Raw genomic sequence first — 54,729 nt, forward strand, 5'->3', positions numbered from 1 at the left:
CTACAAAGCATCACATACCCGATTCGAAGCAGCGTCCCTGACGAGGCTTCAACCAAATTGCTTGACGACCATAGAGAATTGGAACCACCTGATCCCATCCCGAACTCAGAAGTGAAACGATTCATCGCCGATGGTAGTGTGGGGTTTCCCCATGTGAGAGTAGGTCATCGTCAAGCGCCTATACCAAAACCCCAGATCGTGTAAACGGTCTGGGGTTTTACTTTGTGCGCTGGAAATGTCGGGTGCTCGGAGGCGGCGGGCAGCAGGCAGCTAAGCGGCGCCACGACTATCGCAGGCTGTTTAGCCCCGCTACGCGGTGCTAAACAGCGCAGTCCGGGGCGTTGCCGTCTGGTGCGCGCTGCATCCATGAAGATCCAGTCATCGAAGCCTCACCAGTGACGCGATCGCTCTAAATCGCAGGCTGAATAGCCGTTTATGTATTGATCGCGGTGTTGCGGGTATATAAAGAGTGGTCGCGCGGGTAATAAAGCTGTGCCTGTTTGGTAGGCAAGTACAGGGTGCATCGTTATCATGCGCACCTTATTGCTCGGTGAGAATTCTATGTTGCAGCTGTTGAGGCTATTACAGGACGGACAGTTTCACTCTGGTGAGGCCCTTGGGGCGGAGCTGGGTGTGAGTCGCGCTGCGGTCTGGAAGCAGCTGCAAAGTCTAGAGGCTGAGCGAGGGCTGCGCTTTCACAAGGTCCGCGGTCGCGGATATCGGCTTGAGATGCCTTTGGTGCTGTTGGATGAAGCCAGTCTGGCGGCAGGCTGTCAGCATTGGCCAATTACCGTGGTTGAAGTTGTCGACTCCACCAATGCCGAAGTACTCCGTCGTTTACAGGCAGGCCAGTCTGCTCCTATGGTGGTCACCGCGGAGCAGCAAACAGCGGGCCGTGGTCGCAGAGGCCGGCAATGGGTTAGCCCGTTTGGGCAGAACCTGTATTACAGCCTGGCTATACGTATCGAGGGCGGCCTGCGCCAGCTTGAAGGTTTGAGCCTGGTTGTAGGGTTGGCCCTTGCCAAGGCATTGCAGCAGATGGGCGTCCAACAAACTGCATTAAAGTGGCCCAACGATGTACTGGTCGAAGGTGCGAAGATAGCCGGAATTCTTGTTGAGATTGCGGGTGATCCGGCTGATGCCTGCGATGTGGTGATTGGTATTGGTGTTAACGTCAATATGCCTGCTGAGGCCGAGGGCATTGATCAGGCCTGGACATCAGTCAGTGCGCAGTTGGGTTGCCTGGTCGATCGCAATGCTTTGGCTCTGAGGCTGGGCGATAACCTCGCGCACTATCTCGAGCGATATTTGCAGCAGGGTTTTTCCAGCCTGCTTGATGAGTGGCAGGACAATCATGCATGGCAGGGCAGGTCTGTGCGGCTGAGCGCGGGTGATCGCCATGTCGATGGGCGAGTGCTGGGAGTGAATGCCTCTGGCGCCTTGCGATTGGAGGTTGACGGTGTTGAACAACAATTTAGTGGCGGCGAGCTCAGCCTGAGGTTGCGTGATGATTCTTGAGCTTGACTGCGGTAACAGCTTTATCAAGTGGCGACTGGTTAATAAAGGTGGTCTGAAAGCTGAGCATGTCGGTGTGGTCGGCTCTGATGCCGAACTGCTGCAGGCTGTCGGCGATACCGGGCAAGATGTTCAAGCTTGCCGGCTGGTCAGTGTGCGCAGCGATGTGGAGACTGATCAGCTCGTGGCCAGTCTGGCAGAGCGCTTCAATGTGCAGTGTTCACGGGCCCAGTCTGTACATTCGCTGGCGGGCGTGCGTAACGGCTATGAGGATTACCAGCGGCTGGGTCTTGATCGCTGGCTCGCGCTAGTGGGCGCTTATGCATTATCAGGTGGGCAGAGTTGTCTGGTGCTCGATCTTGGTACCGCTGTGACCTCTGACTTGGTGACGCGCGAAGGTGAGCATTTGGGCGGGTATATTTGCCCTGGAATGCCGCTGATGCGCAATCAGCTGTGTACGCATACGCGGCGTATTCGATATGACCAGCCTACGGCTGAGGAAGCCCGGCATAGTTTTGCTCCAGGTAAATCGACTGCGGAGGCGGTGGAGCGTGGTTGCTCTATTATGCTTCGCGGCTTCGTGCAGGCGCAGTTGGATATGGCTGGCGAGTACCTGGGGGTGGACTTCGCAGTATTTATTACTGGGGGCGATGCTGCGTTGGTTGAAGAGATGCTGCCACAGGCGCGGATTGTGCCGGATTTGGTTTTTATCGGCCTGGCTGCCGCTTGCCCGCTTAATTGAGGTCGCTCATGCGTTGGTTGTTTTTGTTGTTGTTAGTGCTCAATGCTTTTTACTACGTCTGGCATCAGCAGCAAGTGCCGTTGCGGGCGAAGGAAGTGTTGCCGTTAGCGGTTGCGCAGCAGAGTGACCGTGCTATCCGCTTACTCAGCGAATCAGAAACGCAACTGCGCCGTGAAGCACCTCCCGCAGCCCAAGAGCCTGAAGAGGCTTGCCTGTTCCTGGGCAAGTTCGACCAGGAGGCTGATGCCGCACAGGTCGAGCAGCGCTTGCTGAGCCTGGATATTCGTTCAGCTACACAGGCAGTAGAAGGGCAGGCGGGACAAGATTACTGGGTGTATCTGCCGCCTTTGGGTAACAGGGATGCCTCGTTGCGGCTATTGCGCGAGTTGCAGGGGCGTAAAATTGATAGCTTTCTGATCAGTGAAGGCGAGCTGAACAACGGTATATCGCTTGGAATTTATCCGCGCAGGGATTCGGCGCAAAGCGTAATGCAGCGATTGAGTGATGCTGGCTACCAACCCCAGCTTAAAGAAATGCCGCGCGCTAGCCGCAGTTACTGGGTGCGAATTGCTCCAGAAGGCCGGCGTTTGCTGGATGATCAGCTTCTGCAGAAATTAGCTTTTGACTTCAATGGCTTAGAGCATCAAATAATGCCGTGTAAAGGTGTTGCATCGCAGCGATAGATTGCATATGATGGCGCCCGCTTCGCAGTGGTCGCCTTAACAGGCAGCGCTTAGAAGATGCTGGCAAGCAGCTAACCTCAGGATTTAAATGAGAAAAAGCTTGACAGTAGGGTGGCAGATCTAGAAAATGCCGCCTCACAATTTGGAGGGATTCCCGAGCGGCCAAAGGGATCAGACTGTAAATCTGACGTCATCGACTTCGAAGGTTCGAATCCTTCTCCCTCCACCAGATTTAGCGAGAGCAGCAAGCTCCGCGGGTATAGTTCAGTGGTAGAACGTCAGCCTTCCAAGCTGAATATGCGGGTTCGATTCCCGCTACCCGCTCCATGTTTGCTGCGTCGCGATGGAAATATCGCTCATGTAGCTCAGTTGGTAGAGCACACCCTTGGTAAGGGTGAGGTCAGCGGTTCAAATCCGCTCATGAGCTCCATTCTAATAAAGGCAGATATGCAAGTATCTGCCTTTGTTTTAATGGTGGTAATACTCGCGTAACTATTCGTCGGGAGATAGTCAAAATGGCTAAAGAGAAATTTGAACGTAGCAAGCCGCACGTAAACGTTGGCACTATTGGTCACGTTGACCACGGTAAAACCACGCTGACTGCTGCACTGACCAAGGTTTGTGCTGAGGCATTCGGTGGTGCTGTCCGTGACTTCGCTCAGATTGACAGCGCTCCGGAAGAAAAAGCCCGCGGTATTACTATCAACACTTCGCACGTTGAGTACGATTCGACTATTCGTCACTACGCGCACGTTGACTGCCCAGGCCACGCTGACTATGTGAAGAACATGATCACGGGTGCTGCTCAGATGGACGGCGCTATCCTGGTTTGCTCGGCCGCTGATGGCCCGATGCCGCAAACTCGTGAGCACATCCTGCTGTCTCGTCAGGTTGGCGTTCCGTATATCGTTGTCTTCCTGAACAAGGCTGACATGGTAGACGACGCTGAGCTGCTGGAACTGGTTGAGATGGAAGTTCGTGACCTGCTGTCGACTTACGACTTTCCGGGCGACGACACTCCGATCATCATCGGCTCGGCGCTGATGGCTCTGAACGGCCAAGACGACAACGAAATGGGCACCACTGCCGTTCGTAAGCTCGTTGAAACTCTGGATACTTACATTCCTGAGCCTGTTCGTGTTATCGACAAGCCATTCCTGATGCCAGTAGAAGACGTATTCTCGATCTCTGGTCGCGGTACTGTTGTAACTGGTCGTGTTGAGCGCGGTATCGTTCGCGTTCAGGACGAAGTAGAGATCGTTGGTCTGCGTGAAACCACCAAGACCATCTGTACTGGTGTTGAAATGTTCCGCAAGTTGCTCGATGAAGGTCGTGCTGGCGAGAACTGCGGTGTCCTGTTGCGCGGCACCAAGCGTGACGACGTAGAGCGTGGCCAGATCCTGTGCAAGCCAGGCAGCGTTAAGCCACACACCAAGTTCGAAGGCGAAGTGTACGTTCTGTCGAAAGAAGAGGGTGGTCGTCACACTCCTTTCTTCAAGGGCTACCGTCCGCAGTTCTACTTCCGTACTACGGACGTAACTGGTAACTGCGAGCTGCCGGAAGGCGTTGAAATGGTCATGCCAGGCGACAACGTGAAAATGGTTGTTACCCTGATCAAGTCCATTGCAATGGAAGATGGTCTGCGCTTCGCAATTCGCGAAGGTGGTCGTACCGTTGGTGCTGGCGTAGTTGCCAAAATCATCGAGTAAGTAGTTGATTTGTCCCTGTTAGGCCGACATAATGGTCGGCCTAATCAAGTTTTAGGTCAGTAGCTCAATTGGCAGAGCGACGGTCTCCAAAACCGTAGGTTGGGGGTTCGATTCCCTCCTGACCTGCCATTTTCAAATGAATTTGGCGCGTCTTTCACAGGATCCTCGTAAATGAATGCAAAGGCTGAAGCCAAAGAAACCCGCTTTGACCTGCTCAAGTGGCTGGTAGTTGCGGCTCTTGTAGTCGTTGGCGTGGTTGGTAATCAGTACTTCGCTGCCGAGCCAATTCTGTATCGCGTAATAGGCCTGTTGGTGATTGCGGTCATCGCTGGTGTTGTTGCGCTGCAAACTTCGAAGGGTCAAGCCTTTGCGGTTCTGACTAAAGAAGCACGCGTTGAAATTCGTAAAGTAGTCTGGCCAACTCGCGCCGAAACCACCCAAACAACATTGATTGTTGTAGCGGTAGTACTGGTTATGGCGCTGTTGTTGTGGGGTTTAGATTCCCTGCTTGGCTGGCTTGTTTCATTGATTGTCGGCTAAGGGTGTCCCGTGGCTAAGCGTTGGTACGTTGTGCATGCTTACTCGGGTTACGAGAAGCATGTTATGCGCTCTTTGATTGAGCGTGTAAAATTCGCCGGTATGGAAGACGGCTTTGGCGAGATTCTGGTTCCTACCGAAGAAGTGGTAGAAATGCGTAATGGCCAGAAGCGTAAAAGCGAACGTAAGTTCTTCCCTGGCTATGTTCTGGTTCAGATGGACATGAACGAAGGCACTTGGCACTTGGTCAAGGATACGCCTCGGGTCATGGGTTTCATCGGCGGTACGGCTGATAAGCCGGCTCCGATCACCGACAAAGAAGCTGAAGCTATCTTGCGTCGTGTGGCAGATAACGGCGATAAGCCAAAACCGAAAACACTGTTCGAGCCGGGCGAAATGGTCCGTGTTATCGATGGTCCGTTCGCGGATTTCAGCGGTGTTGTCGAAGAAGTCAATTACGAGAAAAGCCGCATCCAGGTGGCGGTGACCATTTTCGGTCGCGCTACCCCGGTCGAGCTGGAGTTTAGTCAGGTCGAGAAGGCATAACTGACACAAGCATCCCATACCCCGCAGTTATCGACTGCGGGGTTTTGTCGTCACTGGGATAAACGCGTAAGTAACTGGGGAGCCGCAAGGCGTCAGAACCCAATATTGGAGTAGCTCATGGCTAAGAAAATTACGGCTTATATCAAGCTGCAGGTAAAAGCTGGACAAGCTAACCCGTCGCCACCTGTTGGTCCGGCACTGGGTCAGCACGGTGTGAACATCATGGAATTCTGCAAGGCGTTCAACGCCAAGACCCAAGGCCAAGAGCCAGGTCTGCCGACTCCAGTGATCATCACTGTATACAGCGACCGTAGCTTCACTTTTGAAACCAAAAGCACCCCGGCAGCAGTGTTGCTGAAGAAAGCGGCTGGTTTGACTAGCGGTTCCGCTCGTCCAAACACCGTTAAAGTTGGCACTGTAACCCGCGCTCAGCTGGAAGAGATCGTCAAGACTAAACAGGCTGATCTTACTGCTTCCGATATGGACGCCGCCGTGCGTACTATCGCTGGCTCCGCTCGCAGCATGGGCCTGAACGTGGAGGGTGTGTAATGGCTAAGTTGACTAAGCGTCAAAAGGCAATCGCTGAGAAAGTTGAAGCTGGTAAGGCTTATAACTTCGTTGAAGCAGCTGCTCTGCTTGCCGAAATCTCGGCTGTTAAGTTCTCTGAATCTGTAGACGTAGCAGTTAACCTGGGCGTTGACCCACGTAAATCTGACCAAGTTGTTCGTGGCGCTACTGTGCTGCCGAATGGCTCGGGCAAAACTGTTCGCGTTGCTGTGTTCACTCAGGGCCCAGCTGCTGAAGCTGCTCTGGCTGCCGGCGCTGACCGCGTAGGCATGGACGATCTGGCTGCTGAAATGAAAGGCGGCGACCTGAACTATGACGTCGTTATCGCATCGCCTGATGCAATGCGCGTTGTCGGTCAATTGGGTCAAGTGCTCGGTCCACGTGGCCTGATGCCTAACCCGAAGGTCGGTACTGTTACTCCTGACGTTGCTACTGCCGTCAAGAATGCCAAAGCCGGTCAGATTCGCTTCCGTACCGACAAAAACGGTATCATTCACGGTTCCGTCGGCAAGGTTGGCTTTGACGCCGAGAAATTGAAGCAGAACGTTGAAGCGCTGATCGCTGATCTTAAGCGTCTGAAGCCTTCGACTTCTAAAGGCGTTTACGTTAAGCGTGTGACCCTGAGCACTACCATGGGTCCAGGCCTGATCATTGATCAGGGTTCGCTCGACGCGTAATGACTTAAGCGGGTGCGTAATACGTGCCCGCTACAAAATTGGGGTCCCTGCTTTGCGGGGGCTATCCAAGACCGTAGGTGGCGCAAGCCTTAAACATGGAAGCCTACGCAGATGGTGCTCCCGATTCTTACCGAATCAGACACCAAAACGACATCCGGCTTAGGCTAGATGAAACGGTAACAAGCAGGAGTTTTACCCGTGGCAATTAAACTCGAAGACAAGAAGGCCATCGTCGCTGAAGTCAACGAGGCTGCCAAAGCTGCCCTTTCCGCTGTTGTGGCTGATGCCCGTGGCGTGACTGTAGGTGCTATGACCGGACTCCGTAAAGAGGCCCGCGCTTCTGGTGTGTACGTAAAAGTTGTACGTAACACATTGCTGCGCCGCGCTGTTGAAGGCACTCCGTATGAAGTGCTCAACGACGCGTTCAAAGGCCCGACCTTGATTGCATTCTCGAATGAACATCCGGGCGCTGCTGCTCGTATCTTCAAAGAGTTCGCAAAAGGTCAGGACAAGTTCGAAATCAAAGCAGCCGCATTCGAAGGTCAACTGATCGCAGCCAACCAAATCGACGTATTGGCAACTCTGCCAACTTACGACGAGGCGGTTTCGCAGCTGATGAGCGTTATTCAAGGCGCTACCAGCAAGTTCGTTCGTACCTTGGCCGCTGTTCGCGACCAGAAAGAAGCTACCGCCGCCTAAGGCAGCGAGTCTCTTTCAATCAAAATTGTTTAATTTGATGGCCGCGTAGGCTGTCCCCCAATACAGGAAATTAGAGTCATGGCTCTGACTAACGAAGACATCATCAACGCCGTATCTGAAATGTCCGTGATGCAGGTTGTAGAACTGATCAAGGCAATGGAAGAGAAGTTTGGCGTTTCCGCCGCTGCTGCTGCTGGCCCAGCTGTTGCTGCTGCCGCTGCAGTTGAAGAGCAGACCGAATTCAACATCGTTCTGGTTGAAGCTGGCGAGAAGAAAGTAAACGTAATTAAAGCAGTTCGCGAACTGACTGGTCTGGGCCTGAAAGAAGCCAAGGCAGTGGTTGACGGCGCTCCTGGCGTTGTTAAAGAAGGCGCTTCGAAAGAAGAAGCTGAAGCCGCTAAGAAGGTTCTGGAAGAAGCTGGCGCCAAAGTCGAGCTTAAGTAAGCGAAGACCTTGCGTCTACAGCCCGAGCGACTCGCGTAAGGCTGATGGCTGGTGGCTTTTGCCACCGGCCTTTTTCCGTTCTAGTTCAACTGTTCGTCAGTTGGCCTAGTCCGGAAACCCACGCCTGAATAGGTGGTGGAGCAAACCATGATGGGTTTGCAAGAGTTTCTGGCTGCTCCCGTCGGAGAGGCCAAATAAGCAGGTGACCAAGCTGGGGAACGCTGATGGCTTACTCATATACTGAGAAAAAACGTATCCGCAAGGACTTTAGCAAGTTGCCGGATGTCATGGATGTGCCTTATCTCCTGGCCATCCAGCTGGATTCGTATCGCGAATTCCTGCAGGCGGGAGCGACCAAAGATCAGTTTCGCGATATTGGCTTGCATGCAGCCTTCAAATCCGTTTTCCCGATTATCAGCTATTCCGGCAATGCTGCTCTGGAATATGTCGGTTATCGCCTGGGCGAACCGGCCTTTGACGTCAAAGAGTGCGTACTTCGTGGCGTAACCTTTGCCGTACCGCTGCGGGTAAAAGTCCGTCTGATCATTTTCGACAAAGAATCGTCGAACAAAGCGATCAAGGACATTAAAGAGCAAGAAGTTTACATGGGGGAAATCCCCCTGATGACTGAGAACGGTACCTTCGTAATCAACGGTACCGAGCGCGTCATCGTCTCCCAGTTGCACCGTTCGCCGGGCGTGTTCTTCGATCACGACCGTGGCAAGACGCACAGCTCTGGCAAACTGCTGTATTCAGCTCGCGTAATTCCTTACCGTGGCTCGTGGCTCGACTTTGAATTCGACCCGAAAGACGCCGTGTTCGTACGTATCGACCGTCGCCGCAAATTGCCGGCTTCCGTGCTGCTGCGTGCACTGGGTTACACCACTGAAGAAGTGCTGGACGCTTTCTATACCACCAACGTTTTCCACGTCACCGGCGAAAGCCTGCGTCTGGAACTGGTGCCAGAGCGTCTGCGCGGCGAAATTGCTGTACTGGATATTGCTGACGACAAGGGCAAAGTCATTGTCGAGCAAGGCCGCCGTATTACTGCGCGCCACATCAACCAGTTGAACAAAGCCGGTATCACCGAGCTCAACGTGCCTATCGATTACCTGCTTGGCCGTACTTCTGCCAAGGCAATCGTGCACCCGGCAACTGGCGAGATCCTGGTTGAGTGCAACACTGAACTGAGCGTTGAAGACCTGGCTAAGGTCGTCAAGGCGCAGGTTGTGCGCATTGAAACCCTGTACACCAACGATATCGATTGCGGTCCGTTCATCTCCGATACCCTGAAGATCGACTCGACCACCAATCAGCTCGAAGCGCTGGTTGAAATCTATCGCATGATGCGTCCAGGCGAGCCGCCAACCAAGGATGCTGCCGAGACCCTGTTCAACAACCTGTTCTTCAGTCCAGAGCGTTATGATCTGTCGGCTGTTGGCCGGATGAAGTTCAACCGTCGTATCGGTCGCACCGAGATCGAAGGTTCTGGCGTACTCAACAAAGAAGACATCGTCGAGGTTCTGAAGACCCTCGTTGATATCCGCAACGGCAAAGGCATCGTCGATGACATCGACCACCTGGGTAACCGTCGCGTGCGTTGTGTCGGCGAAATGGCCGAGAACCAGTTCCGTGTAGGTCTGGTACGTGTTGAGCGTGCGGTTAAAGAACGTCTATCGATGGCTGAAAGCGAAGGCTTGATGCCGCAGGACCTGATCAACGCCAAGCCAGTGGCTGCTGCGGTCAAAGAGTTCTTCGGTTCCAGCCAGCTGTCGCAGTTCATGGACCAGAACAACCCGCTGTCCGAGATCACCCACAAGCGCCGCGTTTCGGCTCTTGGCCCGGGCGGTCTGACACGTGAGCGTGCAGGCTTCGAAGTCCGTGACGTACACCCGACTCACTACGGTCGTGTATGCCCGATTGAAACGCCGGAAGGTCCGAACATTGGTCTGATCAACTCCCTGGCGGCCTATGCGCGTACCAACCAGTACGGCTTCCTTGAGAGCCCGTACCGTGTGGTTAAAGACACATTGGTTACTGATGAGATCGTGTTCCTGTCTGCGATCGAAGAAGCAGACCACGTGATCGCTCAGGCATCGGCAACGATGAACGACAAAGGTCAGCTGGTTGATGAGTTGGTGGCGGTACGTCACCTCAACGAATTCACCGTAAAAGCGCCTGAAGACGTAACCCTGATGGACGTTTCGCCGAAGCAGGTAGTTTCGGTTGCAGCTTCCCTCATCCCGTTCCTCGAGCACGACGATGCTAACCGGGCCCTGATGGGTTCGAACATGCAGCGTCAGGCTGTTCCGACCCTGCGTTCGGACAAGCCGCTGGTAGGTACTGGTATGGAGCGCAACGTAGCGCGCGACTCCGGTGTTTGCGTTGTTGCACGTCGTGGCGGTGTGATCGACTCGGTCGACGCCAGCCGTATCGTTGTTCGTGTGAACGATGACGAAGTTGAAACTGGCGAAGCCGGTGTCGACATTTACAACCTGACCAAATACACCCGTTCTAACCAGAACACCTGCATCAACCAGCGTCCGCTGGTGAGCAAAGGTGATCAGGTAGCACGCAGCGACATTCTCGCTGACGGCCCGTCGACCGACATGGGTGAACTGGCTCTCGGCCAGAACATGCGCGTCGCGTTTATGCCGTGGAACGGTTACAACTTCGAAGACTCCATCCTCCTTTCCGAGCGTGTAGTACAAGAAGACCGCTTCACCACGATCCACATCCAGGAACTGACCTGTGTGGCCCGTGACACCAAGCTTGGGCCTGAGGAAATCTCCTCGGATATCCCGAACGTGGGTGAAGCTGCACTGAACAAGCTGGACGAAGCAGGCATCGTGTATGTCGGCGCTGAAGTTGGCCCGGGCGACATTCTGGTTGGTAAGGTAACGCCGAAAGGTGAGACCCAGCTGACGCCGGAAGAGAAGCTGTTGCGTGCGATCTTCGGTGAGAAGGCATCTGACGTTAAAGATACTTCCCTGCGTGTGCCGACTGGCACCAAAGGTACAGTCATCGACGTACAGGTCTTCACTCGTGATGGCGTAGAGCGCGATTCGCGTGCCCTGGCTATCGAGAAGATGCAGCTGGACGAGATCCGCAAGGACCTTAACGAAGAGTTCCGCATTGTTGAAGGCGCAACCTTCGAACGTCTGCGTTCGGCTCTCGTGGGTAAAGTTGTTGAAGGCGGTGCTGGCCTGAAGAAAGGCGCCGAAATCACTGACGAATTCCTCGACGGTCTTGAGCGTGGTCAGTGGTTCAAGCTGCGCATGGCTGACGATGCACTGAACGAGCAGTTGGAAAAGGCTCAGGCCTACATCTCCGATCGCCGTCAGTTGCTCGACGACAAGTTCGAAGACAAGAAGCGCAAGCTGCAGCAGGGCGACGACCTGGCTCCGGGCGTTCTGAAGATCGTTAAGGTTTACTTGGCAATCCGCCGTCGCATCCAACCGGGTGACAAGATGGCCGGTCGTCACGGTAACAAGGGTGTTGTCTCGGTGATCATGCCGGTTGAAGACATGCCTCACGATATTCACGGTACGCCGGTAGACATCGTGTTGAACCCGCTGGGTGTACCTTCGCGTATGAACGTGGGTCAGATCCTCGAAACTCACCTGGGCCTCGCGGCTAAAGGTCTGGGCGAGAAGATCAACCTGATGCTCGAAGAGCAGCGCAAGGTCGCTGAACTGCGTCAATTCATGCAGCAGATCTACAACGAGATCGGCGGCCGTCAGGAAAGTCTGGATGACCTTAGCGACACGGAAATCCTCAACCTGGCGAAGAACTTGCGCGGCGGCGTGCCAATGGCTACTCCGGTGTTCGACGGTGCTAAAGAAGTTGAAATCAAGGCCATGCTGAAACTGGCAGACCTGCCAGAAAGCGGCCAGATGCGACTGATCGATGGCCGTACCGGTAATCAGTTCGAGCGTCCAACTACCGTTGGCTACATGTACATGCTCAAGCTGAACCACTTGGTTGACGACAAGATGCACGCGCGTTCTACCGGTTCTTACAGCCTGGTTACTCAGCAGCCGCTGGGTGGTAAGGCGCAATTCGGTGGCCAGCGCTTCGGTGAGATGGAGGTGTGGGCACTCGAGTCGTATGGTGCTGCTTACACGCTGCAGGAAATGCTCACTGTGAAGTCGGACGATGTGAACGGCCGTACCAAGATGTACAAAAACATCGTGGACGGTGATCACCGTATGGAGCCAGGCATGCCTGAGTCCTTCAACGTACTGATCAAAGAGATCCGTTCGCTCGGTATCGATATCGATCTGGAAACCGAATAACACGTGACGCGAATCGGCGGTGGAGCACTTTGCTCCATCGCCAGCTCCGCCAGGAGGAAAGGCCTTGAAAGACCTACTGAATTTGCTGAAAAACCAGGGTCAAGTCGAAGAGTTCGACGCCATCCGTATTGGATTGGCATCGCCTGAGATGATCCGCTCGTGGTCGTTCGGTGAAGTTAAAAAGCCGGAAACCATCAACTACCGTACGTTCAAACCTGAGCGTGACGGTCTGTTCTGCGCCAAAATCTTTGGCCCGGTAAAAGACTATGAGTGCCTGTGCGGTAAGTACAAGCGCCTCAAGCACCGTGGTGTTATCTGTGAGAAGTGCGGCGTTGAAGTTGCACTGGCCAAAGTTCGTCGTGAGCGTATGGCGCACATCGAACTGGCTTCGCCGGTTGCCCACATCTGGTTCCTGAAGTCACTGCCGAGCCGTATCGGTTTGCTGATGGACATGACCCTGCGTGATATCGAACGTGTTCTCTATTTCGAGAGCTATGTCGTTATCGATCCGGGCATGACCACGCTGGAAAAAGGTCAGCTGCTGAACGATGAGCAGTACTTCGAAGCACTGGAAGAGTTCGGTGACGACTTCGACGCCCGTATGGGTGCCGAGGCTGTTCGCGAGCTGTTGCACGCTATCGATCTGGAACACGAAATTGGCCGTCTGCGTGAAGAGATTCCGCAAACCAATTCGGAAACCAAGATCAAGAAGCTGTCCAAGCGTCTGAAGCTGATGGAAGCGTTCCTGGGCTCGGGCAACTTGCCTGAGTGGATGATCCTGACCGTTCTGCCGGTTCTGCCGCCAGATCTGCGTCCGTTGGTACCGCTTGATGGTGGCCGTTTCGCAACGTCCGACCTCAACGATCTGTACCGCCGTGTGATCAACCGTAACAACCGTCTTAAGCGCCTGCTTGATCTGTCGGCGCCAGACATCATCGTGCGTAACGAAAAGCGCATGCTGCAAGAGTCGGTTGACGCCCTGCTGGACAACGGCCGTCGCGGTCGCGCCATCACTGGTTCGAACAAGCGTCCATTGAAATCCCTGGCTGACATGATCAAGGGTAAGCAAGGTCGTTTCCGTCAGAACCTGCTCGGTAAGCGCGTGGACTACTCCGGTCGTTCGGTAATTACCGTAGGCCCGACCCTGCGTCTGCACCAGTGCGGTCTGCCTAAGAAGATGGCACTTGAGCTGTTCAAGCCGTTCATTTTCGGCAAGCTGGAAATGCGTGGTCTTGCTACCACCATCAAAGCTGCCAAGAAGATGGTTGAGCGTGAGTTGCCAGAAGTTTGGGACGTTCTCGCTGAAGTAATTCGCGAACACCCAGTGCTTCTCAACCGTGCACCGACCCTTCACCGTCTGGGTATCCAGGCGTTTGAACCGGTTCTGATTGAAGGTAAGGCTATCCAGCTGCACCCGTTGGTTTGTGCGGCGTACAACGCCGACTTCGACGGTGACCAGATGGCTGTGCACGTACCGCTGACGCTGGAAGCCCAGCTCGAAGCCCGTGCATTGATGATGTCGACCAACAACATTCTGTCGCCAGCCAACGGTGAGCCAATCATCGTGCCGTCGCAGGACGTTGTATTGGGTCTGTATTACATGACGCGTGAAGCGATCAACGCCAAAGGCGAAGGTCGTGTATTCGCTGACTTGCAGGAAGTTGACCGCGTTTTCCGCGCCGGTGAAGCCTCTCTGCACGCTCGCGTAAAAGTGCGTATTCACGAAACCATCAACGAAAAAGATGGCAGCGTGACCAAGAACACCCGCATCGTCGACACCACTGTTGGCCGTGCGCTGTTGTACCAGATCGTGCCTGCTGGCCTGTCCTATGACGTGGTCAACCAGTCGATGAAGAAGAAGGCTATCTCCAAGCTGATCAACCAGTGCTACCGCACTGTCGGCTTGAAAGACACCGTTATCTTCGCTGACCAGTTGATGTACACCGGTTTCGCCTATTCGACCATCTCGGGTGTGTCGATCGGTGTTAACGACTTCGTCATCCCGGATGAAAAAGCACGCATCATCGACAGTGCAACCGAAGAAGTTAAAGAGATCGAAAGCCAGTACGCATCGGGCCTGGTAACTCAGGGCGAGAAGTACAACAAGGTTATCGACTTGTGGTCCAAGGCCAACGACGAAGTATCCAAGGCGATGATGGCCAACCTCTCGAAAGAGAAGGTTGTTGACCGTCACGGCGAGGAAGTTGACCAAGAGTCCTTCAACTCGATGTACATGATGGCCGACTCGGGTGCGCGGGGTTCCGCAGCCCAGATTCGTCAGCTTGCCGGTATGCGTGGTCTGATGGCCAAGCCGGACGGCTCGATCATCGAAACGCCGATTACTGCGAACTTCCGTGAAGGTTTGAGCGTACTTCAGTACTTCATCTCGACTCACGGTGCTCGTAAGGGTCTGGCGGATACCGCACTTAAAACAGCTAACTCCGGTTATCTGACGCGCCGTCTGGTAGACGTTGCTCAGGATCTGGTAGTAACTGAAGTTGATTGCGGCACTGAACATGGCCTGCTGATGACACCGCACATTGAAGGCGGTGACGTAGTAGAGCCGCTGGGTGAGCGCGTATTGGGCCGAGTAATCGCCAAAGACGTATTCAAGCCTGGCACTGAAGACGTAATCGTTCCTGCCGGTACGCTGGTAGACGAGCAGTGGGTTGAGTTCATCGAGCTGAACAGCATCGACGAAGTTATCGTGCGCTCGCCAATCAGCTGTGAAACTCGTTATGGCATCTGTGCCAAGTGCTACGGCCGCGATCTGGCCCGTGGTCACCAGGTGAACATCGGTGAAGCTGTCGGCGTTATCGCTGCACAGTCGATCGGTGAGCCGGGTACACAGCTGACCATGCGTACGTTCCACATCGGTGGTGCGGCAAGCCGTACTTCGGCTGCTGACAGCATTCAGGTTAAGAACGGCGGCCAAATCCGCCTGCACAACCTCAAGCACGTTGAGCGTGTGGACGGCTGCCTGATCGCGGTATCGCGTTCGGGTGAACTGGCCCTGGCTGACGAGTTCGGTCGTGAGCGTGAGCGCTACAAGCTGCCTTACGGTGCTGTGATCTCGGTTAAGGAAGGTGACAAAGTTGATCCGGGCGCCATCGTCGCCAAGTGGGATCCGCACACTCACCCAATCGTTACCGAAATGAAAGGTACCGTGACGTTCGTAGGCATGGAAGAAGGGATCACCATCAAGCGTCAGACTGACGAATTGACTGGTTTGACCAACATCGAAGTGCTTGATCCGAAAGATCGTCCGGCTGCTGGTAAAGACATTCGTCCGGCCATCAAGATGGTTGGCGACGATGGTAAAGACTTGCTGCTGCCAGGTACCGACGTACCGGCTCAGTACTTCCTGCCGTCGAACGCATTGGTCGGTGTACAGGATGGTGCGCAAATCGCCATCGGTGACGTTATCGCGCGTATCCCGCAAGAAACGTCGAAGACCCGTGACATCACCGGTGGTCTGCCACGCGTAGCTGACTTGTTCGAAGCGCGTCGTCCGAAAGAAGCATCGATTCTGGCTGAAATCAGCGGCACGATCTCCTTCGGTAAAGAGACCAAAGGCAAGCGTCGTCTGGTGATTACACCAACCGACGGTAGCGATCCGTACGAAGAGCTGATTCCGAAGTGGCGCCACCTGAACGTGTTCGAAGGTGAACAGGTGAACAAGGGTGAAGTTATCTCGGACGGCCCGAGCGATCCGCACGACATCCTGCGTCTGCTGGGTGTAAGCGCGCTGGCTAAGTACATCGTTAACGAGATTCAAGACGTTTACCGTCTGCAAGGCGTGAAGATCAACGATAAGCACATCGAGACCATCCTGCGTCAGATGCTGCGTAAAGTTGAAGTGGCAGAGTCCGGCGACTCAACCTTCATCAAGGGTGACCAGATGGAGTTGACCGCAGTACTGGGTGAGAACGAGCGTCTGGCTGCAGAAGACAAGTTCATCGCCAAGTACAGCCGTGTGTTGCTGGGTATCACCAAAGCGTCGTTGTCGACTGAGTCGTTCATCTCGGCAGCCTCGTTCCAGGAAACTACCCGCGTTCTTACTGAAGCGGCAGTGACTGGCAAGCGTGACTACCTGCGCGGCTTGAAAGAGAACGTGGTTGTGGGTCGTTTGATCCCGGCCGGTACCGGTTTGGCTTATCACAGCGAGCGCAAGCGCAAGCGTGATGCAGACAAGCCAGTTCGCGTTAGCGCCAGTGAAGTGGAAGCTGCACTGACCGAAGCGTTGAACTTCAGCGGAAATTAAGAGCGTAACCCTGCCGCGCTGAGCGGTAGGGTTGCATCTTGACTGGGAGGCTGAGTCTCTTTAGACTCATGCACCCCTAAATTTGGCAGGGCATGTGCTCTGCCATTTTGCTTTGTTTGTAAAGCAATAGCGTCGAAAGACAACAGTGGAGCTAAAGATGGCAACTATTAACCAGCTGGTACGTCAGCCGCGTAAGCGTATCGTCGAGAAATCCGACGTGCCTGCGCTGCAGAACTGCCCGCAGCGTCGCGGCGTATGCACTCGTGTGTACACCACTACGCCGAAAAAACCTAACTCGGCATTGCGTAAAGTTTGCCGTGTGCGCCTGACCAACGGTTTCGAAGTTTCTTCGTACATCGGTGGTGAAGGTCACAACCTGCAAGAGCACAGCGTAGTGCTGATCCGTGGCGGTCGTGTAAAAGACCTTCCGGGTGTTCGCTACCACACCGTTCGCGGTTCTTTGGATACTTCCGGTGTTAAAGGTCGTAACCAGGGTCGTTCGAAGTACGGTACTAAGCGTCCTAAGTGATTACGCCCCAGTAATGGGACATTTCACTAAATTGCAGTTATCTATTTATTTGAGTCGATAAGAGTAAGGTCGGGCGCAAATGCGGTCCCGAGCTAACCTGAAGACCGTTTGAGGGCTTATCACATGCCAAGACGTCGTGTAGCAGCCAAGCGCGAAGTGCTTGATGATCCAAAATACGGAAGCCAAATTCTGGCTAAGTTCATGAACCACGTAATGGAGAGCGGCAAGAAAGCCGTTGCCGAGCGTATCGTTTATGGCGCGCTGGACAAGGTTAAAGAACGTAAGAACAGCGATCCCCTGGAGATCTTCGAGAAAGCTCTCGACGCCATCGCTCCGCTGGTCGAAGTGAAGTCGCGCCGCGTTGGTGGTGCTACTTACCAGGTTCCTGTTGAAGTACGTCCTTCCCGTCGTAATGCTCTTGCCATGCGCTGGCTGGTAGATTTCGCCCGTAAGCGCGGCGAGAAGTCTATGGCTCTGCGCCTAGCTGGTGAGTTGCTGGACGCTGCTGAAGGCAAAGGTGCTGCAGTTAAGAAGCGTGAAGACGTGCACCGTATGGCTGAAGCCAACAAGGCTTTCTCGCACTACCGCTTCTAATTTTCTAGCGCTTCTAAACTTTGCGAGGGCTATATGGCTCGTACTACTCCGATTAACCGCTACCGTAACATTGGTATTGTCGCGCACGTTGATGCCGGCAAAACCACTACGACTGAGCGGGTTTTGTTTTACACCGGCGTAAACCACAAAATGGGCGAGGTGCATGATGGCGCCGCGACCATGGACTGGATGGCGCAGGAGCAGGAGCGTGGTATTACCATCACCTCCGCGGCAACCACTGCTTTCTGGCAGGGTTCCGAGAAGCAGTTCGATAAGTACCGCTTCAACATCATCGACACCCCCGGGCACGTTGACTTCACCATCGAAGTAGAGCGCTCGCTGCGCGTACTCGACGGCGCTGTTGTAGTGTTCTGTGGTACTTCGGGCGTTGAGCCGCAGTCGGAAACCGTATGGCGTCAAGCCAACAAGTACGGTGTTCCACGTCTTGTTTACGTAAACAAGATGGACCGTGCTGGTGCTAACTTCCTGCGCGTAATCGGCCAGATCAAAGCGCGCCTGGGTCATACCCCGGTGCCTATCCAGCTGGCTATCGGTTCGGAAGATAACTTCCAGGGTCAGATCGATCTGATCAAGATGAAGGCTATCTACTGGAACGACGACGACAAGGGCATGACTTTCCGCGAAGAAGAAATTCCAGCGGACATGCAGGACTTGGCGGACGAGTGGCGCAGCAACATGGTTGAAGCTGCCGCTGAAGCCTCTGAAGAGCTGATGAACAAGTATCTGGAAGGCGAAGAGCTGACCACTGCTGAAATCAAAGCAGCTCTGCGTCAGCGCACTATCGCTGGCGAAATCGTTCTGGCTGTTTGCGGTTCGTCGTTCAAGAACAAGGGTGTTCCTCTGGTTCTCGACGCCGTTATCGACTACCTGCCGGCTCCGGTTGATATTCCTGCGATCAAAGGCTCGGATATCGATGATGAAACCATCGAGATGGAGCGTCATGCAGATGATGCTGAACCGTTCTCGGCTCTGGCTTTCAAAATCGCTACCGACCCATTCGTGGGTACTCTGACGTTCGCTCGCGTTTACTCGGGTGTTCTGAGCTCCGGCGACGGCGTTCTGAACTCGGTTAAAGGCAAGAAAGAGCGCGTGGGTCGTATGGTGCAGATGCACGCAAACACCCGTGAAGAGATCAAAGAAGTACGCGCTGGCGACATCGCTGCTCTGATCGGCATGAAGGACGTTACCACTGGTGACACTCTGTGCTCGCAAGAGAAGCCAATCATCCTCGTTCGTATGGACTTCCCAGAGCCGGTAATCTCGGTTGCTGTTGAGCCTAAGACCAAGGATGACCAGGAAAAAATGGGTATCGCTCTGGGCAAACTCGCTCAGGAAGATCCATCTTTCCGCGTTAAGACAGATGAAGAGACTGGTCAGACGATCATCTCCGGCATGGGCGAGTTGCACCTCGACATCCTCGTAGACCGTATGCGTCGCGAGTTCAACGTCGAAGCCAACATCGGTAAGCCGCAGGTTTCGTACCGTGAGAAGATCACCAAGTCTTGCGAAATCGAAGGCAAATTCGTACGTCAGTCTGGCGGCCGTGGCCAGTTCGGTCATTGCTGGGTTCGTTTTGCTCCGGCAGACGAAGGTCAGGAAGGCTTGCAGTTTGTCAACGAGGTAGTAGGTGGTGTGATTCCTAAGGAATACATCCCGGCTATTCAGAAAGGCATCGAAGAGCAGATGAAGAACGGTGTTGTTGCCGGCTATCCGCTCATCGGCCTGAAGGCTACTGTGTTCGATGGTTCTTACCATGACGTCGACTCCAACGAGATGGCGTTCAAGGTTGCTGCCTCCATGGCTACCAAGCAGCTGTCCCAGAAGGGCGGTGCTGTTGTGCTTGAGCCGGTAATGAAAGTGGAAGTAGTTACACCTGAGGACTACATGGGTGACGTGATGGGTGACCTGAACCGTCGTCGTGGTCTGATTCAAGGTATGGAAGATACGGTCTCTGGCAAGGTTATCCGCGCTGAAGTACCGTTGGGTGAAATGTTCGGTTATGCGACCGACGTTCGTTCCATGTCTCAGGGTCGCGCGAGCTACTCCATGGAATTTTCTAAATACTCTGAGGCTCCGTCGAATATCGTCGAAGCTATCGTTAAGAAAGGCTAATTCAGCCCTTTAGGCTAGAGGATCACTGTCGTGGCTAAAGAAAAATTTGATCGTTCCAAACCACACGTAAACGTCGGCACTATCGGCCACGTTGACCATGGTAAAACTACTCTGACTGCTGCACTGACCAAGGTTTGTGCTGAAGCATTCGGTGGTGCAGTTCGTGACTTCGCTCAGATCGACAGCGCGCCGGAAGAAAAAGCTCGTGGTATCACGATCAACACTTCCCACGTTGAATACGATTCGACCATTCGTCACTACGCGCACGTTGACTGCCCAGGCCACGCTGACTATGTGAAGAACATGATCACTGGTGCTGCTCAGATGGACGGCGCTATCCTGGTTTGCTCGGCCGCTGATGGTCCGATGCCGCAAACTCGTGAGCACATCCTCCTGTCCCGTCAGGTTGGCGTTCCGTACATCGTTGTCTTCCTGAACAAGGCTGACATGGTAGACGACGCTGAGCTGCTGGAACTGGTTGAGATGGAAGTTCGTGACCTGCTGTCGACTTACGACTTCCCGGGCGACGACACTCCGATCATCATCGGTTCGGCTCTGATGGCTCTGAACGGCCAAGACGACAACGAAATGGGCACCACTGCCGTTCGTAAGCTCGTTGAGACTCTGGATACTTACATTCCTGAGCCTGTTCGTGTTATCGACAAGCCATTCCTGATGCCAGTGGAAGACGTATTCTCGATCTCTGGTCGCGGTACTGTTGTAACTGGTCGTATTGAGCGTGGCATTATCCGCGTTCAGGAAGAAGTGGAAATCGTTGGTCTGCGTGACACCACCAAGACTATCTGTACTGGTGTTGAAATGTTCCGCAAGCTGCTCGACGAAGGTCGTGCTGGCGAGAACTGCGGTATCCTGCTGCGCGGCACCAAGCGTGACGACGTAGAGCGTGGCCAGATCCTGTGCAAGCCAGGCAGCGTTAAGCCGCACACCAAGTTCGAAGGCGAAGTGTACGTTCTGTCGAAAGAAGAGGGTGGTCGTCACACTCCTTTCTTCAAGGGCTACCGTCCGCAGTTCTACTTCCGTACTACGGACGTAACTGGTAACTGCGAACTGCCGGAAGGCGTTGAAATGGTAATGCCGGGCGACAACGTGAAAATGGTTGTTACCCTGATCAAGTCGATCGCCATGGAAGATGGTCTGCGCTTCGCAATTCGCGAAGGCGGCCGTACCGTTGGTGCTGGCGTGGTTGCCAAGATCATCGAGTAATCGATTGATCGAGTAAAAGAAGCTCCCGCTTGCGGGGGCTTTTTTTATTGGGTTGACACTAGCTTGACGCGTCTATAGAATTGCGCCTCCTTTTAACGGGCGTTCTGCGCTCGTTGGGAATCGCAGCTTGGAATCTGAGGTCAAAATGCAAAACCAACAAATCCGTATTCGGTTGAAGGCTTTTGACCATCGCCTGATCGATCAATCAACCCAGGAAATCGTGGAAACCGCGAAACGTACTGGTGCTCAGGTGCGTGGTCCGATTCCACTGCCAACTCGCAAAGAGCGGTTCACAGTTCTTACTTCTCCGCACGTCAACAAAGACGCGCGCGATCAGTTTGAAATTCGGACCCATAAGCGTGTACTGGACATCGTCCAGCCAACGGATAAAACCGTTGATGCGCTGATGAAGCTCGACCTTGCGGCTGGCGTGGAAGTGCAGATCAGCCTCGGCTAAGACTTGGGTCTTAGTCGTGTAACGCTCTGAAATGGGCGGCCATAGCGGGTGAAAGCCCCGTACACTCATGAGGTTTACAACATGACTATTGGTGTAGTCGGTCGTAAATGCGGTATGACCCGTATTTTCACCGAAGAAGGTGTCTCCATTCCGGTTACGGTCATTGAGATCGAACCGAATCGCGTCACCCAGTTCAAAACTGAGGAAACCGACGGCTATCGTGCAGTGCAAGTCACTGTAGGTGAGCGTCGTGCCTCGCGTGTCAGCAAGGCTCAAGCCGGTCACTTCGCTAAGGCGAACGTCGCGGCAGGTCGTGGTGTCTGGGAATTCCGTCTTGAAGAAGGCGACTACTCAGCTGGCGACTTGATCAACGCTGAAATTTTCCAAGCTGGACAGATGGTCGATGTGACCGGTCAGTCCAAAGGTAAAGGCTTTGCCGGTACCATCAAGCGTTGGAACTTCCGCGGCCAAGACAACACTCACGGTAACTCCGTGTCCCACCGTGTTCCGGGTTCGATTGGCCAGTGCCAAACTCCGGGTCGCGTATTCAAGGGCAAAAAAATGTCCGGTCACATGGGTGCTGAGCGTGTGACGGTACAGTCCCTGGAAGTTGTGCGCGTCGACGCTGAACGCAACCTGCTGTTGGTCAAAGGCGCTGTTCCTGGCGCGACTGGCGGTAACTTGGTTGTGCGTCCAGCAGCTAAGACTCGCGGTTAAGGGGAAGCTGACATGCAATTAAATGTAAATGGCGCTCAAGCGATCGAAGTATCCGAAGCAACTTTCGGTGGCGATTACAACGAGACCCTGGTTCACCAAGCAGTTGTGGCCTACATGGCCGGCGGCCGTCAAGGCAGCAAGCAGCAGAAGACTCGTTCTGATGTGTCGGGCGGCGGTAAGCGTCCATGGCGTCAGAAGGGTACTGGCCGCGCTCGTGCCGGTACCACTCGTGGTCCAATCTGGCGTGGTGGTGGTGTGACATTCGCGGCACGTCCGCAGAATCACGACCAAAAGCTGAACAAGAAGATGTATCGCGCTGCGATCCGTTCGATTCTTGCTGAGCTGGTCCGCACCGATCGCCTGGTCGTAGTTGAAGACTTCGCTGTCGAAGCTCCGAAGACTAAAGATCTGCTGGGCAAGCTGAATGGCATGGGTCTGACTGATGTCCTGATCGTGTCTGATGCAATTGATCAAAATCTGTACCTGGCTGCACGTAACCTGCCGCACGTCGATGTTCGTGACGTACAGGGTTCCGATCCGGTCAGTCTGATCGCGTATGAAAAGGTACTGGTTACCGTTTCTGCCGTGAAGAAATTCGAGGAGATGCTGGGATGAACCAGGAACGCGTATTTAAAGTGCTGCTGGGTCCGCACATCTCTGAGAAAGCCACACTACTGGCCGATAAGAAAAGCCAGTTCGTATTCAAGGTTGCAACCGATGCAACCAAGCTGGAAATCAAGAAGGCCGTCGAAAGCCTGTTCAGCGTGAAGGTTGAGCGTGTTACTACTCAGAACGTTCTGGGTAAGAGCAAGCGCACCGCTCGCGGTCTGGGCAAGCGTAACGACTGGAAGAAAGCGATCATCTCGCTTCAGCCAGGCCAAGATCTCGATTTCGCCAGCAGTGCTGAGTAAGGAAGGGGTGCATCATGGCAATCGTTAAATGCAAACCGACTTCCGCTGGCCGCCGTTTTGTGGTCAAGGTGGTCAATCAGGAGCTGCACAAAGGCGCTCCGTACGCTCCGCTGCTTGAGAAGAAGTCGAAGTCTGGCGGTCGTAACAACAATGGTCGCATCACTACCCGTCATATCGGTGGTGGTCACAAGCAGCATTACCGCTTGGTCGATTTCCGTCGCAACGACAAAGATGGCATTCCAGCCACTGTCGAGCGTATTGAATACGATCCGAACCGTACCGCACACATCGCCCTGCTGATGTACGCAGACGGCGAGCGTCGCTACATCATCGCCCCCAAAGGCGTGAGTGCTGGCGATCAGCTGGTAGCTGGCATCATGGCTCCGATCAAACCAGGTAACAGCCTGCAACTGCGTAACATTCCAGTTGGTAGCACTGTTCACGGTATCGAGCTGAAGCCAGGCAAAGGTGCTCAGATCGCTCGTTCCGCTGGCGCTTCGGCTCAGCTGATCGCTCGTGAAGGCGTCTATGTGACTCTGCGTCTGCGTTCCGGTGAGATGCGTAAAGTTCTGGCCGAGTGCCGTGCGACTTTGGGCGAAGTTTCGAACTCCGAGCACAGCCTGCGTTCGCTGGGTAAAGCTGGTGCTAAGCGCTGGCGTGGCGTTCGCCCGACCGTTCGTGGTGTTGCCATGAACCCGGTCGACCACCCACACGGTGGTGGTGAAGGTCGTACCTCAGGTGGTCGTCATCCGGTGTCTCCATGGGGCTTCCCGACTAAGGGTGCTAAGACTCGTGGAAACAAGCGCACCGATAATATGATCGTCCGTCGTCGCAAGTAAATAGAGGGATACGACAGTGCCACGTTCTCTGAAAAAAGGTCCTTTTATTGATCTTCACCTACTGAAGAAGATCGAAGTGGCGGTGGAAAAGAACGATCGCAAGCCAGTTAAAACCTGGTCGCGTCGCTCGATGATCCTGCCGCAAATGGTCGGTCTGACCATTGCTGTACATAACGGCCGTCAGCATGTCCCAGTTCTTGTGAACGAAGACATGGTCGGTCACAAACTCGGCGAGTTTGCTGGTACCCGCACTTATCGTGGGCACGTAGCAGACAAGAAAGCCAAGCGTTAAGGGGTTAGGAAATGGAAGTAGCCGCTAAGTTGTCGGGCGCTCGAATCTCCGCCCAAAAAGCCCGCTTGGTCGCCGACCAGATCCGCGGGAAAAAGGTGGGCGAAGCGCTCAACCTGTTGGCTTTCAGCAGCAAGAAAGCCGCCGAGATCATGAAGAAAGTGCTGGAGTCGGCTGTAGCCAACGCCGAGCACAACGAAGGCGCAGACGTTGATGACTTGAAGGTCAGCACTGTTTTCGTCAACGAAGGGCGTTCGCTGAAGCGAATCATGCCGCGAGCCAAAGGCCGCGCTGATCGCATCGTCAAGCGGTCTTGCCATATCACTGTCAAGGTTGCGGACAAGTAACGGAGTCGATCAGATGGGTCAGAAAGTACATCCCATTGGCATTCGCCTGGGAATCGTCAAGGAGCACACCTCCGTCTGGTACGCAGACGGTCGGACTTATGCGGACTATTTGTTCGCTGATCTGAAAGTGCGTGAGTACCTCCAAGACAAACTAAAAAGCGCGTCCGTAAGCCGTATCGACATTGCTCGTCCGGCTCAGACTGCACGTATCACCATTCACACTGCTCGTCCCGGTATCGTTATCGGTAAGAAAGGTGAAGATGTTGAGAAACTGCGTCAGGACCTGACCAAGCAAATGGGTGTGCCTGTGCACATCAATATCGAAGAGATCCGCAAGCCGGAACTCGACGGTATGCTGGTTGCGCAGAGCGTAGCTCAGCAGCTGGAGCGTCGTGTGATGTTCCGTCGCGCTATGAAGCGCGCTGTACAAAACGCCATGCGTATTGGTGCCAAGGGCATCAAAATCCAAGTGAGCGGTCGTCTCGGTGGTGCAGAAATCGCACGTACTGAATGGTATCGCGAAGGTCGTGTGCCGTTGCACACCCTGCGTGCCGATATCGACTATGCCACGTACGAAGCGCACACCACTTATGGTGTGATCGGTGTCAAGGTTTGGATCTTCAAAGGCGAAGTAATTGGTGGTCGCCACGAAGAACTGAAACCACAAGCACCTGCGCCTCGTAAAAAAGCTGCTAAGTAAGGGGTACGCCAAATGTTACAACCAAAGCGTACGAAGTTCCGTAAGCAGATGACCGGCCACAACCGTGGCTTGGCTCAGCGCGGTAGCAAAGTCAGCTTCGGCGAATTCGCCTTGAAGTCTGTTGCCCGCGGTCGTCTTACCGCCCGTCAGATCGAGTCCGCTCGTCGTGCTCTGACTCGTCACGTTAAGCGTGGCGGGAAGATCTGGATTCGCGTTTTCCCGGACAAACCAGTTACCAAGAAGCCTCTCGAAGTGCGGATGGGTAAAGGGAAGGGTGGCGTCGAATATTGGGTAGCCCAGATTCAGCCAGGCAAAGTCCTGTATGAAATCGAAGGCGTTTCCGAAGAGTTGGCGCGTGAGGCATTTGCCTTGGCTGCTGCAAAGCTGCCACTCGCTACCACTTTTGTTAAGCGGACGGTGATGTGATGAAGGCGAATGAACTTCGTGAAAAATCAGCACAGCAGCTGAACGAGCAACTGCTCGGCCTGCTGCGCGACCAGTTCAATCTGCGTATGCAGAAAGCAACTGGCCAGTTGGGGCAGTCTCACCTGCTCTCGCAAGTTAAGCGCGACATCGCTCGTGTGAAAACTGTGCTCAACCAGCAGGCAGGTAAGTGATCATGGCTGAAGCCGAAAAAACAGTCCGTACGCTGACCGGCCGTGTTGTCAGCGACAAGATGGACAAGACCATCACCGTATTGATCGAGCGTCGCGTTAAGCACCCGATCTACGGTAAATACGTTAAGCGTTCGACCAAGCTGCACGCGCATGACGAAAACAATCAGTGCCACATCGGCGACAAAGTTTCGATTCGTGAAACTCGCCCTGTAGCCAAGACTAAGTCTTGGGCTCTGGTTGAAGTCATCGAACGCGCAGTGGAAGTCTAAGGACTAGGGGTCGGAGAAATTATATGATTCAGACTCAATCCATGCTCGACGTTGCTGACAACAGTGGCGCACGTCGCGTTATGTGTATCAAGGTGCTGGGCGGCTCACACCGTCGTTATGCTGGCATCGGTGACATCATCAAGGTTACCGTTAAGGAAGCAATTCCGCGCGGTAAAGTGAAGAAGGGCCAGGTAATGACTGCTGTTGTAGTCCGTACCCGTCACGGCGTTCGTCGTCCTGATGGCTCGATCATTCGCTTCGATGGCAACGCTGCTGTTCTGTTGAACAACAAGCAAGAGCCTATCGGTACCCGTATCTTTGGGCCCGTGACTCGCGAACTTCGTACTGAGAAGTTCATGAAGATCGTCTCGCTCGCCCCTGAAGTGCTTTAAGGAGATCCGACATGCAAAAGATTCGTCGTGACGACGAGATCATCGTGATCGCCGGCAAAGACAAAGGTAAGCGCGGTAAGGTGCTCAAGGTTCTCGCTGACGACCGTTTGGTCGTTGGTGGGATCAACCTGGTTAAGCGTCATACCAAGCCGAACCCGATGTCGGGCGTTCAAGGCGGTATCGTCGAAAAAGAAGCGCCATTGCACGCTTCTAACGTGGCCATTTTCAATGGCGAAACCAACAAAGCAGATCGCGTTGGTTTCAAAGTTGAAGACGGTAAAAAAATTCGTGTCTTCAAGTCGACCCAAAAAGCGGTTGATGCTTGAACACTGCTAGGTAGAAGACCATGGCACGACTAAAAGAGATTTATCGGAAGGAAATTGCGCCCAAGCTGAAGGAAGAACTGAAGCTTGAGAACGTGATGGAAGTTCCGCGTATCACCAAGATCACCCTTAACATGGGCCTGGGCGAAGCAATCGGTGACAAGAAGATCATCGAGCACGCTGTTGCCGACCTGGAAAAGATCACCGGTCAGAAAGTCGTTGTGACTCATGCCCGTAAGTCGATTGCAGGCTTCAAGGTTCGTGAAGGCTGGCCGATTGGCGTTAAAGTAACTCTGCGCCGTGAGCGTATGTACGAGTTCCTGGATCGTCTGCTGTCTATCTCCCTGCCGCGCGTGCGTGACTTCCGCGGCCTGAATGCCAAGTCGTTCGACGGCCGTGGCAACTACAGCATGGGCGTTAAAGAGCAGATCATCTTCCCGGAAATCGACTACGACAAAATCGATGCCCTCCGCGGTCTGGATATTACCCTGACCACTACTGCTCGGACGGATGATGAAGGTCGCGCATTGCTGCGTGCTTTCAAATTCCCGTTCCGCAACTGATAGGAGCTGGATCATGGCCAAAATGAGCATGAGAAACCGTGAGCTGAAGCGTCAGCAAACGGTTGCCAAGTACGCCAAGAAGCGTGCTGAGCTGAAAGCAATCATCGTCGATCAGGAAGCATCTCCTGAAGCACGTTGGGAAGCTTCGGTGGCACTGCAAAAGCAGCCACGTGACGCAAGCGCTTCGCGTCTGCGTAATCGTTGCCGCATCACAGGTCGTCCGCACGGTGTATTCCGTAAGTTCGGTCTGTCGCGCATCAAGCTGCGTGAAGCAGCTATGCGTGGCGACGTACCAGGTCTGCGTAAAGCAAGCTGGTAAATCGTTGCGTACTGTATGGCCGATGCCTCCGTGCGTCGGCTTTACAGACAAGCAAAATGAATCAAGCCCCTATTGGGGCTTGATTCATTTCTGCACAGTCTCTAGAATGTTCGGCTCGCCTGAGCCTGGGTTTCCCCAGGATGTATGGCGACTCTAGCCGAAAGGCTGTCTATCTATGTACCAGGAGCGTCTAGCCCATGAGTATGCAGGACCCGTTAGCGGACATGCTAACTCGTATCCGTAATGCCCAGATGGCTGAAAAGTCCGTCGTAAGCATGCCATCTTCTACCTTGAAGGTAGCCGTAGCCAAAGTCCTGAAGGACGAAGGTTATGTTGCGGATTATCAGATTAGCGGCGAAGCAAAGCCGCAGCTGTCCATCGAGCTGAAATATTTCGAAGGCCGTCCGGTCATCGAAGAAGTAAAACGCGCTAGCCGTCCAGGTCTGCGCCAGTACAAGTCCGTCGATGATCTGCCGAAAGTTCGTGGCGGTCTTGGCGTATCCATCGTCTCCACCAACAAAGGTGTGATGACGGATCGTGCTGCACGCGCTGCCGGTGTCGGTGGTGAAGTGCTATGTACAGTGTTCTAAGGGGGGATAAGCATGTCTCGCGTTGCTAAGAACCCCGTCAAGCTGCCTTCTGGTGTAGAGATCAAACTCGCCGGCCAGCAGCTCTCGGTGAAAGGTGCTAAAGGCACTTTGGAACTGAATGTTCATTCGTCCGTTGAAGTGGTCCAGGAATCCGGTGAGCTGCGTTTTGCCGCTCGTAACGGCGACCAGCAGACTCGCGCAATGGCCGGTACCACTCGTGCGTTGGTTAACAACATGGTAATCGGCGTCAGCGAAGGCTTCGAGCGCAAGCTCCAGTTGGTCGGTGTTGGTTATAAGGCTCAAGCTAAAGGACAAATCCTGTCCCTGGCTCTGGGTTTTTCCCACCCAATTGACTACGAATTGCCGCAAGGCGTTACCGCCGAAACCCCTAGCCAGACAGACATCCTGCTCAAGGGCGTCGACAAACAACTGGTTGGTCAGGTAGCTGCGGAGATTCGTGACTTCCGTCGTCCTGAACCTTACAAGGGCAAAGGTGTTCGTTACGCTGACGAAGTCGTCCGCCGTAAAGAAGCCAAGAAGAAGTAGGGCTAGCAAATGACCGACAAAAACGTTACTCGACTGCGCCGCGCTCGCAAAGCACGTCTGAAAATGCACGAACTCGAAGTCGTGCGTCTCTGCGTGTATCGCTCTTCGCAGCACATCTATGCCCAGGTCATTTCGGCCGACGGCAGCAAGGTTCTGGCCAGCGCCTCAACCTTGGACAAAGCACTGCGTGATGGCGCCACTGGCAACATCGACGCAGCCAAGAAAGTTGGTGAGCTGGTTGCCGAGCGCGCGAAAGCCGCTGGTGTAACTCAGGTTGCATTCGACCGTTCTGGCTTCAAGTACCACGGCCGCGTTAAGGCGCTGGCTGATGCTGCTCGTGAAGGCGGGCTGGAGTTCTAAGTTATGTCAAATAACGACCAAAAGCGCGACGAAGGCTACATCGAGAAATTGGTGCAGGTTAACCGTGTAGCTAAAACCGTTAAGGGTGGCCGCATCTTCACTTTCACCGCGTTGACCGTGGTTGGTGATGGTAAAGGTCGCGTAGGTTTCGGCCGTGGTAAATCCCGCGAAGTTCCTGCTGCCATTCAAAAGGCGATGGAAGCTGCGCGTCGCAACATGATCACCGTTGATCTGAACGGTACTACTCTGCAGTACGCGATGAAAGCTGCTCATGGCGCCTCCAAGGTGTACATGCAGCCTGCTTCTGAAGGTACCGGTATCATCGCTGGCGGCGCTATGCGTGCTGTTCTCGAAGTTGCTGGTGTGCAGAACGTTCTGGCCAAGTGCTACGGCTCGACTAACCCGGTAAACGTGGTTCACGCTACGTTCAAGGGTCTGCGTGCTATGCAGTCTCCGGACTCCGTTGCGGCCAAGCGTGGCAAGAGCGTCGAGGAGATTCTCTAATCATGGCTAATACCGTTAAAGTCACGCTGATCAAAAGCGTGAACGGCCGTCTGGCTAATCACAAAGCCTGCGTCAAGGGTCTCGGCCTGCGTCGCATCAATCACACCGTTGAAGTTCTGGATACTCCGGAAAATCGCGGCATGATGAACAAGGCTTATTACCTTCTCCGTGTGGAGGGTTAATTATGTACCTGAATGATTTGAGTCCTGCGCCGGGTTCCCGTCGTGAGAAGCACCGTCCGGGTCGTGGTATCGGTAGTGGTTTGGGTAAGACTGGTGGCCGCGGCCACAAAGGTCAAACCTCCCGCTCCGGTGGTTCCATTGCTCCGGGTTTTGAAGGCGGCCAGCAGCCACTGCACCGTCGTCTTCCTAAGTTTGGTTTCGTTTCTTTGAAGGCTATGGATCGCGCTGAAGTGCGTACTTCCGAGCTGAACAAGATCGAAGGCGACGTAGTTACTCTGCAGGCGCTGAAGGATGCTGACCTGATTAATCAAAACGTACAGCGTGTAAAAGTCATGCTGTCCGGCGAGATTACTCGTGCAGTCACCCTTAAAGGTATCGCCGCCACCAAAGGTGCGCGCGCGGCTATCGAAGCAGCTGGCGGTAAGTTCGAGGAATAAATGGCTAAGCAAGGTGCTCTCTCAGCGCTCAGCAATGGCGGGTTATCCGAGCTCTGGGCTCGTCTGCGCTTTCTGTTCATGGCGATTATCGTCTATCGGATAGGCGCACACATCCCTGTGCCCGGTATCAACCCTGATCGGCTGGCGGACCTGTTTCGACAGAATGAGGGGACCATTCTTAGCTTGTTCAACATGTTTTCCGGCGGTGCGCTGGAGCGCATGAGCATTTTTGCACTGGGGATCATGCCGTACATTTCGGCGTCGATCATCATGCAGCTCATGAGCGCTGTCAGCCCGCAGTTGGAGCAGTTGAAGAAGGAAGGTGAGGCTGGTCGTCGTAAGATCAGCCAGTACACCCGCTACGGCACTCTCGTCCTGGCATTCGTTCAAGCTATCGGCATGTCCGTTGGTTTGGCGAGTCAGGGCGTCGCGTTCGCTGATGGCTTTAGCTTCTACTTTGTAGCGGTCACTACGTTCGTCGCAGGCGCGATGTTCATGATGTGGCTGGGCGAGCAAATCACCGAGCGTGGTGTTGGCAACGGTATTTCGATGCTGATTTTTGCAGGCATCGTAGCCGGTCTGCCGCGGGCGATTGGGCAGTCTTTCGAGTCTGCTCGTCAGGGCGATATCAATATTTTCGCCCTTGTCGCCATCGGTCTGCTGGCAGTAGCGATCATCGGTTTTGTGGTGTTCATTGAGCGTGGTCAGCGTCGCATTGCGGTGCACTACGCCAAGCGTCAGCAGGGCCGTAAGGTCTTTGCCGCGCAGACTAGCCACTTGCCGCTGAAGGTGAACATGGCGGGGGTTATCCCGGCTATTTTCGCTAGCAGCCTTCTGTTGTTCCCGGCATCGCTGGGGTCCTGGTTTGGTCAGTCCGAAGGTATGGGCTGGCTGCAGGATATTTCACAGGCTATCGCTCCTGGTCAGCCGTTGAACATTTTGCTGTTTAGTGCAGGGATCGTTTTCTTCTGCTTCTTCTACACAGCATTGATGTTCAATCCGAAAGACGTAGCGGAAAACCTGAAGAAGTCCGGTGCCTTTATTCCAGGCATCCGTCCAGGTGAGCAGTCGGCACGTTACATTGATAGCGTTCTGACTCGTTTGACCCTGTTCGGTGCTCTGTACATGACGGCCGTGTGCCTGCTGCCCCAGTTCCTGGTGGTTGCGGCAAACGTTCCGTTCTACCTTGGCGGGACCTCGTTGCTGATCGTGGTAGTGGTTGTTATGGACTTTATGTCCCAAGTACAATCGCACCTCGTTTCACACCAGTACGAATCCCTGATGAAGAAAGCCAACCTGAAGGGCTACGGCAGCGGTATGCTCCGCTAATGTGTCCATAAGGTTCGAGGAGTTGGTGATGAAAGTTCGTGCATCAGTGAAAAAGCTGTGCCGTAACTGCAAAATTATTCGTCGCGAAGGTGTCGTGCGAGTGATCTGCAGCGCGGAACCGCGTCACAAACAGCGCCAAGGCTGAGTGTGATTGTTGCGTAATAAGCCCGGCAGCTAGTGCGCTGCCGGGTTGATTATTTGTTTCTACAGCGTTAATATCTCGCGCCCTTATTCTTGGCTTCCGGGGCGTAGGTAGCTGTCAATTGGAGTTCCACTGAATGGCCCGTATTGCAGGCGTAAACATTCCGGATAACAAACACACTGTTATCTCGCTGACCTACATCTTTGGTGTTGGTCGCACTACTGCACAGAAAATCTGTGCTGCGACCGGGGTTAACCCGGCTGCAAAGATAAAAGATCTCTCTGACGAGCAGATCGAGCAGCTGCGTGGCGAAGTTGCCAAGGTGAATACCGAAGGCGACCTGCGTCGTGAAGTGAACATGAAAATCAAGCGCTTGATGGATCTGGGTTGCTATCGCGGCCTGCGTCATCGTCGCGGTCTTCCGGTTCGCGGTCAGCGTACCAAGACCAACGCGCGTACCCGTAAGGGCCCGCGTAAGCCGATCCGCAAGTAATCGCATTAGCGAATCGACAGGAATTTAATCATGGCTAAACCTGCTGCTCGTACTCGTAAGAAAGTCAAAAAGACGGTGGTTGATGGCATCGCCCATATCCACGCTTCTTTTAACAACACAATCGTGACCATTACTGACCGTCAGGGCAACGCTCTGTCTTGGGCTACCTCCGGTGGTTCAGGTTTCCGCGGTTCACGTAAGAGCACTCCGTTTGCTGCCCAGGTGGCTGCAGAACGTGCTGGTCAAGCTGCGCTGGAATACGGCCTGAAGAACCTCGACGTTAACGTCAAAGGTCCAGGTCCCGGCCGTGAGTCCGCTGTCCGTGCATTGAACGGCTGCGGTTACAAGATCGCCAGCATCACCGATGTGACGCCCATCCCGCACAACGGATGCCGTCCTTCGAAGAAGCGTCGCGTGTAATCAGGAGACAGTGAGAAATGGCTCGTTACATTGGTCCCAAATGCAAACTGTCTCGTCGTGAAGGCACTGATCTTTTCCTGAAGAGTGGCGTACGCGCTCTGGAATCGAAGTGCAACATCGAAGCAGCCCCAGGTATCCACGGTCAGCGCCGTAGCCGTCAGTCTGACTACGGCACTCAGCTGCGTGAGAAGCAAAAAGTTCGTCGTATCTATGGCGTACTTGAGCGTCAGTTCAGCGGTTATTACAAAGAAGCAGCCGGCAAGAAAGGCGCTACTGGTGAGAACCTTCTGCAGCTGCTCGAGTGCCGTCTGGATAACGTTGTTTACCGTATGGGCTACGGCGCTACCCGCGCTGAATCCCGTCAGCTGGTATCGCACAAGGCGATCAGCGTAAACGGTAAGACTGTAAACGTTCCGTCTTTCCAGGTTAAAGCTGGTGACGTCGTTGCAGTACGTGAGAAATCGAAGAATCAGCTGCGTATTGTTCAAGCTCTTGAACTGTGTGCACAGCGCGGCCGCGTTGAATGGGTAGAAGTAGACACCGCAAACAAGTCTGGCGTTTTCAAAGCCGTTCCTGTTCGTAGTGACCTCTCCGCTGACATCAACGAAAGCCTGATTGTCGAGCTCTACTCCAAGTAAGGGCTAGAAAATAGGTGTATCCATGCAGATTTCGGTAAATGAGTTCCTGACCCCCCGCCATATTGATGTGCAGGTGGTCAGTCCGACCCGCGCCAAGATCACTCTCGAGCCTCTCGAGCGTGGCTTTGGCCATACCCTGGGCAATGCGTTGCGTCGCATCTTGTTGTCCTCCATGCCTGGCTGTGCAGTAGTCGAGGCCGAGATTGATGGTGTGCTCCACGAGTACAGCGCAATCGAAGGTGTTCAGGAAGACGTAATTGAAATCCTGCTCAACCTTAAAGGTCTGGCTGTTAAGCTGCATGGCCGTGACGAAGTGACACTGACTCTGGCGAAAAAGGGCTCGGGCGTAGTTACCGCTGCCGATATTCAGCTGGATCATGATGTTGAAATCGTTAATGGCGACCACGTGATTGCCAACCTGGCCAGCAATGGCGCGCTGAACATGAAGCTCACCGTAGCTCGTGGTCGCGGCTATGAGCCAGCAGACAGCCGTCAGAGCGATGAAGACGAAAGCCGCAGCATTGGTCGCTTGCAGCTTGACGCTTCGTTCAGCCCTGTTCGTCGCATCTCATACGTGGTGGAAAACGCTCGTGTTGAGCAGCGTACCAACTTGGACAAGCTGGTCATCGACCTGGAGACCAACGGTACTCTGGACCCTGAAGAGGCCATTCGTCGTGCCGCTACCATTCTGCAGCAGCAGTTGGCAGCGTTCGTCGACCTCAAAGGCGACAGCGAACCTGTTGTGATCGAACAAGAAGACGAGATCGATCCGATCCTGCTTCGCCCAGTAGATGACCTGGAATTGACCGTACGTTCGGCTAACTGCCTCAAGGCAGAAAACATCTACTACATTGGTGATCTGATTCAGCGCACCGAAGTAGAGCTGTTGAAAACCCCGAACCTGGGCAAGAAATCCCTGACTGAAATCAAGGATGTTCTGGCTTCTCGCGGTCTGTCCCTCGGTATGCGCCTCGACAACTGGCCGCCGGCAAGTCTGAAGAAAGACGATAAGGCGACTGCCTGATCGTCATCATCACCGAACGTGAGTTTGGTAAGGAATTGAACCATGCGTCATCGTAAAAGTGGCCGTCACCTCAGCCGCACTAGCGCTCACCGCAAGGCCATGTTTCAAAACATGGCGGTATCGCTGTTCGAGCACGAGCTGATCAAAACTACTCTTCCGAAAGCTAAAGAGCTGCGCCGCGTTGCCGAGCCGCTGATCACTTTGGCTAAAGAAGACAGCGTTGCTAACCGCCGTCTGGCCTTCGACCGTACTCGTTCGAAAGCCATCGTTGGTAAGCTGTTTAACGATCTGGGCAAGCGCTACGCCACCCGTCAGGGCGGTTACCTGCGTATTCTCAAGTGCGGTTTCCGCGCTGGCGATAATGCTCCGATGGCTTACGTAGAACTGGTTGACCGTCCGGTCGGTGGTTCTGTAGAAGCTGCTGAGTAAGCTGTAGATCATCGAAAGAGCCGGGCTTTTAGCCCGGCTTTTTTGTTTTTGAAGTGGAGATTATTCCGCACGTCGTGTTTGATATTGTGTGCGGGAACAAGCTCGGGTATGGTGCAGCCCGAACTTGAAACGCCGTATTCGGCCCCCATAAGAAAAAGCACATCATGCCCGAACCTTCTGCTTTAAGCCTTATCCCTCCCGCGGTCGTGCTGGTCCTGGCCATTTGGCTGCGCCGCCCGATCTTCGCCCTCATCATTGGTGCAGTGGCCGGTCTTCTGCTGATATCCCCTGAGCAAGCGCTGGGTAATTTTTCCGACATTTCCCTCAAGGTGATGCAGGACGAAACCATTGGCTGGTTGATCCTGGTCTGCGGCAGCTTTGGTGCCCTTATCGCCTTGTTGGTTCGCACTGGCGGTGCATTGGCATTCGGTCGTTCAGCGCTGAAGCTGTGCAAGGGACGTCGTTCCTCCTTGCTGATGACCTGCGTATTGGGCTTGGTGATCTTTATCGATGATTACCTCAATGCGCTGACCGTCGGCGAGACCATGAAGCGTGTAACTGACCGCTTCAAGATTTCCCGCGAGATGCTCGCCTATGTGGTGGATTCCACTGCAGCACCGGTCTGCGTGCTGGTTCCGTTGTCGACCTGGGCTGTGTTCTTTGGCGGCCTGCTCGAAAGCAATGGCGTTGCCGATGCCGGTCAAGGTGTGTCGGTTTACATGCAAGCCATCCCTTACATGTTCTACGCTTGGCTATCTGTAATTCTGGTGATTCTGGTGTGCATGGGCGTGGTCCCGGCTTTCGGTCCGATGCGCAAAGCTGAGAATCTCGCCCGCCACGGCTCTGCCGGTGCCATGCACGTTGGCGAGTTCGCGCCTGAGCACAACTACTCTATGAAGGCTGTTGAAGCCGAGATGGAGCACGCCGATAAAGAGGGTGGCAAACTCTATAACTTCCTCGCGCCGCTGTTGTTCCTCGTGGCGGCTACCGTCTACTTCGACATCGATGTGTGGAAAGGCATGCTGGCCACTTTGGTTTTCATCGTGCCGTTCTATCTGATCCAGCGCCTGATGCCGATGTCCGAAATGTTCGAAGAGATGATGGATGGTTTCAAAACCATGCTTCCGGCGATCGGCACTGTAATCGCTGCCTTCGTGTTTAAAGAAGTCTGTGATCAGTTGCATCTTTCCCTGTACGTGATCGACTCGCTCAAGCCATACATGACCCCGCAAATGATGCCGGCAATCGTCTTCCTGTCGATGGCTATTCTGGCGTTCGCTACTGGCTCGTCCTGGGGCATCTTTGCCGTGACGATTCCGATCGTAATGCCATTGGCTCATGCGCTGGATGCTGACATCCCGCTGGTTTTGGGTGCCTTGCTCTCTGCCTCTGCTTTCGGCAGCCAGGCGTGCTTCTACAGCGATTCGACCGTACTGGCGGCGCAAGGCTCGGGTTGTGACCTGATTAGCCACGCGGTGACTCAGTTGCCTTATGCGCTGATTGCAGCCTCCCTGGCCTTTGTCGGCTTTTTGCTGATGGCCTGATACTGCGCTGTACTCCAAAAAAACGGGCCGAGTGCCCGTTTTTTTGTGTCGCTAACTAATGGAGTTCGATAGTTAAAAGCTAATGATGCGTTGGGTTTAATAAATTAGTGCCGCGACTGGTTTGTACTTATTCTTGGTTCATCGCTGGTTAGCCAGCAATAAGTCGCAAACAAGGAGCGATGCCATGACCTACAAGACCATTCAGACCACCAGTGCCGGTAACCCGATTGCCGATAACCAGAACTCACTGAGTGCGGGTCCGCGCGGCCCCTTGTTGCTTCAGGACTATCAGTTGATCGAAAAACTCGCTCATCAGAACCGTGAGCGTATCCCTGAGCGTGTTGTGCACGCCAAGGGCTGGGGCGCGTTCGGTACGCTTACTGTTACTCACGATATCAGCCAATACACCAAAGCCAAACTGTTCGCTGAAGTTGGCAGTAAAACCCAGATGCTCGCACGTTTCTCGACTGTAGCGGGCGAGCAGGGCGCAGCAGACGCCGAGCGCGATGTACGCGGCTTCGCCTTGAAGTTCTACACCGATGAAGGCAACTGGGATCTGGTGGGGAATAACACGCCGGTGTTCTTCGTGCGTGACCCGCTTAAATTCCCGGATTTTATCCACACCCAGAAGCGTCACCCAAAAACCAATCTGCGCTCGCCGACCGCCATGTGGGACTTCTGGTCGTTGTCGCCTGAAAGCCTGCACCAGGTGACGATTTTGATGTCGGATCGCGGCCTGCCAACCGACGTGCGCCACATTAACGGCTACGGTTCGCATACCTACAGCATGCTCAACGCTGAAAACCAGCGGGTGTGGGTCAAGTTCCACTTCAAAACCTTGCAAGGCCACAAGCACTGGACCAATGCCGAGGCGAGCACAGTGGTCGGCAACAGCCGCGAAACCACACAGGAAGACCTGTTCTACAGCATCGAGAAGGGTGACTTCCCGAAATGGCGTATGTGTATTCAGGTGATGACCGAGGAGCAAGCGAAGCACACCTCGTTCAATCCGTTCGATCTGACCAAGGTCTGGCCGCATGGCGAGTTTCCACTGATCGAAGTCGGCATCATGGAGCTCAACCGTAACCCGGAAAACTATTTCGCCGAGATCGAGCAAGCCGCCTTCTCGCCTTCGAACATCATCCCTGGCATTGGTTTCTCGCCAGACAAGATGCTCCAGGCCCGGGTGTTCTCCTATGCCGATGCGCACCGCTACCGTTTGGGTACGCATTACGAAGCGTTGCCGGTGAACGCGCCGAAGCACCCGGTGCACCATTACCACAAGGACGGCGCCATGCGCTTTATGCCGAACAATCCTAATGCGGATGCCTACTACGAGCCGAACTCGTTCAACGGCCCGGTCGAGGCGCCTGAATATGCCGAGCCGCCGCTGCCACTCGAGGGTGATGCTGACCGCTTCAACCATCGCGAAGGTAACGATGATTACAGCCAGCCGCGGGCGCTGTTCGCCTTGTTTGATGATGCGCAGAAGCAACGCTTGTTCAGCAATATCGCCGGCGCGATGGCCGGAGTGCCTGAGTTCATTGTCGAGCGGCAACTGGCTCACTTCGACCTTGTGCATGCCGACTACGGCAATGGCGTTCGGGCCGCACTAAAAGCCAATAAGTAAACTATGCTTCAGTGAGCGCCCCCGTTATGGGGGCGTTTTGCTTGACCCAACCGGCTGATGAGCGGAGCATTGGCGCTATATTCAGTTTCACGTGCAAGGATTTGCCCCATGAAAGGCCACGCCGAAGTCATTTCTTATCTGAAAACGCTGCTCAAAGGCGAACTCGCTGCGCGTGATCAGTACTTCATTCACTCGCGCTTTTATGAAGACTGGGGCTACAGCAAGCTCTATGAACGCATCAATCACGAGATGGAAGAAGAAACCCAGCATGCGGATGCATTGCTCAAGCGGATTCTTTTCCTCGAAGGCACGCCGGACATGGCCCCGGATGCTTTCACCTTCGGTAAGAACGTGCCTGAGATGCTCAAGCTTGATCTAAAGCTTGAGTACCATGTGCGTGCTGCATTATGCAAAGGCATGGCCTTGTGCGAAAAGCATCAGGACTACACCAGCCGCGATATCCTGTTGGCGCAGCTTAAAGACACCGAAGAGGATCATGCCTATTGGCTGGAAATCCAGCTGCAACTGATCGAGAAGATCGGTCTGGAGAACTACCTGCAATCGCAGATGTAGTTTTCAAGGCGCAAAAAAATCCCCCGCAGGCTCGGCGTGCGGGGGATTTTTATTGCCTGCGGTTAACCTCAGGCGGGCAGGTCGCGGTCACGCTCAAGCAATGGCTTGAGGAAGTGGCCGGTGTGTGACTGCTCCATGCTGGCGACTTCTTCAGGTGTGCCGACCGCAATAATCTGGCCACCTTTTGAGCCGCCCTCGGGGCCGAGATCCACCAGCCAGTCGGCGGTCTTGATCACGTCGAGGTTGTGCTCGATCACCACCACGGTGTTGCCGTGGTCACGCAGGCGATGGAGGACTTCGAGCAGCTGCTGAATATCCGCAAAATGCAGGCCTGTGGTCGGCTCATCGAGGATATACAGGGTCTTGCCCGTGTCGCGCTTGGACAGCTCGCGCGACAGCTTAACCCGCTGCGCTTCACCGCCAGACAACGTCGTCGCGCTCTGGCCAAGCTTGATGTAAGACAAGCCCACATCAATCAGGGTTTGCAGTTTGCGCGACAGGGCCGGCACGGCGTCGAAGAAGTCACGGGCTTCCTCGATGGTCATATCGAGCACCTCGGTGATGCTCTTGCCCTTGTACTTCACTTCCAGGGTTTCGCGGTTGTAGCGCTTGCCCTTGCACACGTCGCACGGCACGTAGATATCCGGCAGGAAGTGCATCTCGACCTTGATCACGCCATCGCCCTGGCAGGCCTCACAGCGTCCGCCCTTGACGTTGAACGAGAAACGGCCCGGCCCGTAACCGCGTGAGCGCGATTCCGGTACGCCGGCAAACAGTTCACGAATTGGTGTGAACAAGCCGGTGTACGTGGCCGGGTTCGAGCGCGGCGTACGACCAATTGGGCTTTGGTCGATGTCGACGACTTTATCCAGATGCTGCAAACCATCGCAGCTGTCATGTGCCGAGGCTTCCAGCGTCGTCGCACCGTTCAGTGCAGTGGCGCTCAACGGGTAAAGCGTGTTGTTGATCAGTGTCGATTTACCCGAACCGGAAACGCCGGTGACGCACGTCAGCAGGCCAATTGGAATTTCCAGATTGACGTTGCGCAGGTTGTTGCCGCGAGCGCCTTTGATCTTCAGCAGCTGTTTACGGTTTGGCGGCGTGCGCTTGTTCGGCACGGCGATCTTGACCCGGCCCGACAGGTATTTTCCGGTCAGCGAATCCGGATGCGCCATCACCTCGGCCGCTGTGCCTTCGGCAACGATTCGACCGCCGTGTACGCCGGCACCCGGGCCGATGTCCACCACGTAGTCAGCCATGCGAATGGCGTCTTCGTCGTGCTCGACAACAATTACCGTGTTGCCGATGTCGCGCAGATGGCGCAGCGTGCCAAGCAGGCGTTCGTTGTCGCGCTGATGCAGGCCAATCGACGGCTCGTCGAGGATGTACATCACCCCGACCAGGCCAGCGCCAATCTGGCTGGCCAGACGAATACGCTGAGCTTCACCGCCCGAGAGCGTGTCGGCGCTGCGATCAAGCGTCAGGTAATCGAGGCCGACGTTGACCAGAAACTGCAGGCGCTGGCAGATCTCTTTGAGAATCTTGTCGGCAATTTCACCACGGCGGCCGGGCAGGGTAAGGCTGCTGAAATATTCAGCCGCATCGCCGATCGGCAAACCGGTCACCGCCGGCAGCGTGCGTTCACCGACCCACACATGGCGGGCTTCACGGCGCAGACGCGCACCGCAACAGTCCGGGCACGGTTGAGTGCTGAGCAGCTTGCCGAGTTCTTCGCGCACGCTGCTCGATTCTGTCTCGCGGTAGCGGCGATCGAGATTCGGCACGATGCCTTCGAACGGGTGCGAGCGTTTAACGATATCGCCACGATCATTGAGGTAGCGGAAATCAACCGCTTGCGTGCCGCTGCCGAACAGAATGACTTTCTGATGCTCGGCACTGAGATCGTCGAAGGGTATTTCCAGGCTGAAACCATAATGCGCCGACAGCGAGCCGAGCATCTGGAAGTAATAAACGTTGCGCCGGTCCCAGCCGCGAATCGCGCCTTCGGCCAAGGTCATCTCGCCGTTGATCAGGCGCTTGGTGTCGAAGAATTGCTTAACACCCAGACCGTCGCAAGAAGGGCAGGCGCCTGCGGGGTTGTTGAACGAGAACAGCTTCGGCTCAAGCTCGCTGATCGAATGGCCGCAATGCGGGCAAGCGAAACGGGCGGAGAAGATAATCTCTTTGAGGTCGCTGTCTTCGTCATCCATTGGCGCGATGAGCGCAATACCGTCAGCCAGATTCAGCGCGGTCTCGAACGACTCGGCCAGGCGCTGTTGCAGATCGGCACGCACCTTGAAACGGTCAACGACCACATCAATGCTGTGCTTCTTCTGTTTATCCAGCTTGGGCAGTTCATCAAGCTCATGCAGCCGGCCATTGATGCGGGCACGCACAAAACCCTGGGCGCGCAGCTCCTCGAATACCGAGAGGTGCTCACCTTTGCGCTCGCGCACAACTGGCGCCAGCAGCATCAACTTGCTGCCTTCGGGCAATGCCAGCGCCTGATCAACCATCTGGCTGACGGTTTGCGCTTCCAGCGGAACGTCGTGATCCGGGCAGCGCGGAATACCTGCGCGTGCATACAGCAGACGCAGGTAGTCGTAAATTTCGGTGATTGTGCCGACAGTCGATCGCGGGTTGTGCGATGTCGACTTTTGCTCGATGGAGATAGCCGGCGACAAACCTTCGATCGTGTCGACGTCGGGTTTTTCCATCATCGACAGGAACTGCCGGGCATACGCCGAAAGTGATTCGACGTAACGGCGCTGGCCTTCCGCGTAAAGCGTGTCGAACGCCAGTGATGACTTGCCCGAGCCAGACAAGCCGGTGATGACAATCAGCTTGTCCCGCGGCAGAGTCAGGTCGATATTCTTCAGGTTATGGGTTCTAGCCCCACGTATCAGAATCTTGTCCACAAACAGCGGCCTCGCTTGGCGGGCGGAGAAACGATCAAGTATACGGCCGGTACGCCCCCTGCGGCAAAGTGCGCTCCTGTGCCGCAGGTTAGATGACTGGTAGAATCGTCGGCTTGTTCGAATAGGGTCAATTCAATGCACGATCTGCACAGCGAGCGTATGAGTGGTAGCGAAACCCGTGCGGCGGGTGGTCTGGCAATGGTTTTTGCCTTTCGTATGCTCGGCATGTTCATGGTTTTGCCGGTGTTAGCAACCTATGGAATGGACCTCAAGGGCAGTACGCCCGCGCTTATCGGTTTGGCCATTGGCGCATACGGCCTGACTCAGGCCTTTTTCCAAATCCCGTTCGGGGTGATTTCTGATCGTATCGGTCGGCGTCCGGTTATCTATCTCGGGCTGCTGATTTTTGCCGCCGGCAGTGTGCTGGCCGCAGGCGCAGATTCTATCTGGGGTGTTATTGCAGGCCGCGTGCTGCAAGGCGCAGGCGCTATTTCTGCGGCGGTCATGGCCTTGCTTTCGGACCTCACACGCGAGCAACACCGAACCAAGTCGATGGCCATGATCGGCATGAGCATCGGCCTGTCGTTCGCCGTGGCGATGGTCGTCGGGCCATTGCTGACGCGCGCATTCGGACTCTCCGGATTATTTTTGGCGACCGCTGGTCTGGCAATTGTCGGCATGTTGATTATTGCCTTCGTGGTGCCGTCTTCTGCAGGGCCGCTGCAGCACCGTGAGTCGGGCGTGGCCAAGAAAGCGCTGATCCCGATCCTGAAGAATCCGGACTTGTTGCGCCTCGATCTGGGGATTCTGGCCCTGCACGCCATTCTCATGGCGAGCTTTGTGGCGCTGCCGCTGGCGCTGGTTGAACAGGGTAACTTGCCTAAAGAACAGCACTGGTGGGTGTACCTGACCGCCTTGCTGATCGGCTTCTTCGGCATGGTGCCGTTCATTATCTATGCCGAGAAAAAACGCCAGATGAAGCGCGTGCTGGTCGGCGCAGTCGCGGTGCTGATGCTGTGCGAACTTTATTTCTTCGAGTTCGGCACGAGTCTGCAAGCGCTGGTGATCGGTCAGGTCGTGTTCTTCACCGCATTCAACCTGCTCGAAGCCTCGCTGCCATCGTTAATCAGTAAGGTGGCCCCAGCAGGCGGTAAGGGCACCGCGATGGGCGTGTACTCGACCAGCCAATTTCTCGGGGCCGCGATTGGTGGCATTGTCGGTGGCTGGATGTATCAGCATTACGGACTTTCAGGTGTATTCATCGGGTGTGCGGCAATGGCGCTTCTTTGGCTCATCTTTGCTGTTAATATGAAGGAACCTCCATACGTAACCAGCCTGCGCTTGCCGTTGAGCGCAGCCTCGCTGCAAGATGTCGGATTGGTCGAACGTTTAATGGCAGAGCCCGGTGTGGCGGATGCTGTCGTAGTGGCCGATGAGTCAGCCATCTACATCAAAGTGGATACTCAACAATTGGATCGCCCGTCACTGGATCGCTTGATTGGATCAGCCCCGGTGATGAGCTGAAAGCTTAGGAGAACGTTATGGCCCGTGGGGTTAACAAAGTCATTCTGGTCGGTACCTGCGGACAAGATCCGGAGACCCGCTACCTGCCAAACGGTAACGCGGTTACCAACCTGAGCCTGGCTACCAGTGAGCAGTGGACCGACAAGCAAACCGGTCAGAAGGTCGAGAAGACCGAATGGCACCGCGTTTCAATGTTCGGCAAAGTGGCTGAAATTGCTGGCGAGTATCTGCGTAAAGGTTCGCAGGTCTACATCGAAGGCAAGCTGCAGACCCGTGAGTGGGAAAAAGACGGTATCAAGCGTTACACCACCGAAATCGTGGTCGACATGCAAGGCACCATGCAGCTGCTCGGCGGCCGTCCGAACAACGACAGTGGTGATTCCGCTCCACGTCAGCAGCGTCCTGCGCCGCAACAACGTGCACCACAGCCTCAGGCTGCGCCACGTCCTGCGCCGGCTCCACAGCCTGCCGCTGACTACGACAGCTTCGATGACGACATCCCGTTCTAAGTAACGGATGATGTAATCATCTGAATGCTGTTGCTGAAGCCTCCGTTTACGGGGGCTTCATCGTTTCTGCTCAATTGAAATGGCGACGCTCATTGCACGCGCAGTGCAGCGTTGAGTGGGGCTGATCGCGCTTACATGCCACCCTGGGCCTTGATGTCGCCCTTGGTGCCCGCGTCGGTGTCCATCCAGAAGCTGGCGGCATCGGGATTGTCGGTTACGGTGTAGGTGATCATGCCTTGCTGGAAATGCAGCGCGCCGCCAGTGTGTTTGGCTTTCACTGACTTGCCGTTGACCCAGACCTGATTTTTCGCGTCGATACGGATTTTCGCGACGGTTTGCCCTTCGTCACTTACGGCCGTCAACTGCCGGTCACCGTGACCTGTGCTGGCTTTTGGGGCGGCTTCGGTCTGGCTGCTGCCATAACCCGCTTTGGCATTCTCTGCCTTGGATTTATTGATGTCGCAGCCCTGCATCTCAGATACCTGAGTGCACCCGGAGCGTTCGAGTTTCTCCCGGTATTTGCTGTCAATCGCGTTGGCGTTCAGGTAAACCAATGAAACAACCGCGCCAACCAGTAGTGTATTTATGCGCATGATGTTGATCCTTTTTGAAGGTTACCTAAGCGTAATCAATAATCCAGGCTTGACCAGTTCCCTCCGAAGGGCGGCGATGGCGTGGCGACCCGGCGTTTGCGCGATGCAATCAACCTAAACTGACGTGGGTCATGTGATACTTTATCTGCCCGCGTTAAGTGGGCGTTTTCATGTGACCTGATTTTGTTTTTGCTCGCCTGAGCTTTAGTATGCAAGTTATGTGACCTCACAGAAGCTTTGTTAGCTTTCTCTTATTTATAACCGTACTGATTGCTGAGATAGCTATCGATTATGCGAATGCGTTTGATGCTGTTAGGTGGTGGCAATGTGCTGGGGCAGGCGCTGATTCAGCAGGGCGCCGAGGAAGACATTGGCTTTCTGGCACCCAAGCCGCCGGAGTCGGGTTGGGATGCTGCCAGCCTGACTCAGTTGCTCGATGAGACTCGCCCGGATGCCCTGATCAATCTGGCGTATTACTTCGACTGGTTTCAGGCCGAGACTGTGACGCCTGCGCGCTTCAACGAGCAGCAGCGGGCGGTCGAGCGTCTGGCTGAGTTGTGCAAGCACCATGAAATCATGCTGATTCAGCCTTCTAGCTATCGCGTATTCGATGGCTCGCGGGCGACTGCTTACAGTGAAAAAGACGAGCCTGCACCTTTGGGCTTGCACGGTCAGGCCATGCGATACCTTGAGCAAAGTGTCCGCGCTACCTGCCCGCGGCATGTGCTGTTGCGTTTTGGCTGGCTTCTGGATGGCACCCCTGAGGGGTTGCTGGGGCGTTTCCTGAGCCGCGCCGAACGTGATGAAGCGTTGTATCTGGCAGATGACCGGCGCGGTAATCCGACGCCAATTGATGACGCCGCGCGGGTGATACTCGCGGTACTCAAGCAACTGGATTGCATGACTCCGCTGTGGGGGACTTACCACTACGGCGGCCACGAGGCGACAACCTCGCTGGCGTTAGGGCAGGCTGCCCTGAGTGAGGCGCGTAACTTCCGCAGTAGTTTGGTTGAGGAAATCACCCCGCAAGCCCACGTCGCACGCCCCGATGCGTCCGAAGAGCCGCAGCACGCGGTGTTGGCTTGCAAAAAAATCCTTCATACCTTTGGCATAAAACCCCGCGCCTGGCGTGCGGGACTGCCTAATCTACTGGACTATTACTACCGCCATGTCTGATTTACCTGTTCTTGTTACGGGTGGGGCCGGTTTCATCGGCTCGCATCTGGTTGATGCACTGCTGGCTGAAGGGCGCAGCGTGCGCGTGCTCGACAATCTGTCGATGGGCAAGCGCGACAACCTGCCGCTGGATAACCCACGACTGCAGTTTATCCAGGGCGATGTCGCCGACGCAGCCGTTGTTGCCGACGCTGTTGCCGGTTGTGCTGCGGTCGTGCACCTGGCGGCAGTTGCCTCGGTGCAGGCGTCGGTGGATGACCCGGTAAGTACGCATCAGAGCAACTTCGTCGGCACCCTGAATATCTGTGAAGCCATGCGCCTGCATGGGCTCAAGCGCGTCGTGTTCGCCTCGAGTGCGGCAATTTATGGCAGTAATGGTCAGGGCCAGTCGATTGTCGAGGAAACCGCCAAAGCGCCGCTCACGCCTTATGCGTCAGATAAATTGGCCAGTGAGTACTATCTGGACTTTTATCGCCGTGAGCATGGTCTGGAGCCGGCAATTTTTCGCTTCTTCAACATCTTCGGCCCGCGTCAGGACCCCTCGTCACCATATTCCGGGGTGATCAGTATCTTCACCCAGCGCGCTCAGCAGAATTTGCCGATCAGCGTATTTGGCGATGGTGAACAAACCCGCGATTTTTTCTATGTGGCCGATCTGGTTGCCCTGCTGATGCAAGGCCTGAAGACGTCTGACGTCGGCGTTGATGCGCTGAATGTCGGCTGGAATCAAACCACCAGCCTCAATCAATTGCTCGAGTCGATTGGCGAGTTGTTTGGCGGCTTGCCGGAGGTAAGTTACAAGGCGCCGCGTGCCGGTGATATTCGTCACTCACGCGCCGATAACACGCGTTTGCAGTCGCGCTATCAAATGCCTGAGCAAACCTCGATCAAGCAAGGTCTGAAAAACCTGCTGGGGCTTTAGTCACTTTCTTCGCGGCATAAAAAAACCGGCAGTGAGCCGGTTTTTTTGTGCCTGAGATTATTCTCAGAACTTGTAGCCGAGGCCGACCATGTAAACCCATGGATCAACTTCAACGTTAACTTTCAGGTTGCCGACACCGGCTAGGTCAACGTGGGCGTTGGTGTCGATATCGATGTAACGGATCTGGCCGTTGATCATCCAGTTGTCATTGATCATGTAGTCGGCGCCGATCTGCGCGGACGCACCCCATGAGTCGCTGACGTCAAGATTGCTGAAACCTTTGGCTTCTGCGGAGCCTGAAGTCGAAGCATCGTAGAACGCGGTGTAGTTGATGCCGATGCCGACGTAAGGCTGGAACGCATAATTCTTGTCCAGCGGGTAATAAACCAGGCTCAGGGTAGGCGGCAGTTGCTTAACGTCGCCGAGGTTGCCGTTGAGGCCGGCGAGGCCGCCGGGCAGGCCGGATACGCCGATATCATGCGAGAACGGGGTCGCTGCCAGCAATTCGAGGCCCAAGTGGTCGGTCATCATGTAAGCGAAGTTCAAACCGAGCTGGGTGCTGCTATCAACAGTTGCGTGACCACCCAGGTCACCCAGCGGGCTGCCAATGCCTGAGCTGTCTTCGTGTGGGTCAACGGTAATTGCACCGGCACGAACGATGATGTCACCGGCTTCGTGCGCCTGAGCGAACGGTGCAACCATGGCGAGCGCAAGAAGGGGAGCTGCAAACAGTTGCTTATTCATTAATTAACTCCATCGAGTTGCTGTAAATCGGGAATGGAATAAGCATAAGGCTTGGTAAAAAGCGCTTGTTGATCCAGCTCAATAGGATGGCATTCTGCCCAATCTCGACGAATGGATTGCCTTTGCCTGTGCGTGTAGATGATAATGGTTATCTTTAGTACTTCGCGTATCTGTCAAGGAAACTGCATGAACCCCCATCCTCTTCGTGCGCTCATTGCGGCCATGCTGCTATCCAGCGGCACGCTCGTTGCGGCACCGCTCGACAATGCACTCGATGAAAGCCAAGGGCTGGCTCAAGACGCCAAAGCCTCGCAAGCGCGCATCGAAAAGCTTGATGACAGCAGCCGTGAAATGCTCGGTGAGTACCGCGATGCCGTACAACAAGCCGAAGCCCTGAAAGGCTACAACCAACAACTGCGCGAACTGGTTGACGCTCAGCGCAAAGAGCTTGAGGGTTATCAGGCCCAGCTCGACGGGATCGAGCGCACACAGGAAGCCGTAACACCGTTGATGCGGCAAATGGTTGAGGTGCTGGGTGAGTTCATTGCGGCCGACGTACCGTTCTTGCCGCAAGAGCGGGCAGATCGCCTCGCTCAACTTGAGGAAATGATGCCGCGAGCCGACATCAGTCTGGCGGAAAAATACCGGCGCATTCTTGAGGCCTATCAAGTCGAGAGCGATTACGGTCGCACGCTTGAGGCCTGGCGTGGTGAGCTGCCTGTAGAGGGCGGCACGCGCAATGTCGAGTTCCTGCGTCTGGGGCGCGCAATGCTTTATTACCAAACACTCGACGGCCGTGAAAGTGGCTGGTGGAATCCGCAGGCACAAAGCTGGCAGGTGCTCGATAACGCTGCACGGCGTCCGTTGCACCAGGCGTTGGCGATTGCCCGTCAGGAAGAGGCACCGGCGTTGCTTGAGTTACCTGTCAAAACCTTGGTTGGGGAGAGCCATTAATGCGTCCTGTAATTCAGCGAAATCTGCTCGGCGCGCTCTTGCTCAGCCTGCTGCCAATAATGGCCTCGGCCAACGAAGTACTCAGCCCTGAACAATTGCTGCAACGCATTCGCAGTGATCGTGCCAGTGAAGTAACGGCTATGCAGGCGCGCGAAAAGGCGTTCATCAGCGAAAGCGCTGAGCGTGCGCAAATGCTCAGTAAAGCCAAGGCGGCACTGAGCCAGCAGCAAGCCGAAGCGGCGCGCTTGAAAGCCGAATTCGACCTTCAGGAAGCCCAGTTGGCAGAGCAGGAAAAGCTCCTCAACCAACGCGTAGGTCACTTGGGCGAGCTGTTCGGCGTGGTCCGTCAGAGCGCTGGCGATGTGGCTGGGCAATGGCAGGACAGCCTGCTTAATGCGCAATTCCCCGAGCGTCTGGAACGTCTGAATAATCTGGCGAAAAGCCGCACCTTGCCGGCCGCGCAAGATCTAGAAGCTTACTGGATGCTGCTGCTTGAAGACCTTACCGCGAGTGGTCAGGTTGCGCGGGTGAAGTTGCCGGTTGTTGCTGCCGACGGCACGCGCAGCGAGAAGCAGGTACTGCGCGTTGGGGCGTTTTCGGCGTTCGACGACGATGCATTCCTGCGTTTCGATGCCGACACCCAGAACCTCCTGACTCCGGCGCGTCAGCCTTCCGGGCAAGCGCTGGTGAGTGATTACCTGCAAAGCAAAGAGGCCTTGGGCGTGCTGCCGATTGACCCGACTCGTGGCACCTTGCTGGCGCAGTTGCAGCGTCAACCGACGCCGTGGGATCGCTTGCAACAAGGCGGCCTGGTGGGTTGGGTGATTGTCGCGCTGGGCGTTGTTGGTTTGCTGCTTGCGCTGTGGCGCATGGCTGTTCTGGGGCGTGCCGGACGTGGCGTGAATGCGCAGATGCGTGACCTGAGTGCACCGCGTGATGACAATCCACTGGGCCGGGTGATTGGTGTGCTCGGCGCCAAGCCGCAGCTGTCGGATCTGGAAACGCTGGAGCTGAAACTCGACGAGGCGATCATGCTCGAAACCCCGCCGCTGGAGAAAGGCCAGGGCCTGCTCAAGCTGCTGAGTGCTGTTGCGCCGCTGCTGGGTTTGCTGGGTACGGTCACCGGGATGATCGTCACCTTCCAGGCGATTACTCAGGGCGGTGGCGGCGACTCGCGACTTATGGCCGATGGTATTTCGCAGGCGCTGGTCACCACCGTGCTCGGTTTGTTGGTGGCAATCCCGTTGCTGTTCCTGCACACCTTGCTGGCCAGCCGTAGCAAAAACCTGATCCAACTGCTTGAGCAACAAAGCGCCGGCCTGATTGCCCTGCATTTGTCCGGAGCACCGCGTCGTGAGTGAAGTCTACGGCCTGTGGCTGCGTCTGACCGACAGCGGTTACGCCCTGCTCGACTTCATGCAGGCGGGCGGCGTTGTTATGTGGGCGTTGGCAGGGTTGTGCGTGCTGTTCTGGACGCTGGCTTTCGAGCGCCTGTGGTTTATTCGCCGGGTTTTCCCGCAATGGGCCACTGAGCGCTTGCATGCGTGGCAAGCGATGCAGCAGGAAAGCGCAGAAAACTGGCAGCGCTCGGTACGCAGCGCCTGGCTTGCGCAAGCCCGCGAGCAACTGATGGGTCCGCTGCGCCTGAGTAAAACGCTGGTGGCCATGTACCCGCTGCTTGGCTTGCTGGGCACAGTGAGCGGCATGGTTGCGGTGTTCGATGTGCTGGCCATTAACGGCAGCGGTAATCCGCGCGGCATGGCGGCGGGCGTCTGGCAGGCAACACTGCCGACGATGGCCGGCATGGTGTTGGCGATTAGTGGATTGTTCAGCCTGGCGCGTCTTGAACGTGACGCCCGTCAGGCTATTGAGCGGCTGGCTGACCAGCTGCGTCACGACTGAGATAGATCATCATGAGAATGCGTCGTCACCATCAGCAAGACGAAGACACCGGCATCGACCTCACACCGATGCTCGATGTGGTTTTCATCATGCTGATTTTCTTCATCGTCACCAGCTCCTTTATCAAGGAGTCGGGTGTCGAAGTGCAGCGTCCACAAGCCGAAACGGCCAATCCGCAGGACAAGGGCAATATCCTGATCGCGGTGACTGCCGACGGGCAGGTGTGGATGGATAAAAAGGTGGTCGATGTACGCAGCGTGCGTGCGCACATTGAGCGTATGCGGGTCGACCAGCCGGAAGGTTCGGTGGTGGTGCAGGCTGATCAGGATGCACGTACCGGTCTGGTGGTGCAGGTGATGGATCAGGCGCGTCTGGCCGGTGTGCAAGACGTAGCGCTGGCGGCCAGTTCGGGAGCGCTTTGATGCGTTTGCTCGGATCATTAGCCGCCGCGTGTCTGGTCGCGCTGGGTCTGTTCGGCTTGATGCTTTACATGGTCGCGCCGCCACACAGCCAGCCTTCGGATGAGCCGGTGTCGGTCGCCAACTTCGTGCGCATGGACACCGACACCAGCAGCCCCGAGTCGCGTACCCGCCAGCAAGCGCCGCAACCGCCGCAGCCACAAACACCTCAGCCGCCGACTCCGCCAACGCCGGTCGCGGCCACGCCAAGCGCAAGCTTGCCGGCGCTGGATATGCCGATGCCGAGCCTGAGTGCTGGCGTCAGCGTCAGTGTTGCCCCCGCACCAAGCCTGACCGGCCTGAGCGCCGCTGCGGTAGCGCCAGCGGCTGCACCTGCACCTGCTGCGCCGGCTGATTCCGGCGCTGCTGCGGGTGGGCCGGAAAGCGAAGTGATGCCGCTCAATGATGTGCGTCCGGAATATCCGCGTTATGCCTTGCAGCGCGGGATTCAGGGGCACGTCAAATTGGCCTTTACCATCACCCGCGCCGGCAAGGTCGAAAATGTGCGGGTGCTTGAGGCTGAGCCTGCCAACGTATTTGAACGTGAAGCGCGTCGCGCCGCCGTGCGCTGGCGTTTTGCTCCGCGCACGGAGAGCGGTTTGGCAGTGTCCCGTGAGGCGGTTAAAACCTTGTACTTTCGTTTAGAGGGGAAAGGCTGATATGTATCGTTTACTGTTTTTGACTGCTTTGGTTTGGGCGTCAGCGACACAGGCTGCGCAATCAGTTGATCCCTCTGTGTTGAAGGCGCTGAATACGGCGCAAGCGGCTCAGCAGCAGGGTAATTACTCCGCCGCCAAGCGCGCACTGGATGGCGCCAAAGCAGCGCCCGATACGCTTGAGCAAGCCTTGTTATGGCGCAGCCGGGGTTATCTGGCCTGGGCCGAAGGCAACAACGCGCAAGCCATCGAGTTGCTTGATAAAGCGCTCAAGAGCAAACATTTAGACGCTGAACAAAGTGCCACCGAGACCATCAATCTGGCACGGCTGAATCTGGTCGAAAAGCGCTACAAGCAAGTCATCAGCTTGCTGGCACCGCTTCAGGCCAAGGCCAATGAAGAGCAGCTGCAAATGCTGGTGCAGGCTTATCAGGGCGCAGGGCAACCAGCCAAAGCGCTGCCTTTAGCCGAGCGCTACGTCAAAGCCAACCCAAAGGCTGCCGACAGCTGGCTGCAGTTCCTGGTTTCCATGAATGCGCAGTTAAAGCGCTATCCAGCTGCCGAAAACTGGCAGCGTCAGTTGCTCAAACGTCACGTCAATGATGTGCAGCAATGGCGGCAATTGGCAGCGCTCGAGCAGATTAGCGGCAAACCTGAGCGCGCCTTGGCGACCTTGCGCGCGGCTTACCGCAAAGGGCTGCGGTTCAAAGCCAGCGAGTTGGATAATCTGGTGCTGATGGCCAGCGCAGCGGACCAGCCATGGCAGGGCGCAACCTTGCTGCAAGGCATGCTTGAACAAGGTTACCTGCAGCGCAGCAGTGCCCGCGAAGAGCGTTTGGGTAGCCTCTGGTGGCAAGCGCGTGATCGCAAAAAGGCCGTGCAGGTATTCCAGCAACTGGCCAAAAACAGCGGCAGCGGCCAGCACTGGCTGAAGGTCGCGCAACTGCAAATGGAGCAGGCGCACTGGAAGGCCGGCCTCGCGGCACTGAAAAAGGCCGAAGCGGGTGGCGCCAATCGTAAAGCCGTCAATGACTGGCGACGCTGGGCCGAAAGCGAACTGAGCTTCGCCGAAGACTCAAACCTGCTCAGCAACCGTTAAGCCGCGCGTGCGGGGTGGGTGGTTTATGCGTCCATGCATAAGCTGCCCGACGGATTGCGTACGGCCCGAATCGTATTCCACCGGCATCTCGACGGAGGATGGTTAACCCGCAGGGTAAACCGTCATGGCGGTCTTTGGGATGTACCTATTCCGGTTTTTTGTGCGGTCGGTGAGCCGGTTAATTGCCGTGGGTGGGTGTATGCGCCGATGCATAAATCGCCTGACGGATTGCGTCGCCAAGCTCCGCGATCCATCCTCCGGTTTGTGGTGTGAGTCGAATGCCGCGGCGACCATCTCGACGGAGGATGGTTAACCCATCGGGTAAACCGTCATGGCGGTCTGTGGGATGTACCGATTCCGGGTTTTTGTGCGGTCGGCGCGCCGGTTGAATGCCGTGGGTGGCTTTATGCGCCGATGCATAAATCGCCTGACGGATTGCGTCGCCAAGCTCCGCGATCCATCCTCCGGTTTGTGGTGTGAGTCGAATGCCGCGGTGACCATCTCGACGGAGGATGGTTAACCCGCAGGGTAAACCGTCATGGCGGTCTGCGGGGTGTACCGGTTCCGGTTGTGTGAGGCGTGAGCCGGTTGGTGACGGCTTGCAGGGATCAGCTGTCGGGTAATTCGTAGGGGTAGATCTTGCTGGCTTGCAACTGGTAGCCGGCGTCGGCTATTTCGCTGCTGGCGCTTTCAACTTTGACTTTGCCCTCGATCCAGAACGGCTGATACAGCGACTCCATTTTCACGGGCTTCTGGCTGCGGACCATTACGATCTGGTTGGGCGGTGGAGGCGGTACGTGGATGCAGGCGCCGAAATAGGGCACGAGCAAAAAACTGGTGACGTCGCCGTTATCGTCGGTATCCAGCGGCACGATGTAGCCGGGCAGGCGGATGTTCTCACCGTCGAGTGCTTTGACCACGGGAGCATTGAGCGCCGGCTGGCTTGCTGCTGGGCCAGACTCGTTGAGCACATTGGCGAGTTGCGAGAGGTCATGCATCGGCGCCATTTGCGCAGCTACCGGTGGCGCGTCTGGCGGGATCAGGTCGTCCCAGATCAGTTCGCGAACCGGATTGGAACTGGCGGCAGTTGCCGCCAGCATGCTGCTGGCCAGGAGTAGGGCGGTGATAAAGCGTGGCATCGGATGCGCTCGTAACGTTTAAAGGTGAATGGACAAGCCATCCGCCAGAGATTGACGGTATGCGCGCCACGCCGGGATACAGCCCATCAGCAACGCAGCACAGAGAATAGCGCCGAGCAGGCTCCCGTCATAGTGCGACGGCAGGCTTAGCGGCAGGTACAAACCGTAATTGGCTTGCACATAGCCTTGCGCCAGCGCGATGCCGACGTAAAGCAAGCCAAGGCCGAGCGCCACGCCGGCCAGCGCCAGGCTGAATGCTTCAAGTATCAGCAACCCTGCGACGTGGATCGGGCGGGCGCCGACTGAGCGCAGAATGGCCATCTCGCGGCGGCGTTCATTAAGGCTGGTCAGGATGGCGGTGAGCATGCCGATCAAACCGGTCAGCACGACAAACAGCGACACCACAAATAGTGCCTTCTCTGCCGTACTCATCAGGCTCCAGAGTTCCTGCAAGGCCACGCCCGGCAAAATCGCCAGCAACGGTTCGCCGCGGTATTCGTTGATTTCGCGTTGCAGGGCAAAGGTTGCGATTCTGCTTTTCAGGCCCAGCAACATGGCCGTAATCGCCTGCGGTTGCAGATCCATTGCGCGCACTTGTTCTGCGCTGACGCCCTGACCCTTACGCGCTGGCATGCCGTTTTTCCAGTCGACGTGCAGCGCTTCCATGCCGCTCAGGGAAATATGCAGGGTGCGGTCTACCGGGGTGCCAGTGCGCTTGAGAATGCCGACGACGTGAAAGGGTTTGTCGGCATGTTTAACCAGGCTGATGGTGGCTATGCCGTGCGCGAGGACCAGTTCGTCCTTGAGCTTGTAATGCAGCGCCTCGGCCACCTCGGCGCCCAGTACGACTTCGAACGGATCATCGGCGAATGCGCGGCCCTGAGCCAGTTCGAGTGCTTGCTTGCGCCCGTAGCGGTAGTGGCTGAAATAGTCGGTGGACGTACCCATTACGCGATAGCCGCGATGCGAGTCGCCCAGTGAAATTGGAATTGCCCACTTCACTTGCGGGTGCTTGGCGATGGTTTCGTAGCTGTCCCAGCGGATATTGTTGGTGGCGTTGCCGATGCGAAAAACCGAGTAGAGCAGCAGGTTGATCGAGCCTGAACGTGCGCCCACGATCAGGTCGGTGCCGCTGATGGTATTGGCAAAGCTGGTGCGCGCCTCGGTACGCACGCGCTCGACCGCCAGCAACAGGCAAACAGACAGAGCAATGGTGAATACCGTGAGCAGAGCGGTGAAGCGGCGGTTGGCCAGACTGGCCAGCGCCAGACGAAATAGGTACACGCTTAATTCTCCATCTCACGCTTGACGCGATTGAGCGATGCCAGCGATTCAGTGCGGTCGAAATGTTTGGCCAGGCCGTGGTCGTGGCTGACGAACAACAGACTGG

At 55.5% G+C, this 54,729-nt stretch carries 63 protein-coding genes, 4 tRNA genes and 1 rRNA gene (1 of these 68 only partly in view); 62 read left to right on the forward strand and 6 right to left on the reverse strand.

Features of this window, described 5'->3' with window-relative positions; genetic code table 11:
* Positions 1-60 precede the first annotated feature (60 nt).
* From rrf to bfr, 52 genes are all read left to right on the forward strand, one after another.
* Positions 61-176: ribosomal RNA gene (gene rrf, locus FEZ62_RS05370) — 5S ribosomal RNA — on the forward strand.
* Between the two features lie 385 nt (positions 177-561).
* Positions 562-1,518 carry a bifunctional biotin--[acetyl-CoA-carboxylase] ligase/biotin operon repressor BirA gene (gene birA, locus FEZ62_RS05375; RefSeq protein WP_172927090.1) on the forward strand — a complete coding sequence of 319 codons (957 nt, stop codon included), beginning with the start codon at positions 562-564 and terminating at the stop codon, positions 1,516-1,518.
* Entirely contained in the window at positions 1,508-2,257 is a 750-nt protein-coding gene (locus tag FEZ62_RS05380) for a pantothenate kinase (RefSeq protein WP_172927091.1), read from the forward strand. Before birA ends, FEZ62_RS05380 begins: the two co-directional genes overlap by 11 nt.
* 8 nt (positions 2,258-2,265) lie before the next feature.
* Complete coding sequence (locus tag FEZ62_RS05385) at positions 2,266-2,940, forward strand: SPOR domain-containing protein (protein ID WP_150548317.1); 675 nt, start codon at positions 2,266-2,268, stop codon at positions 2,938-2,940.
* Positions 2,941-3,084: 144 nt separating this feature from the next.
* A tRNA-Tyr gene (locus tag FEZ62_RS05390) sits at positions 3,085-3,169 on the forward strand.
* 24 nt (positions 3,170-3,193) lie between these two features.
* Positions 3,194-3,267 (forward strand) — tRNA-Gly (locus FEZ62_RS05395).
* A 27-nt stretch (positions 3,268-3,294) separates the two neighbouring features.
* Positions 3,295-3,370, forward strand: a tRNA-Thr gene (locus FEZ62_RS05400).
* An 85-nt stretch (positions 3,371-3,455) separates the two neighbouring features.
* Positions 3,456-4,649 (forward strand): elongation factor Tu, encoded by a 1,194-nt coding sequence (gene tuf / locus FEZ62_RS05405; RefSeq protein WP_172927092.1) that lies wholly within the window; start codon positions 3,456-3,458, stop codon positions 4,647-4,649.
* Between the two features lie 53 nt (positions 4,650-4,702).
* A tRNA-Trp gene (locus FEZ62_RS05410) sits at positions 4,703-4,778 on the forward strand.
* Positions 4,779-4,820: 42 nt separating this feature from the next.
* Entirely contained in the window at positions 4,821-5,189 is a 369-nt protein-coding gene (gene secE / locus FEZ62_RS05415) for a preprotein translocase subunit SecE (RefSeq protein ID WP_069901944.1), read from the forward strand.
* A gap of 9 nt (positions 5,190-5,198) precedes the next feature.
* A complete protein-coding gene (gene nusG, locus FEZ62_RS05420) occupies positions 5,199-5,732 on the forward strand; it encodes a transcription termination/antitermination protein NusG (protein ID WP_069901945.1) in 534 nt (177 codons plus the stop codon).
* A gap of 117 nt (positions 5,733-5,849) precedes the next feature.
* Positions 5,850-6,281: a 50S ribosomal protein L11 gene (gene rplK, locus FEZ62_RS05425; protein ID WP_069901946.1), complete on the forward strand. Its 432-nt coding sequence runs from the start codon at positions 5,850-5,852 to the stop codon at positions 6,279-6,281.
* Positions 6,281-6,976, forward strand: coding sequence for a 50S ribosomal protein L1 (rplA, locus tag FEZ62_RS05430; RefSeq protein ID WP_069901947.1), 696 nt, complete (start codon positions 6,281-6,283; stop codon positions 6,974-6,976). The genes rplK and rplA overlap by 1 nt, the downstream gene beginning before the upstream one ends.
* 198 nt (positions 6,977-7,174) lie before the next feature.
* Positions 7,175-7,675, forward strand: a complete 501-nt coding sequence (gene rplJ, locus FEZ62_RS05435) for a 50S ribosomal protein L10 (RefSeq protein WP_069901948.1) — start codon at positions 7,175-7,177, stop codon at positions 7,673-7,675.
* 78 nt (positions 7,676-7,753) lie between these two features.
* Entirely contained in the window at positions 7,754-8,119 is a 366-nt protein-coding gene (rplL, locus tag FEZ62_RS05440; protein WP_069901949.1) for a 50S ribosomal protein L7/L12, read from the forward strand.
* Between the two features lie 224 nt (positions 8,120-8,343).
* Positions 8,344-12,417 (forward strand): DNA-directed RNA polymerase subunit beta, encoded by a 4,074-nt coding sequence (rpoB, locus tag FEZ62_RS05445; protein ID WP_069901950.1) that lies wholly within the window; start codon positions 8,344-8,346, stop codon positions 12,415-12,417.
* Between the two features lie 64 nt (positions 12,418-12,481).
* A complete protein-coding gene (gene rpoC, locus FEZ62_RS05450; RefSeq protein WP_069901951.1) occupies positions 12,482-16,681 on the forward strand; it encodes a DNA-directed RNA polymerase subunit beta' in 4,200 nt (1,399 codons plus the stop codon).
* A 157-nt stretch (positions 16,682-16,838) separates the two neighbouring features.
* Positions 16,839-17,210, forward strand: a complete 372-nt coding sequence (gene rpsL, locus FEZ62_RS05455) for a 30S ribosomal protein S12 (RefSeq protein ID WP_003186084.1) — start codon at positions 16,839-16,841, stop codon at positions 17,208-17,210.
* 123 nt (positions 17,211-17,333) lie between these two features.
* Entirely contained in the window at positions 17,334-17,804 is a 471-nt protein-coding gene (gene rpsG, locus FEZ62_RS05460) for a 30S ribosomal protein S7 (RefSeq protein ID WP_010490886.1), read from the forward strand.
* A 33-nt stretch (positions 17,805-17,837) separates the two neighbouring features.
* The gene (gene fusA, locus FEZ62_RS05465) at positions 17,838-19,937 is read left to right on the forward strand and encodes an elongation factor G (RefSeq protein ID WP_172927093.1); all 2,100 of its coding nucleotides are present in this window, start codon (positions 17,838-17,840) and stop codon (positions 19,935-19,937) included.
* Between the two features lie 30 nt (positions 19,938-19,967).
* Complete coding sequence (gene tuf / locus FEZ62_RS05470) at positions 19,968-21,161, forward strand: elongation factor Tu (RefSeq protein ID WP_172927094.1); 1,194 nt, start codon at positions 19,968-19,970, stop codon at positions 21,159-21,161.
* Positions 21,162-21,306: 145 nt separating this feature from the next.
* A complete protein-coding gene (gene rpsJ, locus FEZ62_RS05475; protein ID WP_010486970.1) occupies positions 21,307-21,618 on the forward strand; it encodes a 30S ribosomal protein S10 in 312 nt (103 codons plus the stop codon).
* 81 nt (positions 21,619-21,699) lie between these two features.
* Positions 21,700-22,335, forward strand: a complete 636-nt coding sequence (gene rplC, locus FEZ62_RS05480) for a 50S ribosomal protein L3 (protein WP_069901954.1) — start codon at positions 21,700-21,702, stop codon at positions 22,333-22,335.
* 12 nt (positions 22,336-22,347) lie between these two features.
* Positions 22,348-22,950: a 50S ribosomal protein L4 gene (rplD, locus tag FEZ62_RS05485; protein WP_010486975.1), complete on the forward strand. Its 603-nt coding sequence runs from the start codon at positions 22,348-22,350 to the stop codon at positions 22,948-22,950.
* The gene (rplW, locus tag FEZ62_RS05490; RefSeq protein WP_069901955.1) at positions 22,947-23,246 is read left to right on the forward strand and encodes a 50S ribosomal protein L23; all 300 of its coding nucleotides are present in this window, start codon (positions 22,947-22,949) and stop codon (positions 23,244-23,246) included. The genes rplD and rplW overlap by 4 nt, the downstream gene beginning before the upstream one ends.
* A gap of 14 nt (positions 23,247-23,260) precedes the next feature.
* Positions 23,261-24,085 carry a 50S ribosomal protein L2 gene (gene rplB / locus FEZ62_RS05495; RefSeq protein ID WP_069901956.1) on the forward strand — a complete coding sequence of 275 codons (825 nt, stop codon included), beginning with the start codon at positions 23,261-23,263 and terminating at the stop codon, positions 24,083-24,085.
* A 16-nt stretch (positions 24,086-24,101) separates the two neighbouring features.
* Positions 24,102-24,377 carry a 30S ribosomal protein S19 gene (gene rpsS, locus FEZ62_RS05500; protein WP_010486981.1) on the forward strand — a complete coding sequence of 92 codons (276 nt, stop codon included), beginning with the start codon at positions 24,102-24,104 and terminating at the stop codon, positions 24,375-24,377.
* Positions 24,378-24,388: 11 nt separating this feature from the next.
* Positions 24,389-24,721: a 50S ribosomal protein L22 gene (gene rplV, locus FEZ62_RS05505; RefSeq protein WP_003103908.1), complete on the forward strand. Its 333-nt coding sequence runs from the start codon at positions 24,389-24,391 to the stop codon at positions 24,719-24,721.
* Positions 24,722-24,734: 13 nt separating this feature from the next.
* Positions 24,735-25,421, forward strand: a complete 687-nt coding sequence (rpsC, locus tag FEZ62_RS05510; RefSeq protein WP_010486985.1) for a 30S ribosomal protein S3 — start codon at positions 24,735-24,737, stop codon at positions 25,419-25,421.
* 12 nt (positions 25,422-25,433) lie between these two features.
* Positions 25,434-25,847, forward strand: coding sequence for a 50S ribosomal protein L16 (rplP, locus tag FEZ62_RS05515; RefSeq protein ID WP_003243901.1), 414 nt, complete (start codon positions 25,434-25,436; stop codon positions 25,845-25,847).
* The gene (rpmC, locus tag FEZ62_RS05520; protein ID WP_002555481.1) at positions 25,847-26,038 is read left to right on the forward strand and encodes a 50S ribosomal protein L29; all 192 of its coding nucleotides are present in this window, start codon (positions 25,847-25,849) and stop codon (positions 26,036-26,038) included. Before rplP ends, rpmC begins: the two co-directional genes overlap by 1 nt.
* A 2-nt stretch (positions 26,039-26,040) precedes the next feature.
* On the forward strand, positions 26,041-26,307 hold the full coding sequence (gene rpsQ / locus FEZ62_RS05525; protein ID WP_069902144.1) for a 30S ribosomal protein S17: 267 nt from the start codon (positions 26,041-26,043) through the stop codon (positions 26,305-26,307).
* A 23-nt stretch (positions 26,308-26,330) separates the two neighbouring features.
* A complete protein-coding gene (gene rplN, locus FEZ62_RS05530; protein WP_003281831.1) occupies positions 26,331-26,699 on the forward strand; it encodes a 50S ribosomal protein L14 in 369 nt (122 codons plus the stop codon).
* Between the two features lie 11 nt (positions 26,700-26,710).
* On the forward strand, positions 26,711-27,025 hold the full coding sequence (gene rplX / locus FEZ62_RS05535; RefSeq protein WP_009397501.1) for a 50S ribosomal protein L24: 315 nt from the start codon (positions 26,711-26,713) through the stop codon (positions 27,023-27,025).
* A gap of 20 nt (positions 27,026-27,045) precedes the next feature.
* Positions 27,046-27,585 carry a 50S ribosomal protein L5 gene (gene rplE / locus FEZ62_RS05540; protein WP_069901957.1) on the forward strand — a complete coding sequence of 180 codons (540 nt, stop codon included), beginning with the start codon at positions 27,046-27,048 and terminating at the stop codon, positions 27,583-27,585.
* A gap of 13 nt (positions 27,586-27,598) precedes the next feature.
* Entirely contained in the window at positions 27,599-27,904 is a 306-nt protein-coding gene (gene rpsN, locus FEZ62_RS05545) for a 30S ribosomal protein S14 (protein ID WP_069901958.1), read from the forward strand.
* Positions 27,905-28,101: 197 nt separating this feature from the next.
* Complete coding sequence (gene rpsH, locus FEZ62_RS05550; RefSeq protein ID WP_069901959.1) at positions 28,102-28,494, forward strand: 30S ribosomal protein S8; 393 nt, start codon at positions 28,102-28,104, stop codon at positions 28,492-28,494.
* Between the two features lie 12 nt (positions 28,495-28,506).
* On the forward strand, positions 28,507-29,040 hold the full coding sequence (gene rplF / locus FEZ62_RS05555; protein WP_069901960.1) for a 50S ribosomal protein L6: 534 nt from the start codon (positions 28,507-28,509) through the stop codon (positions 29,038-29,040).
* Positions 29,041-29,049: 9 nt separating this feature from the next.
* Complete coding sequence (gene rplR, locus FEZ62_RS05560) at positions 29,050-29,400, forward strand: 50S ribosomal protein L18 (protein ID WP_069901961.1); 351 nt, start codon at positions 29,050-29,052, stop codon at positions 29,398-29,400.
* A 3-nt stretch (positions 29,401-29,403) separates the two neighbouring features.
* Complete coding sequence (gene rpsE, locus FEZ62_RS05565; RefSeq protein WP_069901962.1) at positions 29,404-29,904, forward strand: 30S ribosomal protein S5; 501 nt, start codon at positions 29,404-29,406, stop codon at positions 29,902-29,904.
* Between the two features lie 2 nt (positions 29,905-29,906).
* Positions 29,907-30,086, forward strand: coding sequence for a 50S ribosomal protein L30 (gene rpmD / locus FEZ62_RS05570; RefSeq protein WP_010487007.1), 180 nt, complete (start codon positions 29,907-29,909; stop codon positions 30,084-30,086).
* A 2-nt stretch (positions 30,087-30,088) separates the two neighbouring features.
* On the forward strand, positions 30,089-30,523 hold the full coding sequence (gene rplO, locus FEZ62_RS05575) for a 50S ribosomal protein L15 (protein ID WP_069901963.1): 435 nt from the start codon (positions 30,089-30,091) through the stop codon (positions 30,521-30,523).
* A complete protein-coding gene (gene secY / locus FEZ62_RS05580) occupies positions 30,524-31,852 on the forward strand; it encodes a preprotein translocase subunit SecY (RefSeq protein ID WP_069901964.1) in 1,329 nt (442 codons plus the stop codon).
* A gap of 28 nt (positions 31,853-31,880) precedes the next feature.
* Entirely contained in the window at positions 31,881-31,997 is a 117-nt protein-coding gene (rpmJ, locus tag FEZ62_RS05585) for a 50S ribosomal protein L36 (RefSeq protein ID WP_002555468.1), read from the forward strand.
* A 133-nt stretch (positions 31,998-32,130) separates the two neighbouring features.
* Positions 32,131-32,487, forward strand: a complete 357-nt coding sequence (gene rpsM / locus FEZ62_RS05590) for a 30S ribosomal protein S13 (RefSeq protein WP_010487012.1) — start codon at positions 32,131-32,133, stop codon at positions 32,485-32,487.
* Positions 32,488-32,517: 30 nt separating this feature from the next.
* Entirely contained in the window at positions 32,518-32,907 is a 390-nt protein-coding gene (rpsK, locus tag FEZ62_RS05595) for a 30S ribosomal protein S11 (protein WP_013789773.1), read from the forward strand.
* A 17-nt stretch (positions 32,908-32,924) separates the two neighbouring features.
* Positions 32,925-33,545: a 30S ribosomal protein S4 gene (gene rpsD / locus FEZ62_RS05600; protein WP_069901965.1), complete on the forward strand. Its 621-nt coding sequence runs from the start codon at positions 32,925-32,927 to the stop codon at positions 33,543-33,545.
* Between the two features lie 22 nt (positions 33,546-33,567).
* Positions 33,568-34,569: a DNA-directed RNA polymerase subunit alpha gene (gene rpoA / locus FEZ62_RS05605; protein WP_069901966.1), complete on the forward strand. Its 1,002-nt coding sequence runs from the start codon at positions 33,568-33,570 to the stop codon at positions 34,567-34,569.
* A 42-nt stretch (positions 34,570-34,611) separates the two neighbouring features.
* Entirely contained in the window at positions 34,612-34,998 is a 387-nt protein-coding gene (rplQ, locus tag FEZ62_RS05610) for a 50S ribosomal protein L17 (RefSeq protein WP_069901967.1), read from the forward strand.
* Between the two features lie 164 nt (positions 34,999-35,162).
* On the forward strand, positions 35,163-36,542 hold the full coding sequence (locus FEZ62_RS05615; RefSeq protein WP_069901968.1) for a Na+/H+ antiporter NhaC family protein: 1,380 nt from the start codon (positions 35,163-35,165) through the stop codon (positions 36,540-36,542).
* Between the two features lie 184 nt (positions 36,543-36,726).
* Positions 36,727-38,172, forward strand: coding sequence for a catalase (locus FEZ62_RS05620; RefSeq protein WP_172927095.1), 1,446 nt, complete (start codon positions 36,727-36,729; stop codon positions 38,170-38,172).
* Between the two features lie 108 nt (positions 38,173-38,280).
* On the forward strand, positions 38,281-38,745 hold the full coding sequence (bfr, locus tag FEZ62_RS05625) for a bacterioferritin (RefSeq protein ID WP_069901970.1): 465 nt from the start codon (positions 38,281-38,283) through the stop codon (positions 38,743-38,745).
* A gap of 68 nt (positions 38,746-38,813) precedes the next feature.
* Here bfr and uvrA read toward each other — a convergent pair whose 3' ends face one another.
* A complete protein-coding gene (gene uvrA, locus FEZ62_RS05630; protein ID WP_172927096.1) occupies positions 38,814-41,663 on the reverse strand; it encodes an excinuclease ABC subunit UvrA in 2,850 nt (949 codons plus the stop codon).
* A 135-nt stretch (positions 41,664-41,798) separates the two neighbouring features.
* Here uvrA and FEZ62_RS05635 point away from each other — a divergent pair, with 135 nt between their 5' ends.
* Both FEZ62_RS05635 and FEZ62_RS05640 read left to right on the forward strand, forming a co-directional pair.
* On the forward strand, positions 41,799-43,187 hold the full coding sequence (locus tag FEZ62_RS05635; protein ID WP_172927097.1) for an MFS transporter: 1,389 nt from the start codon (positions 41,799-41,801) through the stop codon (positions 43,185-43,187).
* A gap of 17 nt (positions 43,188-43,204) precedes the next feature.
* Positions 43,205-43,696 (forward strand): single-stranded DNA-binding protein, encoded by a 492-nt coding sequence (locus FEZ62_RS05640; RefSeq protein ID WP_069901973.1) that lies wholly within the window; start codon positions 43,205-43,207, stop codon positions 43,694-43,696.
* A 131-nt stretch (positions 43,697-43,827) separates the two neighbouring features.
* Here FEZ62_RS05640 and FEZ62_RS05645 read toward each other — a convergent pair whose 3' ends face one another.
* Positions 43,828-44,289, reverse strand: coding sequence for a hypothetical protein (locus FEZ62_RS05645; protein WP_172927098.1), 462 nt, complete (start codon positions 44,287-44,289; stop codon positions 43,828-43,830).
* A 291-nt stretch (positions 44,290-44,580) separates the two neighbouring features.
* On the opposite strand from FEZ62_RS05645, the gene FEZ62_RS05650 reads away from it, so the two are divergent.
* Positions 44,581-45,465, forward strand: coding sequence for a sugar nucleotide-binding protein (locus FEZ62_RS05650; RefSeq protein ID WP_069901975.1), 885 nt, complete (start codon positions 44,581-44,583; stop codon positions 45,463-45,465).
* Entirely contained in the window at positions 45,458-46,387 is a 930-nt protein-coding gene (locus tag FEZ62_RS05655; protein WP_069901976.1) for an NAD-dependent epimerase/dehydratase family protein, read from the forward strand. The genes FEZ62_RS05650 and FEZ62_RS05655 overlap by 8 nt, the downstream gene beginning before the upstream one ends.
* Before the next feature lie 63 nt (positions 46,388-46,450).
* On the opposite strand, the gene FEZ62_RS05660 is transcribed toward FEZ62_RS05655, so the two are convergent.
* Positions 46,451-47,131 (reverse strand): OmpW family outer membrane protein, encoded by a 681-nt coding sequence (locus FEZ62_RS05660; protein WP_069901977.1) that lies wholly within the window; start codon positions 47,129-47,131, stop codon positions 46,451-46,453.
* Positions 47,132-47,317: 186 nt separating this feature from the next.
* On the opposite strand from FEZ62_RS05660, the gene FEZ62_RS05665 reads away from it, so the two are divergent.
* Genes FEZ62_RS05665 through FEZ62_RS05690 form a run of 6 tightly spaced genes read left to right on the forward strand, consistent with a single transcriptional unit; the run spans position 47,318 to position 52,200 of the window.
* Positions 47,318-48,085, forward strand: coding sequence for a DUF3450 domain-containing protein (locus FEZ62_RS05665; protein WP_069901978.1), 768 nt, complete (start codon positions 47,318-47,320; stop codon positions 48,083-48,085).
* On the forward strand, positions 48,085-49,446 hold the full coding sequence (locus tag FEZ62_RS05670; RefSeq protein ID WP_172927099.1) for a MotA/TolQ/ExbB proton channel family protein: 1,362 nt from the start codon (positions 48,085-48,087) through the stop codon (positions 49,444-49,446). The genes FEZ62_RS05665 and FEZ62_RS05670 overlap by 1 nt, the downstream gene beginning before the upstream one ends.
* Entirely contained in the window at positions 49,439-49,987 is a 549-nt protein-coding gene (locus tag FEZ62_RS05675) for a MotA/TolQ/ExbB proton channel family protein (protein WP_069901980.1), read from the forward strand. Before FEZ62_RS05670 ends, FEZ62_RS05675 begins: the two co-directional genes overlap by 8 nt.
* An 11-nt stretch (positions 49,988-49,998) precedes the next feature.
* Entirely contained in the window at positions 49,999-50,409 is a 411-nt protein-coding gene (locus FEZ62_RS05680; RefSeq protein ID WP_069901981.1) for a biopolymer transporter ExbD, read from the forward strand.
* Positions 50,409-51,104, forward strand: coding sequence for an energy transducer TonB (locus tag FEZ62_RS05685; protein WP_069901982.1), 696 nt, complete (start codon positions 50,409-50,411; stop codon positions 51,102-51,104). Before FEZ62_RS05680 ends, FEZ62_RS05685 begins: the two co-directional genes overlap by 1 nt.
* A gap of 1 nt (position 51,105) precedes the next feature.
* Positions 51,106-52,200 (forward strand): tetratricopeptide repeat protein, encoded by a 1,095-nt coding sequence (locus FEZ62_RS05690; protein WP_172927100.1) that lies wholly within the window; start codon positions 51,106-51,108, stop codon positions 52,198-52,200.
* Positions 52,201-52,808: 608 nt separating this feature from the next.
* Here the strand turns inward: FEZ62_RS05690 and FEZ62_RS05695 are convergent.
* The 3 genes in view from FEZ62_RS05695 to FEZ62_RS05705 are tightly spaced (at most 18 nt apart) and all read right to left on the reverse strand, a layout consistent with a single transcriptional unit that may run on beyond the window.
* Entirely contained in the window at positions 52,809-53,339 is a 531-nt protein-coding gene (locus FEZ62_RS05695) for a DUF3299 domain-containing protein (protein ID WP_069901984.1), read from the reverse strand.
* 18 nt (positions 53,340-53,357) lie between these two features.
* Entirely contained in the window at positions 53,358-54,623 is a 1,266-nt protein-coding gene (locus FEZ62_RS05700) for an FtsX-like permease family protein (protein WP_172927101.1), read from the reverse strand.
* 2 nt (positions 54,624-54,625) lie between these two features.
* On the reverse strand, positions 54,626-54,729 hold the end of the coding sequence (locus tag FEZ62_RS05705) for an ABC transporter ATP-binding protein (protein ID WP_172927102.1). 607 nt of this gene lie beyond the right edge of the window; only the last 104 of its 711 coding nucleotides appear in the window; its start codon lies beyond the right edge, outside the window — the gene reads right to left on this strand; the stop codon is at positions 54,626-54,628.

This window comes from Pseudomonas sp. MS19, from assembly GCF_013277615.1.
Classification (GTDB): Bacteria; Pseudomonadota; Gammaproteobacteria; order Pseudomonadales; family Pseudomonadaceae; genus Aquipseudomonas; species Aquipseudomonas marincola.

Excerpts from the sequence above, each read along its gene's own strand:
- FEZ62_RS05655 (WP_069901976.1), top strand. The coding sequence starts at position 45,458 with ATGTCTGATTTACCTGTTCTTGTTACGGGTGGGGCCGGTTTCATCGGC.
- rplL (WP_069901949.1), top strand. The coding sequence starts at position 7,754 with ATGGCTCTGACTAACGAAGACATCATCAACGCCGTATCTGAAATGTCC.
- rpsG (WP_010490886.1), top strand. The coding sequence starts at position 17,334 with ATGCCAAGACGTCGTGTAGCAGCCAAGCGCGAAGTGCTTGATGATCCA.
- rplC (WP_069901954.1), top strand. The coding sequence starts at position 21,700 with ATGACTATTGGTGTAGTCGGTCGTAAATGCGGTATGACCCGTATTTTC.
- rpsE (WP_069901962.1), top strand. The coding sequence starts at position 29,404 with ATGTCAAATAACGACCAAAAGCGCGACGAAGGCTACATCGAGAAATTG.
- FEZ62_RS05695 (WP_069901984.1), bottom strand. The coding sequence starts at position 53,339 with ATGCCACGCTTTATCACCGCCCTACTCCTGGCCAGCAGCATGCTGGCG.
- FEZ62_RS05620 (WP_172927095.1), top strand. The coding sequence starts at position 36,727 with ATGACCTACAAGACCATTCAGACCACCAGTGCCGGTAACCCGATTGCC.
- tuf (WP_172927092.1), top strand. The coding sequence starts at position 3,456 with ATGGCTAAAGAGAAATTTGAACGTAGCAAGCCGCACGTAAACGTTGGC.
- rpmC (WP_002555481.1), top strand. The coding sequence starts at position 25,847 with ATGAAGGCGAATGAACTTCGTGAAAAATCAGCACAGCAGCTGAACGAG.
- FEZ62_RS05650 (WP_069901975.1), top strand. The coding sequence starts at position 44,581 with ATGCGAATGCGTTTGATGCTGTTAGGTGGTGGCAATGTGCTGGGGCAG.
- rplR (WP_069901961.1), top strand. The coding sequence starts at position 29,050 with ATGACCGACAAAAACGTTACTCGACTGCGCCGCGCTCGCAAAGCACGT.
- bfr (WP_069901970.1), top strand. The coding sequence starts at position 38,281 with ATGAAAGGCCACGCCGAAGTCATTTCTTATCTGAAAACGCTGCTCAAA.
- rpmJ (WP_002555468.1), top strand. The coding sequence starts at position 31,881 with ATGAAAGTTCGTGCATCAGTGAAAAAGCTGTGCCGTAACTGCAAAATT.
- FEZ62_RS05645 (WP_172927098.1), bottom strand. The coding sequence starts at position 44,289 with ATGCGCATAAATACACTACTGGTTGGCGCGGTTGTTTCATTGGTTTAC.
- FEZ62_RS05615 (WP_069901968.1), top strand. The coding sequence starts at position 35,163 with ATGCCCGAACCTTCTGCTTTAAGCCTTATCCCTCCCGCGGTCGTGCTG.
- FEZ62_RS05670 (WP_172927099.1), top strand. The coding sequence starts at position 48,085 with ATGCGTCCTGTAATTCAGCGAAATCTGCTCGGCGCGCTCTTGCTCAGC.
- rplK (WP_069901946.1), top strand. The coding sequence starts at position 5,850 with ATGGCTAAGAAAATTACGGCTTATATCAAGCTGCAGGTAAAAGCTGGA.
- rpsQ (WP_069902144.1), top strand. The coding sequence starts at position 26,041 with ATGGCTGAAGCCGAAAAAACAGTCCGTACGCTGACCGGCCGTGTTGTC.
- rplF (WP_069901960.1), top strand. The coding sequence starts at position 28,507 with ATGTCTCGCGTTGCTAAGAACCCCGTCAAGCTGCCTTCTGGTGTAGAG.
- FEZ62_RS05385 (WP_150548317.1), top strand. The coding sequence starts at position 2,266 with ATGCGTTGGTTGTTTTTGTTGTTGTTAGTGCTCAATGCTTTTTACTAC.
- rpmD (WP_010487007.1), top strand. The coding sequence starts at position 29,907 with ATGGCTAATACCGTTAAAGTCACGCTGATCAAAAGCGTGAACGGCCGT.
- rplO (WP_069901963.1), top strand. The coding sequence starts at position 30,089 with ATGTACCTGAATGATTTGAGTCCTGCGCCGGGTTCCCGTCGTGAGAAG.
- FEZ62_RS05660 (WP_069901977.1), bottom strand. The coding sequence starts at position 47,131 with ATGAATAAGCAACTGTTTGCAGCTCCCCTTCTTGCGCTCGCCATGGTT.
- rplV (WP_003103908.1), top strand. The coding sequence starts at position 24,389 with ATGGAAGTAGCCGCTAAGTTGTCGGGCGCTCGAATCTCCGCCCAAAAA.
- rpsN (WP_069901958.1), top strand. The coding sequence starts at position 27,599 with ATGGCCAAAATGAGCATGAGAAACCGTGAGCTGAAGCGTCAGCAAACG.
- rpsH (WP_069901959.1), top strand. The coding sequence starts at position 28,102 with ATGAGTATGCAGGACCCGTTAGCGGACATGCTAACTCGTATCCGTAAT.
- rpsM (WP_010487012.1), top strand. The coding sequence starts at position 32,131 with ATGGCCCGTATTGCAGGCGTAAACATTCCGGATAACAAACACACTGTT.
- rpsD (WP_069901965.1), top strand. The coding sequence starts at position 32,925 with ATGGCTCGTTACATTGGTCCCAAATGCAAACTGTCTCGTCGTGAAGGC.
- fusA (WP_172927093.1), top strand. The coding sequence starts at position 17,838 with ATGGCTCGTACTACTCCGATTAACCGCTACCGTAACATTGGTATTGTC.
- rplA (WP_069901947.1), top strand. The coding sequence starts at position 6,281 with ATGGCTAAGTTGACTAAGCGTCAAAAGGCAATCGCTGAGAAAGTTGAA.
- rplB (WP_069901956.1), top strand. The coding sequence starts at position 23,261 with ATGGCAATCGTTAAATGCAAACCGACTTCCGCTGGCCGCCGTTTTGTG.
- rpsJ (WP_010486970.1), top strand. The coding sequence starts at position 21,307 with ATGCAAAACCAACAAATCCGTATTCGGTTGAAGGCTTTTGACCATCGC.
- FEZ62_RS05665 (WP_069901978.1), top strand. The coding sequence starts at position 47,318 with ATGAACCCCCATCCTCTTCGTGCGCTCATTGCGGCCATGCTGCTATCC.
- rplW (WP_069901955.1), top strand. The coding sequence starts at position 22,947 with ATGAACCAGGAACGCGTATTTAAAGTGCTGCTGGGTCCGCACATCTCT.
- rpoA (WP_069901966.1), top strand. The coding sequence starts at position 33,568 with ATGCAGATTTCGGTAAATGAGTTCCTGACCCCCCGCCATATTGATGTG.
- rplE (WP_069901957.1), top strand. The coding sequence starts at position 27,046 with ATGGCACGACTAAAAGAGATTTATCGGAAGGAAATTGCGCCCAAGCTG.
- FEZ62_RS05635 (WP_172927097.1), top strand. The coding sequence starts at position 41,799 with ATGCACGATCTGCACAGCGAGCGTATGAGTGGTAGCGAAACCCGTGCG.
- FEZ62_RS05380 (WP_172927091.1), top strand. The coding sequence starts at position 1,508 with ATGATTCTTGAGCTTGACTGCGGTAACAGCTTTATCAAGTGGCGACTG.
- secY (WP_069901964.1), top strand. The coding sequence starts at position 30,524 with ATGGCTAAGCAAGGTGCTCTCTCAGCGCTCAGCAATGGCGGGTTATCC.
- FEZ62_RS05685 (WP_069901982.1), top strand. The coding sequence starts at position 50,409 with ATGCGTTTGCTCGGATCATTAGCCGCCGCGTGTCTGGTCGCGCTGGGT.
- rplQ (WP_069901967.1), top strand. The coding sequence starts at position 34,612 with ATGCGTCATCGTAAAAGTGGCCGTCACCTCAGCCGCACTAGCGCTCAC.
- rplN (WP_003281831.1), top strand. The coding sequence starts at position 26,331 with ATGATTCAGACTCAATCCATGCTCGACGTTGCTGACAACAGTGGCGCA.
- rpoB (WP_069901950.1), top strand. The coding sequence starts at position 8,344 with ATGGCTTACTCATATACTGAGAAAAAACGTATCCGCAAGGACTTTAGC.
- birA (WP_172927090.1), top strand. The coding sequence starts at position 562 with ATGTTGCAGCTGTTGAGGCTATTACAGGACGGACAGTTTCACTCTGGT.
- FEZ62_RS05640 (WP_069901973.1), top strand. The coding sequence starts at position 43,205 with ATGGCCCGTGGGGTTAACAAAGTCATTCTGGTCGGTACCTGCGGACAA.
- rplX (WP_009397501.1), top strand. The coding sequence starts at position 26,711 with ATGCAAAAGATTCGTCGTGACGACGAGATCATCGTGATCGCCGGCAAA.
- rpsL (WP_003186084.1), top strand. The coding sequence starts at position 16,839 with ATGGCAACTATTAACCAGCTGGTACGTCAGCCGCGTAAGCGTATCGTC.
- rplP (WP_003243901.1), top strand. The coding sequence starts at position 25,434 with ATGTTACAACCAAAGCGTACGAAGTTCCGTAAGCAGATGACCGGCCAC.
- FEZ62_RS05690 (WP_172927100.1), top strand. The coding sequence starts at position 51,106 with ATGTATCGTTTACTGTTTTTGACTGCTTTGGTTTGGGCGTCAGCGACA.
- rpsK (WP_013789773.1), top strand. The coding sequence starts at position 32,518 with ATGGCTAAACCTGCTGCTCGTACTCGTAAGAAAGTCAAAAAGACGGTG.
- secE (WP_069901944.1), top strand. The coding sequence starts at position 4,821 with ATGAATGCAAAGGCTGAAGCCAAAGAAACCCGCTTTGACCTGCTCAAG.
- FEZ62_RS05680 (WP_069901981.1), top strand. The coding sequence starts at position 49,999 with ATGAGAATGCGTCGTCACCATCAGCAAGACGAAGACACCGGCATCGAC.
- rplD (WP_010486975.1), top strand. The coding sequence starts at position 22,348 with ATGCAATTAAATGTAAATGGCGCTCAAGCGATCGAAGTATCCGAAGCA.
- rpsC (WP_010486985.1), top strand. The coding sequence starts at position 24,735 with ATGGGTCAGAAAGTACATCCCATTGGCATTCGCCTGGGAATCGTCAAG.